This is a genomic window from Pseudomonas migulae, from assembly GCF_024169315.1.
GTDB lineage: Bacteria > Pseudomonadota > Gammaproteobacteria > Pseudomonadales > Pseudomonadaceae > Aquipseudomonas > Aquipseudomonas migulae_B.
Genome location: NZ_JALJWR010000001.1, coordinates 1,860,203 through 1,916,159, shown reverse-complemented (window position 1 = coordinate 1,916,159; position 55,957 = coordinate 1,860,203). Strand labels below are relative to the sequence as shown.

Below are 55,957 nucleotides of genomic sequence, written 5' to 3'. Positions count from 1 at the left end.
AAGCCGTTGCCCAGTGGCTGGGTATGCACCAGTCCGACGAACTGCTGGCGATAGATCTGATCGAGCTTGCCGTAGTAGTAGCTCAGGTTCAGCTGCGGGCTGAACGCGTAGCTGCCACCGGCGAAGTCGAAGTGATCACTGCTCGCGGCGCCATAGCCGATGTCATCGTTGCTGGAGGAATCCCGCAGGTTCGCCTTGGTGAGGCGCCCGGTGTTCACGGTCAGGCCGGTGATTTCCTGGCTGGTCAGCAAGCCGCCCTCGAAGGTCGAACCCAGCAGGCGGGTGTCGTTGTAGGTCGCCACCGGCAGCAAGGGTTGCAGGGTGCCGAGCTTCAATACGCTCTTGGATACCCGCAGCTTGCCGGTGAGCCCCAGTTCGCTGAACTCGTCCGCCGGTTCATGGCTGTTCGGGCCGAAGGGCAGCAGGCCGGTGCCACGGCGACCCGGGCTGGAGTCGAGTTTCAGCCCCAGTTCCCCCAGTGCGTCGAGACCGAAGCCGAAGGTGCCGTCGGTGAATCCGGACTCGATGCGCGCGGTGAACCCCTGCGCCCATTCTTCAGCCTTGGATTGCGGCGCGTTGTCCTGGCGGAAATCGCGATTGATGTAGTGGTTGCGCATTTCAATACGGGCCTTGCTGTCATCGATAAAGTCAGCCATGGCGCTGGGTGCGACCATGGGCAGGCTCAATGCAGCGGCTAACGAAAACAGTGATTCGTAGGGTACGGGCTTCATTATTTTTATTCCCTGGCGTCAGTCGGTCGTGGTCAGTGCTTGCTGGCGCCGGAGGCACCGATGCCGGTCATCGAACGGATGAACTGCGCCAGGTAACGGCCGCGTTCAAGGGCCGCTCGCGGCGAGGTGTCGGTGACCGAAAACACCCAGGCGCTGAAGAACGCCAGGCTCATGGAAAACAGCGCCGGGTTGGAGTAGGGGAACAGCGCCTTGTCGTGATGCAGCACGTTGACCCACACCGCCGGGCTCAGCACCAGCAGGACAATCGCCGAGATCAGCCCCGCCAGGCTGCCGGTGACTGCGCCACGGGTGGTCAGGCCTTTCCAGTACATCGAAAGGAACAGCACCGGGAAATTCACTGACGCCGCGATGGCCAGCACCAGGCCGGAGAGGAAGGCAATGTTCTGCGACTCGAACAGCAAGCCGAGGATGATCGCCAGCACGCCGATGCACAGCGTGGCGATTCGCGAGACGCGAATTTCCTGCTGCTCGGTAGCCTGCCCTTTACGCATCACACAGGCGTACAAATCGTGGGACACCGCCGATGCGCCAGACAATGCCAGACCGGCGACCACCGCCAGAATGGTGGCGAAGGCAACCGCCGAGATGAAGCCCAGGAACAGGTTGCCGCCCACGGCTTGCGCCAGGTGCACGGCGATCATGTTGCCGCCGCCGATGATCGCGCCGCTGGCATCGCGGAACGCTGGATCAGTGCCGACCATCACGATGGCGCCGAAGCCGACAATGATCAGCAGCAGGTAGAAGTAACCGATGAAACCGGTGGCGTAGAACACGCTTTTACGCGCTTCCTTGGCATCGCTGACGGTGAAGAAACGCATCAGGATATGCGGCAGGCCGGCCGTGCCGAACATCATGCCCAGGCCCAGTGAGATCGCATCGATGGGGTTCGACAGCAAACCGCCGGGAGCCATGATCGCGTTGCCCTTGGCATGGACGGCGGTGGCGCCGGCGAACATCGCCTCGGTGCTGAAGCCGAAATGCTTGAGCACCATGAACGCCATGAACGTGGTGCCGAACAACAGCATCACGGCTTTGATGATCTGCACCCAGGTGGTGGCGAGCATGCCGCCGAAGGTCACGTAGAACACCATCAACACGCCGACCAGCATGACGGCGTAGAGGTAGTCGATGCCGAACAGCAACTCGATCAGTTTGCCGGCGCCAACCATCTGCGCCACCAGGTACATCAGCGCCACGGTCAGGGTGCCGAAGGCCGAGGTCAGGCGCACCGGGGTTTGCTCGAGGCGATAGGACACCACGTCGGCGAAGGTGTATTTGCCGAGGTTGCGCAGGCGTTCGGCGATCAGAAACAGAATGATCGGCCAGCCCGCCAACACACCCAGTGCGTAGAGCAAACCGTCATAGCCGTTGAGGAACATCATCGCCGAGATGCCGAGGAAGGACGCCGCGGAGATCATGTCGCCGGCAATCGCCAGACCGTTCTGGAAACCGGTCATGCCGCCGCCGGCGGTGTAGAAATCGCTGGCGGAACGGGTGCGCAAGGCGGCCCAGCGCGTCACGCCGAGGGTGAACAGCACGAACACCAGGAACATGCCGATGGCGTTCCAGTTCAGTGGGCGAGAGGCACCGTCGGCGGCTACGGCCATGTCGGTGACCACAGCCAGCGGCAGCAGGAACAACGCGATAAGACGGCTCATCGGGCGCACTCCTGCTTGAGTTTTTCGTTCAGCGGATCGATCACGTTGTTGGCGCGATAGACGTAGAAGCCGGTCAGCGCGAAAGCCAGCATCACGATGACCACACCCACCAGCATGCCCACCGACGTCACGCCGCCGCTCAGGGACTGGCCGAGGGTGGCGGGGGAGAAGGCCACCAGCAGGACGAAGCCGAAATAGATCACCAGCATGATCAGCGACAGCGACCAGTAGAGGTTCTGTTTGCGGCGGACCAACTGGATGAAGTCGGGGTGTTGGCGGATGAGTTCTACGTCTTTGGGTGTCATGGCGCGCTCTCTCGTGTTGTTGTTTTTGTTGTGGGGTGAAGCGGGTGCCCCGACCTCTGTAGGAGCGAGGCTTGCCCGCGAAGGCGGAATATCAGGCGACATCGATTTTGGATCTGATGGCCTCTTCGCGGGCAAGCCTCGCTCCTACAGGTTTCGAGTGGAGCTGGAATCAGAGCTGATCGAAGTCGAGGACGACCTTGTCGCTGACCGGGAAGGCCTGGCACGACAGCACATAACCGGCCGCCACTTCGTAGTCTTCCAGGGCGTGGTTGCTGTCCATTTCCACTTCGCCTTCGATGACCTTGCATTTGCACGTCGAGCACACGCCGGCCTTGCACGAGTAGGGCAGTTCGGCGCCCTGGGCGTTACCGGCGTCGAGGATGCTCTGGGTGTTGCGTGGCAGATCGAAGGCGAGGGCGCGACCGTCGCTGATGACGGTGATCTGGCTGACGGCGGCATCCACCTGGCGAGCAGCCTCCCGCGCTTCGCGTTTTTGCTGGCTGCCGGCGGCGGCAAACAGTTCGAAGTGGATACGCTCAGCCGGCATGCCTTTGGCTTTCAGGCTGTCGCGCACGGTTTCGGTCATTTCCTGCGGGCCGCAGATGAACGCCGCGTCGAGGGCTTTGACGTCGAGCCAGCGGGTGAACAGTTGCTCGCATTTCTCGGCGTTGATCCGGCCGTTGTACAGGTCGACATCCTGTTGTTCGCGGCTGAACACGAAGATCAGGTTCAGGCGCTGCAAGTAACGGTTTTTCAGGTCTTCGAGCTGTTCACGAAACAGCGCGCCGGAGCTGGAGCGATTGCCGTACAGCAGGGTGACGCGGCTGTGCGGTTCGGTTTGCAGGGTGGTCTTGATGATCGACAGGATCGGCGTGATGCCGCTGCCGGCCGCGACCGCCAGGTAATTGCCGTGGCGCGCCGGATCAAGTTCGACGCAAAAATGCCCGGCGGGCGGCATGACTTCCAGGCTATGCCCGGCTTTCAATTGCTCGTTGGCGAATGCGGAAAAACGTCCACCCGCCACACGCTTGACCGCGATGCGCAGTTCACCGTCGTTGACCCCGGTGCAGATCGAATAGGAGCGGCGCACTTCTTCGCCGTCCATTTGCGTACGCATCACCAGGTGCTGGCCCTGGGTGAAATGAAAGCTGTCTTGCAGGTGCTGTGGAATCTCGAAGGCGATGGACACCGCGTCACGGGTCTCGGCGCGTACGTCCTTGATGGTCAGGCTGTGAAATTTACTCATTATTGTTCTCCAGCTGGGACGGCCGATTGCCGCTCAGATGCACTTGAAATAGTCGAACGGTTCCCGGCAATCGACGCAGCGGTACAACGCCTTGCACGCCGTGGAACCGAATTCGCTGAGCACTTCGGTGTGCGCGCTGCCGCATTGCGGGCAGACGATCACCGGGCTTTCGCCGAGCAGGCTGCGCTTGCTCGTGCTGCCACCCGGCGGCGCAATGCCGTAGGCGCGCAGGCGTTCACGGCCGCTGTCGGTGATCCAGTCGGTGGTCCACGCCGGGGTCAATTTGCGTTCCAGTTGCGGCGCCCGGAAACCGGCGAGTTCCAGCGCATCACGGATATCGCTTTCGATCACTTCGGTGGCGGGGCAGCCGGAGTAGGTCGGTGTGACCACCACATGCAGATGCCCGGCCTGCCAGTCGAGATCGCGCACGATGCCGAGGTCGACCACGCTGACCACTGGCACTTCCGGGTCCATGACCTGCGCCAGGGTCGCCCACGCGGCGGCCAGGTCGGTCGGTTGTGCCGGCCGGGCGCCGAGGTCGCTGGCGATCAGCTCACCAGGTTGCATCGGGGTATGCTCGTGGCAGGAATTGCATTTCGGCCAACAGAATGCCGAGGTGTTCGGTGTGCAGGCCTTTGCGGGCGTTGAGGTAGAAATAGCTTGGCGCGGGCGGCACGGGCAGGGTGGCGCTGGCGAAGATGTCGTTGACCTTGGCTTGCCAGGCAGCGGCGACTTGCGCGGCGTCCGGGATGATGCCGGCTGCGTGCAAACGTTGTTCGCTGTCGTCTGCGCTGGTCAGTTCGACGGTAAAACGCCAGACCTCAGGGATCGCCGCGAGCATGCGCTTGTGGCTTTCCTCGGTGCCGTCACCCAGACGCTCGACCCACTCGCCGGAACGGCGCAAGTGATAGGTCACTTCCTTAACCGCTTTGGCGGCGATGCCGGCGATGCGTTCGTCGTTGGACTGGCTCAGGCCGCTGAGCACTTGCAGGTGCCAGGCGTCGTACAGGAACTGCTTGAGGATGGTCACCGCGTAATCGCCGTTGGGTTGTTCCACCAGCAGCAGATTGCGATAGGCGCGCTCGTCACGGCGGAACGCCAGGTGATCGGCGTCACGACCATCGTTCAACAGCTCGGCGGCATATTCGAGCCAGTTGCGTGCCTGGCCGACGAGGTCGAGGCCGACATTCATCAGCGCCAGTTCTTCTTCCAGTGCCGGCGCCTTGCCGCACCATTGGCACAGGCGCTGGCCCTGGATCAGGGCGCTGTCGCCGAGGCGCAGCAGGTATTCGATCAGATCAGTCTGGTTGTTCATGGTCGACCTCACATGTGCCCGACTTCGGCCGGCAGTTCGTAGAAGCTGGCGTGGCGATAAACCTTGTCGTCCGCCGGGTCGAACAGCGGGTCTTTTTCATCCGGCGACGAAGCGGTGATCAGCGCCGAAGGCACCACCCACAGGCTCACGCCTTCGCTGCGACGGGTGTAGAGCTCGCGGGCGTTCTCGATGGCCATGGTGGTGTCGGCGGCGTGCACGCTGCCGACATGCTTGTGGTTGAGGCCGTGCTTGCTGCGCACGAAGACTTCGAAAAGGGTCCATTCAGACATTTCAGTGACTCCACATCAGGTGGCCGATCAGGCGGCGTTCTTGTTCTGTTTTTTGCGAGCGTGGGTGACCGCGGCTTCGCGGACCCAGGCACCGTCTTCAATGGCTTTGCGGCGGGTCGCCACACGTTCCTGGTTGCACGGGCCGTTGCCCTTGAGCACTTCGTAGAATTCGCTCCACTGGATTTCGCCGAAGTCGTAGTGACCGCGCTCGGCGTTCCACTTCAGGTCCGGATCGGGGCAGGTGCAGCCCAGCAGTTCCAGCTGCGGGATGGTCTGGTCGATGAAGCGCTGGCGCAGTTCGTCGTTGCTCTGGCGCTTGATCTTCCAGGCCATGGACTGGGCGCTGTTCGGCGAGTGTTCGTCGCTTGGACCGAACATCATCAGTGACGGCCACCACAGGCGGTTGATCGCGTCCTGGACCATGTCTTTTTGCGCCTGATTGCCGTGGCGCATCATGGTCAGGAGGATTTCGTAGCCCTGGCGCTGGTGGAAACTTTCTTCCTTGCAGATGCGCACCATGGCCCGGGAGTAGGGGCCGTACGAAGTGCGCTGCAAGACGACCTGGTTGACGATCGCGGCGCCATCCACCAGCCAGCCCACCGCGCCCATGTCGGCCCAGTTCAGCGTCGGGTAATTGAAGATGCTTGAGTACTTGGCCTTGCCGCTGTGCAGCTTGGCGATTTCTTCGTCACGGTCGGCGCCGAGGGTTTCCATGGCGCTGTACAGATACAGGCCATGGCCCGCTTCGTCCTGAATCTTGGCCATCAGTTGCAGTTTGCGTTTGAGCGATGGCGCGCGGGTGACCCAGTTGCCTTCGGGCAGCATGCCGACGATTTCGGAGTGGGCGTGCTGGGAGATCTGCCGGATCAGGGTCTGGCGATAGGCATCAGGCATCCAGTTTTTGGCTTCGATCTTGATTTCTGAATCGATTTTTTCCTGGAAGGCGCGTTCCTGCTCGGACATCTCCGAGAGGTCTTTGATGCGCTTTACGCCGGTTTCTACGAGCTGTGCGTACATGGGGGTCTCCCGCCTTGAATCTGAATCGAGGGCATGGAGAACTTTATAAGCGATACAGAATTTAATATCAAACAGAAAATATCGTGTCGTGTTGTTTTTTGTATCGCTTTGGGGTGGAGGGGTTGGGTGTACATATCCGTTTCTTCGGTAACGGCGGCTATTGGTTTCGCCCTTACGGCGAGTCACTTGGAGAAGCGCCAAGTAACCAAGCGCTTTTGCCCCTTTCGTTCGGTGCCTCGCTAGTGCTCGGCATGCCCGCGCTCCGGTCCTGCTCCGTGGGCCCGCCGCCATCGGCCATCCATGGCCGGGGGCGGCTACCGCGGCATCCTTGCCGCGGTGCCCACTGCGCAGAACCTCCTCTCGGCCTCACGAGGGGGCGACTACCGCCAATGCAACCGAGGCGGCCTACCGGCCGGCCTGGTTCTTCAGGTATATGCATTCCCCTGTGGGAGCTGGCTTGCCAGCGATGGTCGTCAACGATGACGCGTGCGGTCTGAATGAACGCGGTGTCTGGGCGTCCATCGCTGGCAAGCCAGCTCCCACAGGGATTGTTGGTGGGCGTGGCATTGGTGTTCTCCCCAATGATCCTGACGGGCTTCAGGTCGGCTATCAGGCCGCCTCGCTTTGGTTTTGATCTTGATCTTGATCTGCCCCGTCGGAAGGCCGAGTGCAGGTTCTGCGCAGTGGGCAACCCGGCAGGGATGCCGGGTTAGCCGCCCCCGGCCATGGATGGCCGATGGCGGCGGGCCCATGGAGCAGGACCGGAGCGAGGGCATGCCGAGCCTGGGCGAGGCACCGTACGTCAGGGGTGCAGGCGCTTGGTTACTTGGCGCTTTTCCAAGTAACCCGCCGTAAGGGCGGAACCAATAGCGGCCGTTACCGCAGGAATGGATATGTACACCCTCAAAACCTATGTCGCCTGAAAAACCGTCATCGCTGGCAAGCCAGCTCCCACAGGGACCGAGTACGTCCGAAGCAGTGAGGTTGACTGTCAGGCGCGCGTACAGCCAAAAAAAAAGCCCCGCAAAAGCGGGGCCAAAAAGGGTGCAGCAGTCATGCCTTCGGGCGCTTGTCCATCACGTGACAAGCCTTGCCCTCAGAGCGCTTGATCGAATGCATCGGCTGCAAAACGATCCGCGAACTGATCCCGATATACGTCTTGATATGCCGGCTCAACTCGCCACAAACAGCCCTCTGCTGTTCATCGCTCAGGTGCTGATGTTCAGCCTTGAGCTCCACATGCACATCCACACTGTCCAGATTCCCATTGCGATACAGATGAATCTCATAACACTCTGAAAGCTGTTTGATTTTCAGCACCTGCTCCTCAATCTGCGTCGGAAACACGTTCACCCCGCGAATGATCAACATGTCATCGCTGCGCCCGGTGATCTTGTCGATCCGCCGCATCGGCCGCGCAGTCCCCGGCAGCAATCGCGTCAGGTCGCGGGTGCGGTAGCGGATCATCGGCAAGGCTTCCTTGCTCAGCGACGTGAATACCAGTTCGCCCATCTGCCCGTCCGGCAGCACTTCGCCGGTGACCGGGTCAATGATTTCCGGGTAGAAATGATCTTCCCAGATCGTCGGCCCGTCCTTGGTTTCCGCGCACTCCATGGCAACACCTGGCCCCATGATTTCCGAGAGGCCGTAGATGTCCAGTGCGGTAATGCCCAGACGGTTCTCGATGGCGCTGCGCAGTTCGCCGGTCCAGGGTTCGGCGCCGAAGATGCCCAGGCGCAGGGCCAGTTTGTGCGGGTCGAGGCCCTGGCGCTCGATTTCATCGGCGATGTTGAGCATGTAGGACGGGGTGACCATGATGATGTCCGGCTGGAAATCCTTGATCAGTTGCACTTGCTTTTCAGTCTGGCCACCGGACATCGGAATCACCGTACAGCCCAGGCGTTCGGCACCGTAGTGCGCGCCGAGACCGCCAGTGAACAGGCCGTAGCCATAGGAAATATGCACTTTGTCGCCCCGTCGGCCACCGGCTGCGCGGATCGATCGGGCGACCACGTTGGCCCAGGTGTCGATGTCGTTCTGGGTGTAACCGACGACGGTCGGTTTGCCGGTGGTGCCGCTGGATGCGTGCAGGCGCACCACGTCATGCATCGGCACGGCAAACATGCCGTAGGGGTAGTTGTCGCGCAGGTCGGATTTGGTGGTGAACGGAAACTTCGCCAGATCCTCCAGGCATTTGATGTCGTCCGGGTGCACGCCCAGCGCATCGAAGCGTTGGCGATACAGCGGCACATTGTTGTAGGCGTGGTTCAGGCTCCAGCGCAGGCGGTCCAGCTGGAGCTGACGGAGTTCGTCGATGCTGGCGGTTTCAATCGGGTCCAGCACTGGATCAAGCACGGCTTTGGCAATTGGCATGTTCATAACTTCACTCGAATTATTTTTGTGTTTCAGTCCGGCCGCGGCCGGGCTTTGAGTGCATGCCCCAAGGATACCTCTCGGCTCCCCGGGAATCGCGATTCTTTAGTCGGACAGTCGCTCGATGATCAGCGCAATGCCCTGGCCGACGCCGATGCACATGGTGCACAAGGCGTAGCGGCCTTGACGTTCTTCCAGTTCGTGCAGGGCGGTGGTCACCAGTCGTGCGCCGCTCATGCCCAACGGATGACCGAGGGCAATCGCGCCGCCGTTCGGGTTGACCCGCGGATCGGTGTCGCTCAGGCCGAGCTCACGCAGCACCGCCAGACCTTGCGCGGCGAAGGCTTCATTGAGTTCGATCACGTCCATGTCCGCCAGGCACAGGTTGGCCAGTTCCAGCACCTTGCGCGTGGCCGGCACCGGGCCGATGCCCATGATTCGCGGTTCGACGCCGGCAGTGGCCATGGCGACGACTCGTCCGCGCGCCTTCAGCCCGTGGCGTTTGGCGATTTCCGGGCTGGCGAGCAACAGTGCGCAGGCGCCGTCATTGACTCCGGACGCGTTGCCGGCGGTGACGCTGCCCCCTTCGCGAAACGGCGTACCGAGTTTCTGTAGTTGCTCAAGCGTGGTGTCGCCGCGTGGGTGTTCGTCGTGCTCGACGACCTTGGTCGGGCCTTTGCGCTGGGGGATCTCGACCGCGACAATTTCCCTGGCCAGGCGCCCGCTGGCCTGGGCCGCACCGGCGCGCTGCTGGCTGCGCAGGGCGAAAGCGTCCTGGTCGGCGCGCGAGATATTGAACTGCTCGGCGACGTTCTCGGCGGTCTCCGGCATAGAGTCGATGCCATAGGCTTTTTTCATCAGCGGATTGACGAAACGCCAGCCGATGGTGGTGTCGTAGACCTCGGCATCACGTGCAAATGCCTGCTCGGCCTTGCCCATCACCAGCGGTGCGCGGGACATCGATTCGACGCCGCCGACCAGCATCAGCCCGGCTTCGCCGCAACGAATCGCCCGCGCAGCCGTGCCGATCGCATCCAGCCCGGAACCGCACAAACGGTTGAGCGTGGTGCCGGGCACGCTGACCGGCAGTCCGGCCAATAGTGCCGACATGCGCGCGACGTTACGGTTGTCTTCGCCGGCCTGGTTGGCGCAACCGTAGATCACATCGTCGACCGCGTTCCAGTCGACCTGCGGATGGCGGCGCAGCAGTTCGCGCAGCGGCACCGCGCCGAGGTCGTCGGCGCGCACGCCGCTCAAGGCGCCGGCATAGCGGCCGATCGGGGTCCGCACCGCGTCGATGATCAGGGCATCATTCATTCGGGTTCTCCTGCGCGAGCACTGCGCCGCGCACTTTGTAGGATTTGCCATGGAACAGCGCGATCAGCTGGCCCAGTTGGTTTTCAATGCGCACGTCGTAGTTGCCGGTGCGACCGGAGCGGCTTTGCTCGGTGCAATCGGCGGTCAAGGTGTCGCCCAGGCGTGCCGGGGCGATGTAATCGATGCTGCAACCGATGGCCACCGTGGCTTCGTTGTAGCTGTTGCAGGCAAAGGCGAACGCCGAGTCGGCGAGGGCGAACAGGTAACCGCCGTGGCAGGTGCCGTGGCCTTGAATCATGTCGGCGCGCACGCTCATGCCGACGCGGGCGCAACCCGGTGCGGTCGAGAGCAGGCGCATGCCCATCGCCTGGCTCGCGGCATCGCGCTTGAGCATGGTTTGCGCGCAGTCACTGGCCAGGTTCATTGCTTCATGGTTAGTCATGGAACGTCCTCCCTTCGGCAACGCGGCGGCGCAACAGCAGCGACGGTCGATAGCGTTCTTCGCCGTAACTGGCTTGCAGGTTTTCCAGCACTTCGAGGATGTGCGAAAGGCCGATGGCATCGGCCCAGGCCAGCGGGCCTTGCGGGTAATTGACCCCGGCGCGCATTGCCAGATCGATGTCGGCGGCCGAAGCCACGCCTTGCAGTACGGCGTCGGCGGCTTCGTTGGCGAGCATCGCGACGGCGCGCATGACGGCGAGTGCCGGGCTGTCGCGGAGTAAGCTGACGGTGAATCCGGCCTGTTGCAGCAGCGCAACGCCGTGTTCGAGTGCATCGGGGCTGATGCCTGCCGAGCAACTGATCGCTATTCGACTCGACTGGCCGAAGTCGGATACGAGGTCGAGCAGGATCAGATTGCGCAAGCCATCTTCTTTGGCGCGCTGAGCGGCCATGCGCCCGTCGCTCAATGCGAGCACGGCATCACCGACTCGCAGCAAGCCTTGCCCGTCGCGATGAATGACGTCGATTCGATGTTCGCGCAATCGCTGGATCAGCGCGTTGGCGATGCCCAGATCACCTTCGACCGTGCAGGCTGCGACGGTCTGTGTGCTGCTGATGAATGTCGGCAGCGGACGCTCTGCTCCTTCGGCATAGTTGTAGAAACCATGACCGGTTTTGCGCCCGAGACGCCCGGCCTCCACCAATTCCTTTTGAAGTAACGACGGCAGAAAGCGCGTGTCGCCGTAATAGGCGCCGAACACCGAACAGGTCACGGCATAGTTGACGTCATGGCCAATCAAGTCAGTCAGTTCGAAGGCGCCCATCGCAAAGCCCCCGGCCTCGCGCATCAATGCATCCAGCGTCGCGCAATCGGCTGCGCCTTCCTGCAACAGGCGCAGGCTTTCGGCGTAGAACGGGCGAGCGACGCGATTGACGATGAAGCCCGGTGTCGAGCGGGTGTGTACCGGTTTCTTGCCCCAGGCCTTGGCGGTGTCGTAAAGACATTCGGCCAACGCCGGATCACTGGCCAGGCCGGAAACGATTTCCACCAGCGCCATGACCGGCGCCGGGTTGAAGAAGTGCAGGCCGAGCAGGCGCTGCGGATGGTTCAGCTGCGCAGCGATGCTGGTGATCGACAGCGACGAAGTGTTGCTCGCCAGAATGCACTGCTCACCGCAAATGCCTTCGAGTTGACGAAACAGGGCGCGCTTGACCTCGAGGTTCTCGACGATGGCTTCGATGACCAACTCGCAATCGGCCAGCGCTTCGATGGCTTCCACAGCCTCTAGACGCGAGACCGTTGCGGTCCGTGCCTCATTCAACAGCTTGCCTTTCTCGACGCGCTTGCCCAGTTGCCGGTCTATGCCCTCGATGGCCTGGGCGGCAGCGCCCGGACGGTTGTCGAGCAACAGCACCGGATGACCGGCCTGCGCCGCGACCTGAGCGATGCCTGCGCCCATGGCTCCGGCGCCGATCACCGCGATGCGTGCGTGGGTGTTCAGTGCAGTCATGGCTCAACGTCCCTTGAAACTTGGGCTGCGTTTTTCCATGAAGGCGCTGACGCCTTCACGGTAATCCTCGCTGCGCCCGGCCAGACGTTGCAGGTCTTTTTCCAGCTCCAATTGTTCGTCGAACGTGTTGCTCAGGCTGGCGTTCAGGCTGCGTTTGATCAGCGCCAGTCCATACGTCGGTTGCGTGGCCAGGTGGCGGGCAAGCGTCCGGGCTTCATTGCGCAGGTCGGCATCGTCGACCACGCGATAGATCAGCCCCCATTGTTCGGCTTGCTCCGCTGTCAGGCGATTGCCCAGCAGGGCCAGAGCCTTGGCGCGGGCCATGCCGACCAGGCGCGGCAGGGTCCAGGTGCCGCCGGAATCAGGGATCAAACCGATCTTGCAGAAGGCTTGAATGAAACTCGCCGAACGCGCCGCCAGTACCAGGTCGCAGGCCAGTGGAATGTTGGCCCCCGCGCCGGCCGCCACGCCGTTGACCGCGCAGATCACCGGCAGCGGCAAGTCGCGCAACTGGCGGATCAGCGGGTTGTAGAACTTCTCGATGGACTCGCCCAGATCCGGCACGGCACTGCCCGGCGCGACATTGCGGTCGCTGAGGTCCTGGCCGGCGCAGAAGCCGCGACCTTCACCAGTCAGCAGCAAGACGCGCACGTCCGGGTTCAGCCGAACCTGCTTCAGCGCTTCTTTCACTTCGCCATGCATCTGCGCATTGAAGCTGTTGAGCTGGTCTGGCCGATTGAGGCTGAGCAGGGCGACGCCGGCCTCGATGGAAAACAGGATGTGTTCGAAGTTCATGGTCATGGCGCTCTCTGAGAGGTCGTTCGCTTTTTTTGAAAGGGCAGGTTGGCGGCTCGCGGATCACTGACCGGTGAAGGTCGGCGTGCGCTTTTCCTGAAAGGCCCGGATGCCTTCGTCGCGGTCGCGGGTGCCGGCCAGCACGGTGAAGGCGTGGCGCTCGAAACGCAGGCCGCTGGCGAGGTCGGTGTCCATCGCCTTGAGCAGCGCTTCCTTGGCCAGGCGCACGGCCAGCGGCGCTTTTTCGGCGATGCTGCGGGCGATCTGCAGTGCGCGTTCGACGGTGAATTCCGGTTGGGTCACTTCACTGATCAGGCCGGCGCGTTGGGCCTGGCGGGCATCGATCGGCTCGCCGGTCAGGACCATCTGCATGGCCATGGATTTACCCACGGCGCGCAGCAAACGTTGGGTGCCCCCAGCGCCAGGCATGATCCCGAGGTTGATTTCCGGCTGGCCGAAACGGGCGTCTTCCCCGGCAATGATGATGTCGGCGTGCATCGCCAGTTCGCAGCCACCGCCGAGGGCGAAGCCATTGACGGCTGCGATCAGCGGTTTATTGAAGCGGGTGATGGTTTGCCACGACGCCTGGCGCGGGTCGTCGAGGATGCCGACCAGATTGCGCTCTGCCATTTCCTTGATGTCGGCGCCGGCGGCGAAGGCCTTGCGACTACCGGTCAGGACCACGACGCGGGTGTCGGGATCGGCTTGCGCGGCGTTCAGTTCGTCGGCCAGTTCACCGAGCAACTCGGTGGTCAGGGCATTCAGCGCTTGCGGACGCTGCAGGATAATCAGGCGAATGCCCGGCTCGATGATCTCGACAGCAAGGGTTAGAGGCATGGCGGATGCCCTCACGGTGCACGCTCGGCTGTAATGCCGGCTCATTATTGGATCGGCGCGGTAGGCCGGTTTTGCCCGAGTATACCTGTAACGTGATACGCAAATGCAATACAAAAATTGATTTAATGTGTCTTGTTTGTGGTTGTTTGAATTTATTGTGAACATTCAGATGAGAATGATAGATCGCTTAAGGTGCCTATTTTATTGGCTTTATCCTTGGTTTTAGGGCGTGAATGGGCGCCTCGCCTCGCGGGATTCATAAGTGATACGGTTTTTGTTCTTTGTGCTGGCAAAAGCGATGTGATACAAAATGAACCTGTATCTGCATCGCTTTATGAAAGGGAGCGCCCCATGACCTGCTACAGCCTCGATGGCTTGACTCCGGTGGTTGATCCCACTGCTTACGTTCATCCGTCAGCCGTTCTGATCGGTGATGTGATTGTTGGTCCCCACTGCTACGTCGGGCCGCTGGCCAGCCTGCGCGGGGACTTCGGCCGGATCGTGCTGGAAGAGGGCGCCAATCTGCAGGACACCTGCGTGATGCACGGTTTCCCGGACAGCGACACCGTGGTCGAACGCAACGGTCATATCGGTCACGGCGCGGTGTTGCACGGCTGCCGGATTGGCGCGGACGCGCTGGTGGGGATGAATGCGGTGGTGATGGACAATGCGCGCATCGCTGCTCGTTCATTCGTTTCGGCGGCCGCGTTCGTCAAGGCGGGATTCGAATGCCCCGAGCAGTCTCTGATCATGGGCGCGCCGGCCAGTGTCAAGCGCAGCCTCAGCGATGAAGAAGTGTCGTGGAAGCAGGCGGGCACTCGCGAGTATCAGCAACTGGCCAGGCGTTGCCTTGAGCAGATGCGCGTCTGCGAACCGCTGACCGAACCGGAACCCGACCGCCCGCGTATCAGCGACAGCGGCCTGCGCCCCAAGGGCAGCACGCTATGAACACTGCCCCCTGTGGGAGCGGGCTTGCCCGCGATAGCGTCGTGTCAGTCGACATCAGCGTTATCTGACACACCGCCATCGCGGGCAAGCCCGCTCCCACAGGGATTTAGGTATATTCCTTTTCTTTTTTCAGCTCGGTACGCCCATGTCGTCCCTGACACCCTTGAACCACCTGATTACCCGCTTCCAGGAACAGACGCCGATCCGCGCCAGCTCCTTGATCATCACGCTGTACGGGGACGCCATCGAACCCCACGGCGGCACGGTATGGCTGGGCAGCCTGATTCAGTTGCTCGAGCCCATCGGCATCAACGAACGGCTGATCCGCACCTCGATCTTCCGCCTGACCAAGGAAGGCTGGCTGACCGCCGAGAAAGTCGGACGCCGCAGCTACTACAGCCTGACCGGTACCGGTCGCCGGCGTTTCGACAAGGCCTTCAAGCGCGTCTACAGCTCCACCGTTCCGGCATGGGACGGTTCGTGGTGCCTGGTGATGCTCACGCAACTGACCCAGGACAAGCGCAAACAAGTGCGCGAAGAACTGGAGTGGCAAGGTTTTGGTGCGATTTCGCCGGCGGTGCTGGCCTGTCCGCGCAGCGATCGGGCCGATGTCAACGCGACGTTGCTCGACCTTGGCGCCCAGGAAGACACCATCGTTTTCGAAACCACCGCACAGGATGTACTGGCTTCCAAGGCGTTGCGTCTGCAGGTGCGCGAGAGCTGGAACATCGAGGAGCTGGCGGCCCATTACAGCGAGTTCATCCAGCTGTTCCGACCGCTCTGGCAAGCGCTTCGCGAGCAGGAAAACCTGCAGCCGTCCGATTGCTTCCTGGCACGGGTCCTGCTTATTCATGAGTACCGCAAACTGCTGTTGCGCGACCCGCAATTGCCGGACGAACTGTTGCCCGGCGATTGGGAAGGACGCGCCGCACGGCAGTTGTGCCGCAATATTTACCGGCTGATCTACGCCAAGGCCGAGGAATGGTTGAACAGCGCACTGGAGACCGCCGATGGTCCGTTGCCGGATGTGGGCGAAAGCTTTTATCGGCGTTTTGGCGGGCTTAAATAACCCGTTTGTTTCGAAGGAGAGTCCCTGTTCAGGAGAACCCGTGGATTGGCGTAGATAATAAAAACAAGCCTGCGTGAGGCCCGACATGATTTCTTCAATTGCACAGCGCCGTGATGGCTTCGATCAGTGGATTCATCAGATCAACCAGATCTGTGGCGCCTTTAATGCGCAACCGCTGGGCGACGAATTTGCCGGGCAGATCCGCGAGCACCAGGACGGCGCGCTGAAGCTCAGTTTCGTCGATGCCCGCCAGGCACGGCTGTACCGCACGCCTCAGGAAGTCGCGGCGGGCGAGGGCGGCAAATACTTTGCGGTGTTCCAGCTCGATGGCACCGCCGGCATGGCCCAGGGCGACAGCAAGGTGTTGCTGTCGGCCGGGGATATCACGCTGATCGACGCCTCGCGTCCCAGCGACTTTACCTACAGTGAAAATTCACGGCAGTTGTCGTTGATTCTGCCGTCGCAACTGGTCGAGCAAACCCTGCGCTTCAGTCAGGTCAAGTGTGGCCACCGGATTGCCGCGACATCGCCCATCGCGATGTTGTCGCACCGTCTGATTCTCGACGCCACACACCAGCAATGCCTGAGCCGGGCAGAAAGCGAAGCAACGCTGGAAGCGATTGTCAGCCTGCTGCGCCCGGCGATCAGCCACAGCGAAGAATGCACGGATGTGCATGAGCGCCTCTTTCGCAAGACCCTGGGCTTCATTGATGAGCACATCCGCTCGGAAGACCTTTGCCCCGAATGGCTGGCGCGAGAAGTGGGCATGTCGACGCGGGGGCTGTACCGGATGTTCGCCAGGAAGGGCCTGGTGGTGGCGCGGTACATCAAGAATCGTCGACTGGATTTGTGCGCCGAATCCCTGCGCCAATCGCGCACGGAGCAGAAATTGTCGGTGCTGGGGTATTCGTGGGGCTTTTCCGATTCGAGCTACTTTTCCACAGCGTTCAAATCACGGTTCGGGATTTCGCCCGGTGAATACCGCAAAAAACACGCCTGAGATCTAATTGAATAAACGCCTAACCCCTGTGGGAGCGGGCTTGCTCGCGAAAGCGGAGTGTCAGCCAACATCAATGGTATCTGACACTCCGCCTTCGCGAGCAAGCCCGCTCCCACAGGGTTTTGTGTTGTGGTGTTTTATTTCGGGGCGTTGAGGTTCAACGTCGGCGTCTCATCAAAGAAATTCCACGGTTTCAACAGCACATGCACCCACTCGGTCGGCATGATCGGCCATTCTTCCGCACGGGCGATGTGCGTGGTGCCGGTGGTCAGCCAGACCACATCATCGGTGTTTTCGATGGCCTGATTGTCGTGGGTGAACTGCCCAAGTCCCGCGTCCTTGTCCGAGCGGTTCGGGTATTTGCCTTCGGGGTACTTTTCTTCCGGGTTGTAGCGCGTCACCCACAGTTGTTTGTCCATGAAGCTCAGGCGGTGATAGAGCCATTCGTCCTTGCCGAAGTTGGCGCCCTTGGCCACCGGGTGCGTGCCGCCCGCGTACGGAATCAGCTGATAGGAAACCGGGTTGCCGACTTTGTTTTCCTTGCTGAAGTTGGTCAGCAGGCGAACGGTCGAGGGGTCGAATTTCTGTGCGGCCTGCTGTTCAGTGCCGACCACGTTTTGCTCGGTCTGCATGGTGCTGGTCCGCGGGCCGCCACGGTCGTTCGGGGCAACCACCGGGTTCACTTCCACCAGTGAGTTGTTTTCTCCGTCCACGTCCATGTCGAGGCGGAAGTTGTAGATGTGCTGGTGCGTGGTGCCGACGATGTTGTGGTCCAGCAGCGTGCCGTAGCGCGTGTCTTCCTTGGCCGTGGCTTCGTGCATGGTTTTCGATTTCACGCCCTTGACCGCTTCGATGCCAGTGGCGCCGGCGTCGATACCGATGGTGCCGTTCTGCTGGAAGACCCAGTCGAAAATGTAGTCGTAGTTGCCGACGGTGCTGATCCAGCGCACCACCAGTTCACGCCGTTCGGTGCTGAGGTTGGGCTGGCCCATTTCCTGGTGTTTGTATTCCGGCCCGGCGTAACGCTCGAACACCGCCATGGCGCGGGGAATCGAGGTGGGGGCGCCGGTATAGTCGGCAATCGTGGCGTCCAGCAACACGGCGTTTGCCGGGGCGTCCTTGCCACGCGCAATCGGCGAAGTCAGCGTGCCCATGCCGTAATCGCCCGAGTCGAGATAGGCCTTGAAGTACCAGCCGCCATCGGGGTCGCCGTAAGGCACGATCATGCCGCCGAGCGAGCCTTCGTACATGATTTTGCGTTTCTTGCCCTTGTCGTCATACGTGACCGTGGACAGGATCGGGCCGACCCGGGAATCGAGGCGAACGTGGAAATCCCAGTTCTGCCAGTGAATGCTGTTGCCGGTGATGGTGTAGTTCTTGCCTTCCGGTTCGGTGATCTCCAACGGCTTGACCGACGTGCCCTTGCGCCCGCGCCCGTCATACGGCGTCGACTTCATCGGCACCGGAATGACCGCGCCGTCTTCGATCTTGATCAGCTTCTTCTGCTCCAGGTCGACAATCGCCACCAGGCCTTCGATCGGGTGCGCCCAGTAGTTGCCATCCCCGGTATTCAAATAGCTGACGATCTTCAGCAACCGCTTGTCTTGCGCCAAGCCGTCCTTGCCGTCGAAGTAACCGACCGTCAACGGCGTGGCCACGACCTTTTTCACATCGGTGATCCCGCGTTTGGCCAGTGCCTGCGCATAGTCGGGGCTCGCTTCGATGGCCGACTGCACCGTCGCGAAGTCATCCAGCAGGACCATGCCGTGGGCGCCCTCGATGGGTTTCCATGACTTGAGTGTCTTGCTGTCGAGATCGATCAGGCCCTCGATCACATGCTTGCCGTCGAGCACCACGATGTTGGCCTGACGTGGCTGGGCGACGTTCTGGCCGGTGTAGACGAAATTCCACACCTGATCCTTCGGCGGCTCGTTGACCGAGACTTCGGTGAAACGAAAACCGGGTTTGTAGTGTTCCGATTGCCTGATGATCTCGACCGCGGTCTTGATCTCGTCCGCGCTCAGCGGGTTGAGCGGGTTGGGGCGCGTCTCGACGACAAAGGTCTTGTCCAGCCCGGACTGGAACACCTGATTGATGAAGTCCTTGGACATGAAGGCGGTCTTGCCCTTGAACACCACCGGCACAGTCAGCTCCATCCGTTTGCCGTTGAGCACCGCCACTTTGCTGCCCGGCTTGACCTTGAGATAAACGCCGTCCTTGGCAATCACGAACAGGTCGGCGTAGTCGTCCCATTTGACGGTTGCGCCAAATTCTTCAAGACCCGCTTGCAACGGCACCATTTCGGCGGCGCCGCCGTGGGCACTGGCCTGGCTGATCCAGCAAGGCAGGCCGAGCGTGACAAGGCTGATGGCCAGCGCGAGGCGGGCGAGGGGTTTTCTTTTCCGTGACGCTGGGGACGTGAACATGTCTGGGTTCCTGGACGAAAGCCGGTGACTGGCATTAGCACACTTTGCTACAGCCAGTGGATGGCTTCTTTTGGATGCCTGCCAGAATCCTTTGGCTCCGTGCCTAAATCAACTTTCCCGTTGATCTGCCTTGGATTGGAATCCATTGCTTCCGGTTAATAGGAAGCATTACTATTCACGCCCCGTCTTCACAGCACACCGCAATGACCCCCAAGCTGCCCCGCAGACACGGCTTTTTCGAGCATTACGAAGAGTTGGTTGGCACCTGGACCCGTCGCCTGAGAAATCGTCAGCAGGCCGAGGATCTGGCCCACGACACCTTCGTGCGGGTGCTTGAGTCCGATTCGGCAGCGGTGGAACAACCTCGGGCGTACTTGCACCAGACCGCGCGCAACATCGCGGTAGACGGTTATCGGCGTGAGGATCGGCGGGGCGCCATGGAGTCGGAGGCGATCGATCACAGTGTGTCGTCGTCCGGCGACCCGGAGCATTTCATGCAGGCGATCCAGTTGGCTGATTCCATCGAACGGGCGCTCACCGAGTTGCCGGTCAATTGTCGCAAGGTGTTTGTCTGGCAGAAGATCGAAGGCCTGACCCAGGCCGAAATCGCCGAACGCCTGGGACTGTCCAAGAACATGGTGGAAAAGTATATGATCCGCACCCTGCGGCATCTGCGCGACCGCCTCGACGGACTGCAATCATGATCGGCCGCGCCTTCTCACCCCCAGCCAAACAGGAACTTCCATGATGGATACTCGTGATTGCGCGTGCGGGCAAACAACGGTTCGCGATGAGGCAGCGCACTGGTTTGTGCGTTTGCAGGAACCAGCCATTGACGTCGAAGAACAGCAGCGCTTCGAACGCTGGCTGAACGAACACCCTCAGCATCGCGACGAGTTTCAGTTGCTTCAGGGCTTGTGGTCGGCGGCGGATCTTGTGCCCGCCGCGCGTCTGCAAGCCTTGTGTGAAACCCCGCCGACCCGCAACAAACGCCGCCCACTGGTGCGTTATGCGGTGGCCGCCAGTGTATTGGCCGTGGCGCTCGGCCTGGGGCTGTTCAGCGGTTTGAATCAACCCGCGCCTTACACCGCCGAATTTTCCACGGCGCCGGGCGAACGTCGCCAAGTGGCGTTGCCGGACGGTTCGGTGATCGATCTGAACAGCCGCAGCCGCCTTCAGGTGCGCTATGAAAAAGGCCATCGAGACATTGAGCTGACGGAAGGCGAGGCGATGTTCAGCGTCGCCCACGACAGTGATCGACCGTTCGTGGTCCAGGCGGGCAGTGGCAAGGTCACAGTCACCGGCACCCGCTTCGATGTGCGTCGCGGCGTCAGCGACACCCGGGTCGTGGTGGAGCAGGGCACGGTCAAGGTTCAGGGACGCGGTGCGCCCGACAACGAATTCATCAGCCTCACCGCCGGCCTCGGTACACGTGTCGATGCCCAGGGCACCGTCGCGGCGGCGTATGCCGTCAACCCGGCGGAACTGACCGCCTGGCGCAGCGGCAAACTGGTGTTCAACAACGCCAGCCTCGCCGACGTGGCCGAGGAAGTGTCGCGCTATCGGGAGAAACCCCTCACCGTCGGCAACGACAAAGTCGGCAATCTGCGCCTGACCAGCGTGTTCAAGTCCGACAACACCGACGCGCTGCTCAAGGCCTTGCCCAACATCCTGCCGGTGGCCGTGCGCACCCTCGATGACGGCAGCCAGGAAATAATTTCAAAATAGATTCAGGTTTTTTTCGAGTTGATCGTCTTCCTGTCCAACTGCAACTGGTTTGCATTAACAAGCGCACACTCTTGCGATCCACAGGACTACGTTCGACGTGAAAAAATCCACCGCTAAAAACAACAAATCCCTTTGGTTACCGCTGTCCCTCGCGCTGGCGGTCAACGTTGTGCTGCCTCAGGCCTTTGCTGCCGACGCGATCCACATCCCGGCGCAACCCTTGGGTCAGGCGCTGAGTGAACTGGGCCAGCAAACCTCGTTGCAGGTTTTTTTCAGTCCTGCACTGGTCGCTGGCAAACAAGCGCCGGCGGTGGACGGCAACCTTTCGCCGGAACAGGCCCTGCGCCAGTTGCTGCAAGGCAGTGGCCTCGAGTATCAGATCGACGAGGGTTCGGTGACCCTGACCCCGGTGCCGACTGCCGCCGCCAACGGCCCGCTGGAACTGGGCGTGACCGACATCAAGGTGGTCGGCGACTGGCTCGGAGACGCCGATGCCGCCGTGGTGCAAAACCACCCTGGCGCACGGACGGTGATTCGTCGTGAAGCCATGGTCGAGCAGGGTGCGATGAACGTCGGTGACGTGTTGAAGCGTGTACCCGGCGTGCAAGTGCAGGAAGCCAACGGCACCGGCGGCAGCGACATTTCCCTGAACGTCGGCGTACGTGGCCTGACGTCGCGCCTGTCGCCGCGCTCCACCGTGCTGATCGACGGCGTGCCGGCAGCGTTTGCCCCTTATGGCCAGCCACAGCTGTCCATGGCACCGATCTCCTCGGGCAACCTTGAGAGCATCGACGTGGTTCGCGGCGCCGGTTCCGTGCGCTACGGACCGCAGAACGTCGGCGGTGTGATCAACTTCGTGACCCGCGCCATCCCGGAAAAAGCCTCCGCTGAAATCGGCACCACCCTGGAAACCTCCCAGCACGGTGGCTGGAAGCACATCGATACGGCGTTCGTCGGCGGCACCGCGGACAACGGCATTGGCGTGGCGCTGTTGTACTCGGGCGTGAACGGCAACGGTTACCGCGAGCGCAACAACGGCAACGACATCGACGACGTGATTCTCAAGACCCACTGGGCACCGACCGATGTCGACGATTTCAGCCTCAACCTGCATTACTACGACGCCAGCGCCGACATGCCCGGCGGCCTGACCCAGGCGCAATACGACGCCAATCCGTTTCAGTCCGACCGCAACAACGACAACTTCAGCGGACGCCGCAAGGACATCTCGTTCAAGTGGACGCGGCAGATCGATGACCGCACCCAGGCCGAAGTGCTGACCTACTACTCCGACAGCTTCCGTGGCAGCAACATCGCCGCCCGCGATCAAAAGACCCTCGGCTCGTTCCCGCGCACTTACTACACCCTCGGCATCGAACCGCGAGTGTCCCATGTGTTCGACGTCGGTCCGACCACCCAGGAAGTCAGCGTCGGTTATCGCTACCTCAAGGAAGCCATGCACGAAGAGGCCAGCCGTCTGGCGCTGGTCAACAACGAGCCGGTCGTGACCAAGGCCTCGGACGGCCATGTCTATCAGGACCGCACTGGCGGCACTGAAGCCAACTCGGTGTACATCGACAACAAAATCGACGTCGGCAACTGGACCATCACGCCCGGTATCCGTTTCGAACACATCAGCACCGACTGGCACGATCGCCCCGTGCTCGACACCGCCGGCAAGCGCGTGCCGGAAAAGAACCGCAGCATCGAAAGCAACGAGCCGCTGCCGGCCTTGAGCGTGATGTATCACATCTCCGATGCCTGGAAGCTGTTCGCCAACTACGAAACCTCGTTCGGCAGCCTGCAGTATTTCCAGCTTGGCCAAGGTGGCACGGGTGACGAACCCGCCAATGGCCTGGAGCCGGAGAAGGCCAAGACCTATGAGGTCGGCACCCGTTACAACGATGACGTGTGGGGCGGCGAAGTGACGCTGTTCTACATCGACTTCGATAAAGAGTTGCAGTACATCAGCAACGACGCAGGCTGGACCAACCTCGGCGCGACCACGCACCAGGGCATCGAGGCTTCGGTCCACTACGACATGGCGGCACTGGACCCACGGCTCGACGGCCTGACCGCCAACGCCGGGATCACCTACACCCGTGCCGTTTATGAAGGGGAGATTCCGGGCTTCAAGGGCCGTGACCTGCCGTTCTACTCGCGTCAGGTAGCGACCGCCGGCCTGCGTTACGACATCGACCGCTGGACTTACAACCTCGATGCGTTCGCCCAGTCCAAACAGCGCTCGCCGGGCGTTGCGGTGAATGCCGATGGCAGCTTCACCAACAACTACATCACCGAAGGCACCGCCGACGGCCAGTACGGCGACATTCCGGGTTACGTCACCTGGAACGTGCGGGGCGGTTATGACTTTGGTGCGCAGTTGTCGAACCTGAAGGTCGGTGCCGGGGTGAAAAACATCTTCGACAAGCAGTACTTCACCCGCTCCAGCGACAACAACTCGGGCATGTACGTCGGGGCGCCGCGCACGTTCTTTGTGCAGGCCAGCGTTGGGTTCTGATAGACCTGGGTGACTGTCTTTCAGTTGATAGATAGGTAGCCTGACACACCGCTTTCGCGGGCAAGCCTCGCTCCTACAGTTGTTCGGTGGCGCGCACAGATACTGTGCACGCAGACGATCCCCTGTAGGAGCGAGGCTTGCCCGCGAAGCTTTTAAACTTTCAACACTTTCCCGCCAATGGCCACCGCCACCAGCAACAGCGCCATCAGCCCGAAGGCAAAACTCAAGCTGCTGCCGTGGGCGATGAACCCGATCAACGCAGGCCCCGCCAGAATCCCCGCATAACCCAGCGTCGTAATGGCCGGCACGGCCACGCTTTCCGGCATCACCGTCTGTTTGCCCACGGCGGTGTACAGCACGGGCACGATGTTCGAACAACCCGCCCCCAGCAGCGCGTAACCCACCAGCGCCAACTCCCAGTTCGGTGCGAAGGTCGCCAGAAACAGGCCCCCGGCGGCCGTCAGCCCACCGAACACGACCACCCGTGTTGCGCCGAGGCGGTGGACAATCGCGTCTCCGGTCAACCGGCCGACGGTCATGGTCAGCGCAAACGCGGCATATCCCAAGCCTGCATACGCCGTGTCGATCCCGCGTTCCTGTGCGAGGAATACCGCGCTCCAGTCGAGCGCTGCGCCTTCGGCGAGGAACACGATGAAACACATGCCGCCGATGAACAGCACGATGCCGTGGGGAATGGCAAACGCAGGTCCCGAGCTTTCGCTGCCATAAGGCAACAAGTGCGGCGCGGCTTTGAGCAAGGCCAGCAACAATACGACAATCACCACCGCCATAGCCCCCAGCGGTGAAAGGCCCAAGCCGAGCAAACCGCTGACACCCGCCGCGCCGACAATCCCGCCAAGGCTGAACATCCCGTGAAACCCGGACATCATGGTCTTGCCGCTGGCCCGTTCGACGATCACCGCTTGCAGGTTCACCGTTGAATCCACCGTGCCCAGGCCCGCGCCGAACATGAACAACGCGGCGATCAGCGCCGGAATCGACGACACCGTCGCCAACAGCGGCAGCGCCGCACAGATCAACAGCGTCCCGCCGACCGCCACCCTCCGGCAACCGAAACGCGTGGCCAGAATCCCGGCCATCGGCATTGCCAGAATCGAGCCCACTCCCAGGCACAACAACAGCAAACCGAGGGTCCCTTCATCCAGCCCGGCCCGCGCCTTGGCGTAAGGCACCAGCGGCGCCCACGCGGCAATCCCGAACCCGGCGATGAAAAAAGCCACGCGCGTGGACATCTGTTCCAGGCGACCGGGCACGAAGGTGGTCTGGGTGTTGAGGTTGGTCATATCGATCCTTGGCAAAAAACGTCGCGTCCCCAAGGGACAGTGACTCACCGGTGAGGTTCGATATCACGTCCGCAGGGATGCGCAGTGTGCGCGACCACGATGGATCATTGAATGCTTTTTTCCTGGATTGCCGGAATCCCGAGGCCTGGATTTTGATTTCCACTGTGAATCGAAAAACTGATAACGAGAGTTCGTTGGTCAACGAGCTGCATAACGCGTCACTGTGGCGACCTGAGTGCCTTCCACCTGAATATGCAAAATCGCCTTGGGAAGTGCAGACTTTTCATCGAAACATTCAACCATGACGGCGTTGGCGGTTGTCGCCTGAACCGAAAGGCAATGTGAATGGCGCAGCAGCCGTTTGATTGCGGGACTGACGCCATGCGATGCCCCGCTGCGGACTTGCTCGCAAAACGCTAGCGCCACCTCGCGCGGTGAAGGCACGGGTGGTGAATCCATTCCGGCTTCGTCAAACAATCGATTGAGCTGGTCGGCTGTAGCGACCGCTCTCGGGAAACCGGTAAATGCTGAAGCTCGCAACACTATTTCCGTGATCTCTCCCGGTGCGAGCCCCGCGGCCAGCCCTGTTTTGAAATGCACACTCAAGGGTGGCCCTGTCATGCCGGCGGCAACAATCGCGGCGAGCGATACTGCTTCGCCCAGGCGCGGATCCAGTGCGGGACGATCATGCAAATAGCCGTAAACGACACCGACTGCCAGTTCCCCCAACGCCGGAACCGTGTGAAAGAGTGCATCCAGGCGAGCGCCGCCGTCCGGAACCAGGTCGGTAAAATTCTTACGGCCTTCGCGGTACAGCGTGGACATGGGGGAGTGTTTGCTGCTCATGCCGCGTCCTCTTTTCAGATCTAAAGCACTTACTCTGCGGCCGGTTCTAAGGATTGTCTGCTGTCATAAATGACAGCAGACCTAGACCTATTCGCGATTAAGGATGACCGATCTATAGTCTGTCGAATTGCCTTGATCGTGTTCGCACAACGTCCGAAGTACCGGGTCCCGCACCTGCATCAGTTCGAACAGCCCCAGCGCCCGTAGCGCCGGCAATGCCTGGAGAATGTCTTGAGTCGCAGCAAGGCGTTGGCTCTCGGGTGTCTGGGGATCGCTCAGCGTTCGGGCATTGATCAGAAAGGCCCCGACCGTGCCTTTGCGCACGACAGTTCCTTTGAATTGGCTTTGGTTTTGATCGTCGGGAAGCAGGTCTTCGGCGCGCATGGTTGAGGCTCCAGGGAATGAGCGCTCAGCTTAATGCGTTGCTAATGGCTAAACTGCGCTATCCGGGCCATTCGATAACGTGAAGCTGCCAATGGCTATATCGCTGATACCTGTTGAAAAAGCGCAATCCTCCACAGGGCCTCTGGTGATTGTTTCGGTCCTGAACAGCCCGATAGAGCGAACCCGCGCTCCCCACCGGCATGCGCGCGGGCAATTGCTGGGGGCACGGCGCGGGCTGTTGACGGTGGAGGCGGCTGACCATCACTGGGTGGTGCCGGCGACCCATGCGGTATGGATTCCACCGGACTGTGTGCATGGCTTGCGCTCCCATGGTCCGTTCCAAGGCTGGAGTGTCTACGTGTCCGCGCCTGGCTGTGCCGAGTTGCCGGGGCAACCCTGCATCATCGCGACCTCGGGTTTGCTTCGTGAAGCCGTCAATCGGGCGGCGACCTGGGGCGAGGGACCATTGGATCAACGGCAGGAACGGATCGCCCACCTGATTCTTGATGAGGTCGCGGCGCTGCCCGCCGAGCCCTTCGGTCTGCCGTTGCCGCTTGATCCGCGCCTGCGGCGGATCGGTCAGGCGCTGGCCGACGACCTTGCCGACAACCGTTCCCTCGCGCAGTGGGCACAATGGGCAGGTCTGTCATCCAGGACCCTTGCCCGGCGTTTTGTCGATGAAACCGGCTTCAGCTTCAGCCAATGGCGCCAACGCATACGCTTGCTGCGGGCGCTGGAGTTGCTCGCCGCAGAAGTACCGGTGACGACCATCGCGCTGGAACTGGGCTACGACAATGTCAGTGCGTTCATTGCCATGTTCCGGCGCGCATTTGGCGTGACGCCGGGGCGGTATTTCATCGCCGTGAGTTGACGCCTACAGTACAGGCTCTTTCAGGCTGATTTCAGGACCGATCCATGACGCCGTTCTACGATGCTCGAGGCAATATCTATGCGGTAGTGGCGCCTGACGCGGTGCGTGGCGAAGGGATCGATTTGCCTGAACAGGCCAGTCTGGCGGCGCAAACCCGTGGGGCATGGGCGCTGTCGGCCATCGAGGCGTTCTGCGCCTGGGCACCGGGCACGCAACCGGCCGGCAGCAAGGACCATCGCTGCGACGGGCTGCTGGTGGGGCCGTTTCAATCAGCGCCGCCGTTCGATCTGTTGATCGTCAACACCGACGGTACGTTGGCTGAGCGCAGTGGCAACGGGCTGACGATTTTTTCCCGGGCGCTCAGTGACCAAGGGTTGTTTCCCGATGACGAGGCGTGTGTGCTCAGGGTTCATCACGACAAGGCCGACACGCCTTCACCGGGTGAAACGTCGGTGAGCGCCGCGCAGGTCGAGGGCGTGCAGGGTTTCTGGCTGGATCTGGGCAAACCGGCATTCGGGCCGGCAGCGGTCAGTGCCCACGGGGTTGAAGGGGTGACAATGAACGGTCGCGAGCTCAGCCACGTGCAACCGCTGTCGGCACTGGACCCTGCCTGGTCCCGCAGCCAGTTCGTGCGGGTCGGCAATCCGCACTGCGTGACCCTGGTGGACAATGCGCAGGCCTTACCGGCGAATGAGCAGATGCGCGAAGCGAGGTTGTCCGAAGGCTTGACGCAAATTGCCTACGCCATGCCGACCGGAGCAGGGCGGCCGTGTCCGGCGGGTATCAATCTGCAATGGGCCATGCGTGAGTCAGAAGGGCGGGTTGTCGCTCGAGTGTTTGAGCGTGGGGAAGGCCCGACCGCGTCGTCCGGCACCAGTGCGAGCGCGGTGGCGTGCGCGGCCTGGCGGGTGGGTTGGGTGGCGGCGGGTGAGGTGAACGTGGTGATGCCGGGTGGTACGGCGCCGATTTTGCTGGAGGAAAAGGGCGGTGAATTGAGTCGGGTCAGCCTGTTTGGTACGGCGCGATTAATGGGTTGATAGTTCAATTGCTATCGCGGGCAAGCCCGCTCCCACAGGTTTGTCTGGCGTGCACAGGATTTGTGTACGACATGAAACCCTGTGGGAGCGGGCTTGCCCGCGAAGACGTCAGTCCTGTCAACGCAAAGCTCAGCCCTGCTCGTCAAAAAACTCCACCACCGGCATCTGCCGCTTCATCAACACCTTTCCGCCACGAACCGAATACAGCGGCAACCCCTGGCTGCGAATCACCTCGTAATCGCTGTCCGCCGACAGAATCAGCAAATTCGCCGGCCGCCCGCGCTCCAGTCCATAACGATCCCCGAGGTTCATCGCCTTGGCACTGTTATCCGTGACCAGGTCCAGCGCGCTTTGCAGGTTGCGATACCCGAGCATGTGACAGATGTGCAAACCCGCTTCGAGCACTCGAAGGATGTTGCCGTTGCCCAGCGGATACCACGGGTCGACGATCGAATCCTGGCCGAAACACACGTTCATCCCCGCTTCGAGCAACTCATTCACCCGGGTCACGCCCCGGCGTTTCGGGAAATTGTCGAAGCGCCCTTGCAGGTGAATGCTTTCGGTCGGGCAGGAGACAAAACTGATCCCCGAATGCCCGAGCAGGCGAAATAGTTTGGCGCAGTAAGCGTTGTCGTAAGAACCCATGGCCGTGGTGTGACTGGCCGTGACCCGCGAACCCATGTCGCGGCTGCGGGCTTCCTCTGCAAGCACCTCGAGGAAGCGCGAATGCGGGTCGTCGGTTTCATCGCAATGCACATCCACCAGGCAACCGGTACGTTCGGCCAGGTCCATGAGGAATTTCACCGAACTCACGCCCTGATCCCGGGTGTATTCGAAATGCGGAATCCCGCCGACCACATCCGCGCCCATGCGGATCGCTTCTTCCATCAACTCGCGACCGTTGCGGTAAGACTCGATGCCCTCCTGCGGGAACGCGACGATTTGCATGTCGATCAAGTGCCGGCTTTCCTCGCGCACTTCGAGCATTGCCTTCAGCGCGGTGAGCTGCGGGTCGGTGACATCGACGTGGGTACGCACATGCTGGATGCCGTGGGCGGCGAGGGTCTGGATCGTCTTCTTCGCCCGGGTCTTGGTGTCTTCTTCGGTAATGGTCACCTTGCGCTCGCCCCAGCATTCGATGCCTTCGAACAGCGTGCCGCTCATGTTCCAGCGTGGTTCGCCGGCGGTCAGCGTCGCGTCGAGGTGGATGTGCGGTTCGACGAAGGGCGGCACCACCAGGTTGCCGCCGGCGTCCAGATCATCGGGCCCCAGGGTCGGCGCTTCGGTCTGACGGGCAATGTTGCTGATCAGGCCGTTTTCCAGGTGCAACTCATGCAGGCCTTCTTGGTTGCGCAGGCGGGCGTTGATGATGTGCATCAGGTGAATCCTTTTAGAGATCTTGTAATGGTGCGTTGGCGGCACGGGCACCGAGTACGCCAGTCAATATCACATACGTTAGCGCGGCAGCGGCAATCCCTACCAGCGGCGCGACCCACGGCGAACTGAACGCGGCGACCGTGCCGACCGCATAAGCGCTCAGACCCGGCCAGTTGAATGCCGGTAGCCTAGCATCGGCCAGACGTGGATATTGACCACGGTAGCGAAAGAAAAAGTCCGCCATGATCACGCCACCGATCGGCGGAATCACCGTGCCCAGCAGAATCAGATACGGCACCAGCAAATCGTACATGCCCAGCAACGCCAGCAGCGTGCCGATCACCGCGCCGGCCAGGGTTACGGTCTTGCGCCGGCCGGTGCGCAGCAGGTTGCAGCCGGCGACGGCGAAGTTGTAGATGGTGTTGTCCTGGGTGCTCCAGATGTTCAACAGCAACATCGCCATCGCGGCCATGGCAAAACCTTGCAACAGCAACACTTCGACCACGTCCGGTTGCTGGTAGACGATGGCCCCGTAGGCGCCGATCAGTACCATCAGTCCGTTGCCGATGAAGAAACCAATCAGGCTCGCCAGCACCGCGACCCGCGCCGAACGGGAAAAGCGCGTCCAGTTGGTGGCTTGCGTGGCGCCGCTGACGAAGGTGCCAAACACCAGGGTGATCGCGGTCGACCAGTCCAGGGTGCCGGTCGGGACGACGGCCAGCAATCCATCGAGTCCGCCGACTTTCACCGTCGCCACCCACATCGACAGCGTCAGCAGCAACATCATGGCCGGCACCGCGATGTACGACAGAATCTCCAGTCCGCGATAACCGACGTAGGCCGTGGCGCAAAACACCAGGCCGAACACCACCATCAGACCCAGCACGGTGCCTTCGCTCAGTTCGAAATATTTGCCCAGGACCACGGCGGCGGTCGCGGTGCCCCAGGCGTACCAGCCGATCTGGGTGAAACCGAGGATCAGGTCGCTAAGTTTGCTACCCACTTCACCGAAGCAGAAACGCCCCATCAGCACTGAATTGAGCCCGCTCTTGAAAGCGATATACCCCAGCGCTGCGGCGTAGATTCCGAGCAGCAGATTGCCGACGATGATCACCGCCATCATCTCGCCGAAACTGAACGCCACGCCAAGCTTGCCGCCGGCAAACATGGTGGCCGTGAAGAAGGTGAAACCCAGCAGCACCATGGCCGTGGAGGCCAGGCCTTTGCGGGCATGCATTGGCACTTCGCTGAGGGGGTAGTCGTTGCCGGGATCATTTTGCGTCATGGGGCGTTCCTTGCTGAATGGGTGACGCGGAGGGGTTGCAGTGGTCGTGCCAAACGGGTGGATGTCGTTATGTATAGACGAGCGGAGACGACTGGAGCGGGGAAGGGCACGAAACCGGTGCACCTGCAGGAACACAAGTCCCATGTGGGAGCGACGGTGCGACGATTCGACTTGCTCGCTCCCACAGGGGATATTCGTATTTTCAGAAAGAGGGCAAAAACCGCAGCAACGCCGCGACGATGGCTTCAGGCGCATCCTCCTGAACCAGATGCCCGGCATTGGGAATCGGATGAAACTGCGCCCCCGGAATCATCTGCTGCAACGCCTGCCCACGCTCGATCGGAATCCACTGGTCATCCTCACCCCACAGAATCTGCACCGGGCAGCGAACCGTCGGGTACAACCCTTCAACCTCACGGGTATAGCGCTCATCCATCTGCGCGATCTGCCGGTAAAACGCCGCTTGCCCCGGATCACCCAGCCACGGAAGGACGTAATGGGCGAGCTCCTCGTCCGGAATTTCACGCTTGATCGCCCCGCGAACATAGGCCGGCACGATTGCCTGCTGAATGTAATCAGGCAGCCCGCTGAACGCCGCCTCATGCTGGCGCACATGCTGGACAAACGGCGAACCCCAGGGCGTCAGCGCCACCGGGTCGATCAGCGTCAGGCTGCGGTAATTCTTGCCGTTCAGCAGATGCGCACGCAGCACCGTGGCGCCGCCGAAATCGTGGGCCACCACGTCCGGACAGTCCAGGCCCCAATGTTCCAGCAGTTGCGTCAACAGCTCGTTCTGTACGCCAAGGGACACGTCACCCTCGACCTTCTCCGACAGTCCATAACCCAGCAGGTCGAAGTAATGCACCCGGTGTGAAGTGATGAAGTGCGGCGCAATCCGGTGCCACACATAAGAGGAGAAGGGTGTGCCATGCACAAATACCAGCGGCGGCCCGTCGCCCCGCACGGCGTAGCGAACGGAGTGCCCGTTGAAGCGGTAGGTTTGGGGGAGCGGCCAGTCAGTCATGGGTGCGTCCTCTTGGCGGGTACCAGCCAAAAAGCATAGGCATAAAAAAACAGCCAATGAAGGCTGTTTTTTTAATCACTGACGAAACGCAGTTGCCCCTGTGGGAGCGGGCTTGCTCGCGAAGGCGGCTATTCAGTCGATCAAGATGCCGACGGATACACCGCCATCGCGAACAAGCTCGCTCCCACAATGGTTTTGCAGTGTCTTTTAGATCTGGTTACTCCCCGCGATAGATGCAACCGCTGGTGCAGGTCTCGTGAATGCGGATCGCGCTGAGTTCCGGCAGCAATGGCTTGAGTTCGGCCCAGATGAATTTGGCCAGCACTTCACTGGTCGGATTCTCCAACCCCGGAATGTCATTCAAATAGTTGTGATCCAACCGCTCATACAACGGTTTGAAGATCGCCTTGATCTCGGAAAAGTCACGAATCCAGCCGGTATGCGGATCCAGATCGCCACTCAGATGAATCGCCACTTTGAACGAGTGACCGTGCAGGCGGCCGCACTTGTGGCCGTCCGGGACGTGGGGCAGGCGGTGGGCGGATTCGAAGGTGAACTCTTTGAAAATTTCCACAGGTGGTATCAGCTCTGTCAGGTGGCGATCGCCGCGGCGATGTGGGCAGGCGGCGAGTTTAACAGTTTGTCCTGACTAAAGGGTCAGCAAGCGTTCGCCAAGGCGACCGTTGGCGGCCAGTTCGAGAAACTCATCGCCCAGCCGGCGGCTTTCATCCATGGTCGCCCGCCAGTATTTCTGCCGGCTCGGCGCATCGCCCATGAAGCGCTTGAAGTCGTTACGGTCCGGCAGTTTGCCGTAGGGCAGGCGCGCCAGGTATTCCTTCGACGGTGCCAGCAGCAGAACATCCTGCAGGCGCGTGGTGCAGGCGCGGCGCCACGGCAGGGTTTTGTCGAACCAGCCGGGAATGACCCGGTCGGTGAAGTGCGGATACAACACGATGTCGTTGCCGCTGTAGGGCAGGTCGAGGTGGTAGTCGAGCAGACCGCCATCGCGGAACGTTCCGGCGCCAGCGCCCGGCAGGTCACGCACGCCTTCCATCACCATCGGGATCGAACCGGAGGCGAGCAAGGCCTGACGCAGGTTGCCGGCATTCAGCGCGACGAAGCGTGACGGGAAGTCGGTCAGCGCGTTGACCGGCGGTGCCAGGCGCGGGTCGTGGAGGATCAGCCGCTCGAAATGCCGCGACAGCCGCGCGCGACCGCGCAGGTTGTCGGCGATCACCGACGACAGGCCCAACCCGAGGCGACCGCGATGATCGTCCGCGAGCAGGCCGTGGCTTTTGACCACCATGATGTTCAGTCGGTAATGGGCGTTGTCCAGAATCGAGGCGTCGCGGCCGTCGAGCAGGTCATCGAGCATGCGCTGGGAGCTCTGGCTGATCTGCGCCATGGTCACGCCCTTGGCGAAATTCTGCTCGGTGTAGAGATGGCCGAGACGGCGGATGCCTTCGGCGGCATCGGGCAGGCAGGCACTGGCAAAGCGCCAGGAGCCGACCGATGCGCCGATCAACGAGCGCTCACGCGGCGCGGCAGGCAGCCATTCGCCGAACAGCGCCAGGTCCAGACCTTGAATTCCCAAGGCCTTGGGCCCGCCAGCGGCGCCTGGCAACGTGCCGACATCGGCGGCGTTCAAACCGTTTTCACGGATGCGCGCGAAGGCCCGCGGGCCCGCCTTGAGGGTCAGGGAAGGGAATTTGATGTGGATGGCGGTCATACCGGTCTCGATGTCTGGCAAGCGAGGGATTATAGACAGGTCGGGCCGGGTGCTGATGGCGCGTTGTCATGACCAATGATGGCAATTCAGTTTCAATTAAGTTCGCCCCGTTAATGTGCACTCCGTACGCAACACATAAAAAATACGGAGACACCCCATGAAAACCCTGACTGCCCTGTTCACCGCCTCTATCATCGCCATGACCGCCAGCCTCGCCCACGCCCGTGACCTGGGCCCTGACGAAGCCCTGCGCTTGCGCGACGCTGGTACCATTGTGTCTTTCGAGAAGCTCAACGCCACGGCACTGGCCAAACACCCAGGCTCGACGGTCACCGAAACCGAGCTGGAAGAAGAGTACGGCAAGTACATCTATCAGGTGGAGCTGCGCGACCCACAAGGCATTGAGTGGGACCTGGAATTGGACGCTGTCAGCGGGCAGGTTCTCAAGGATCATCAGGATACGTAATGAAGGTGTTTTCATTTTCACGCATGGCGCTGCTGCTTCTGGCGTTTTGCTCGGTGGTCATGGCGCGCGACCTGGATCAGGACGAAGCCCTGCGCCTGCGTCAGCGGGGTGTGATCCTGCCACTCGAGCAGCTTTTGAAGCAGGCGTTGGACCGCTATCCCGGGTCGAAACTGCTGGAAGCCGAGCTCGAAGAGAAACACGACGTCTACATTTATGAAGTCGAACTGCTGACCACCGAAGGCGTGGTCCGTGAGCTGGACGTCGACGCCACCAATGGCCAGTTACTGAAAGACAAGGAAGATTGACCGATGCGATTGCTGTTGGTGGAAGACCATGTGCCCTTGGCCGACGAACTGATCGCCGGCCTCAATCGCCAGGGTTACGCCGTGGACTGGCTGGCCGATGGCCGTGACGCGGTGTATCAGGGCAGTAGCGAACCCTACGACCTGATTATCCTCGACCTGGGGTTGCCGGGTTTACCGGGGCTCGACGTGCTGGCGCAATGGCGCGCGGGCGGGCTGGCCACACCGGTGTTGATCCTGACGGCGCGCGGCTCCTGGGCCGAACGGATCGAAGGCCTCAAGGCCGGCGCCGATGACTATCTGACCAAACCCTTCCATCCTGAAGAACTGCACTTGCGCATCCAGGCGCTCCTGCGCCGCTCCCACGGCAAGGTCAATCAACCGACGCTGCAATCGGCGGGCCTGCACCTGGACGAAGGTCGCCAATGCGTGACCCGCGATGGCGCCGACATCCAGCTCACCGCCGCAGAATTCCGCCTGCTGCGTTATTTCATGTTGCACCCCGAGCAGATCCTCTCCAAAAGCCACCTCGCCGAACACCTCTACGACGGCGAAACCGAACGTGATTCCAACGTGCTGGAAGTCCACGTCAATCACCTGCGGCGCAAGCTGGGGCGCAGCGTGATCGAAACCCGTCGCGGCCAGGGTTATCTGTTTGGCGGTCAAGCGCAGTGAGGTCGATCCAGCGCCGCTTGAGCCTGGGGCTGATCAGCGTGATGGTGATCGTCGGCCTGGTGCTGGCGCAAACCAGCCTGTGGCTGTTCGAAATGGGCTTGCAGCGCTACCTCGAAGCGGGGCTGCGCAACGACAGCGAAAGCTTGCTGGTGGCGTTGGTGCGTGGGCCGCAAGGCTTGCAATTGGATGAACGACACTTGTCGCCGGCCTATCAACGCCCGTTTTCCGGGCATTACTTCCGCATCGATTTTGCCGACAGCCATTGGCGCTCGCGTTCGCTGTGGGATCAGGAATTGCCGCGCCTCGACCATCCTGGCCTGCACAGCAACCTGCAACTGGGGCCGGAAGGCCAGCAATTGCTGATCTTGCGTTCGGACTATCGGCGGTTGGGCCAGTCGATTTCCATCAGCGTCGCCCAGGATTACACCCCGGTGCGCGACAGTTTCAAGCGCATGCAGCAAGTGGGCCTGGGCCTGGGGTTGGCGGGGCTGTTGCTGATTCTGCTGTTGCAGCGGATCACCGTGCGCCGCGCCTTGCGCCCGCTGGAAAGGGCCCGCGAGCAGATTGCCCAGTTGCAGCAGGGCCAGCGTTCGCAACTGGATGATCAGGTGCCGGTGGAGCTTGAACCGCTGGTGGCGCAGATCAACCATTTGCTGGCGCACACCGAAGACAGCCTCAAGCGTTCGCGCAATGCGCTGGGCAACCTCGGGCATGCCTTGAAAACCCCGCTGGCGGTGATGTTGAGCCTGGCGTCCAGCGAAAAACTCGACGCCCATCCCGAGCTGCGCAAGATCCTCAAGGAACAATTGGAACAGGTACAGCAACGACTCAACCGCGAACTCAATCGCGCCCGGCTGTCCGGCGATGCGCTGCCGGGGGCGCTGTTTGATTGCGATGCGGAGCTGCCGGGATTGCTCGCCACGTTGAACCTGATCCACGGCGAACACCTTGACCTGAGCTATCGCGCGCCGGCCGGTCTGCAGTTGCCGTGGGATCGCGAAGACTTGCTGGAACTGCTGGGCAACCTGCTGGACAACGCCTGCAAATGGGCGGATGCCGAGGTGCGGTTGAGCGTGGTCGAGACGGCCGAAGGCTTTCAGTTAAGTGTGGAAGATGACGGGCCGGGGATTCCCGAGGACCAGCGCGATCAGGTGTTCAGCCGCGGGACGCGCCTGGATGAACAAACGGATGGGCATGGATTGGGGCTGGGGATTGTGCGCGACATCGTCGACACGTGGGGCGGGGTGTTGCGGCTGGAGGAGAGCGAGTGGGGCGGGTTGAGCGTTGTCATCGAACTCCCCAAACGCTGACCCCGATCTGAAGCCAACTAAATCCCCTCGCCACAACTCGCTCCCACATTGGATTTCCAGTGAATGCTGGATTGGCGTTAAACGCGGAACTGATCCATCAAACTCTGCTGCTGATTCGCCAGGCTATTGAGCGACTGGCTCACCCGTGCCGACTCATTCGCCTGCCCTGACAACGACTCGGTCACGTCCCGAATCGTCGCCACGTTGTTGTTGATCTCTTCCGCCACCGCGCTTTGTTCTTCCGCCGCACTGGCAATCTGCAGGTTCATGTCGCTGATCACCGTGACCGCGTCGCCAATCTGCCGCAACGCCGTGACCGCCTGGCTGACCTGCTCGACACTGCCCTGGGCCTGGCGATGGCTGTTGTTCATCGACCCCACCACATCCTGGGTGCCGTTCTGCAACTCCTCGATCACCAGACGGGTTTCCTCGACAGACTCCTGGGTGCGTCGCGCCAGGTTGCGCACTTCGTCGGCCACCACGGCAAAACCACGACCGGCTTCACCGGCACGGGCGGCTTCGATGGCGGCGTTGAGGGCCAACAGGTTGGTCTGTTCGGCGATAGCGCGAATCACTTCCAGCACCGAGCCGATCTTCTCGCTGTTCGCCGCCAGGCCTTCGACCTGCACCATGGCCGCGCTCATGTCGGCGGCGAGGTTGTCGATGCTGTGGGTGGTCTGGTCGATCACCGTCAATCCGCGGCGAGTGGCCTGGTCCGCATCCTTTGCCGCCTGTGCCGCTTGCGCGGCGCTACGGGCGACATCCTGGGCAGTGGCGCTCATTTCGTGGGAGGCGGTGGCCACCTGATCGACCTGGCGATATTGCTGCTCCATGCCGGCGCTGGTTTGCGTGGCGATGGCCGAAGACTGGTCCGCCGTGCTGCGAGCGTCCTGCACCGAGCGTTTCACTTCGGCGATGATCGGTTGCAGCTTGTCGAGGAAACGGTTGAACCAGCCAGCCAACTGGCCCAGTTCATCCTTTTTGTCATAAGCCAGACGCCGGGTCAGGTCGCCTTCACCGCTGGCGATGTCTTCGAGCATGTGCGCCACGCCGAGGATCGGCCTGGTCACGCTGCGTGCCATCAGCCACACCAGCAACAGGCCGATCAACGCTGCCAGTACGCCGAGGCCGAGCTCGACCAATGTGCCAGCGGTGTTGCTGTCATCGAGTTGTTTCTTCAGCGCTTCGGCCGGGCCGACCAGGACTTTTTCCGGCACGTCGAGCAACACGCCCCACGACTTGCCACCGGGGATCGGCTGGAACGGCGACAGCACTTTCAACTGCTGGTTGCTGTGCAGGCTTGCGGTTTTGCTGCTGTTGGCGAGCAGGCGGATCAGTTCGGCGCCGTTGGTTTTATCCACTGCATCCAGGCGCTGGCTGAGTTTGCTGGCGTCCGGGCTGTAGCCGGCGAGCAAACCGACCGGGCTGATGATGCTGACGTGGGTCTGGCCGTCATAGAGCTTTTTGCTCGCGCCCTGACTGACCGTTTGCAGGCTGTTGAGGTTGATGTCCACCGACAGCGAAGCGATGACTTTGCCGTTGACCATCAGCGGGAACACGATGCTGGTCATCAGCACGTTCTGGCCGTCGATCACATAGAAGTAGGGTTCGATCACGCAAGGTTTGAGCGAAGTGCGCGGGCACGTGAACCAGGCGTTGGCAGGCTCGCCGCTGGGGCCGGTGCTGGTGTCGGCCATGTCGGTTTCCGGCAGCGCCATCGACGTCACCTTGCCGGGCGTCGGCTGCGACCAGTACAGCGCGAAACGCCCCTTGTCGTTACTGCCCAGTTCCGCCTGACCGGCGAACAGTTCGTCCTTGCCATCCAGCGCATTGGGCTCGAACACCAGGGACAGTCCAAGCAACTCCGGGTTGGCTTGCAGCGCCGACTTGACCTGACGGGTCAGGTCTTCGCGCAGGTCGAAGGCATCGAGAAAGCGCTTTTCGGCCTGATCACGCAGGAACAACACCTGACGCGAAAAACCGTGGCCATATTGATAGGCGTCCATGAACTGCTGGCGAATCACCAGCGCCTGGTTTTCGCCCTGGGACTCGATCCGGGCCTGGGCGGCTTCGGTGAGCATCTCCATGCTCGAGGCTTTCACCAGCTCGGAACTGTGTTCCATGCGATACAACGAAAGACCTACCAGCAAGGTCACGATACCCGCCAGGCAAAGCCCGGTCAGCAGGGTGATTTTCCATTGGATGGAAAGTTGTCTGAGCGACATGGAGACGTCCTTATTCGATAAATATCTGAGACTTTGCACTGTAACGGCTGCGAATCTGCTTTCTTTATGCGGACCACCAAGGCTTTTGTGGCAAGAGATGTTTACATCTGGAGAGGGGATTTATCTGTGATGAGGAGGCTTACCTGTGGCGAGGGGATTTATCCCCGTTGGGTCGCGAAGCGGCCCCCTGCAATTATCCAGACGAATCGATTGTGGCTGCTGAGCAGCCAAACGGGGCGGTGCGACGTTTCGCTAAATCCCCTCGCCACAGACAAATCCCCTCACCACACCTATCCGTTGGCATCAGCCGCTTTGACACCGGCCCCACTCTGCGGCACAGTGCGCGCCCTCTAATAAAACCCATTCCCTGATCCGCTGGCCGCTCTTCGCAGACGGCCGGCCGGGCTCATTTCGCTTGCCTTGAGGTAACGATGATTAATGCTGTAATTGCCGCGGTCGGCGTCATGCTGGTCCTCAGCCTGTCCCGCGTGCACGTTGTGATCGCGCTGATTATCGGCGCGCTGGTGGGTGGCCTGACCGGTGGCCTGGGCATCGACGCCACCCTGAAAGCGTTCAACAGTGGCCTCGGTGGCGGGGCGACGGTGGCGTTGTCCTATGCCTTGCTCGGCGCCTTTGCGGTGGCGATTGCCAAGTCCGGCCTGGCCCATGCGCTGGCGGACAAGGCCCTGGCCATGGTCGATCGCCAGCACGCCAGCGGCGGCGGTTCGGTCAAGTGGCTGTTGATCGGTTTGCTGTGGGTGGTGGCCATCGCTTCACAGAATATTCTGCCGATACATATCGCGTTCATTCCGTTGCTGGTGCCGCCGCTGTTGTATGTGCTGACCAAACTGCAGCTGGATCGCCGGTTGATCGCTTGTGTCATGACCTTCGGCCTGATCACGCCGTACATGTTCCTGCCTGTCGGTTTCGGCAACATCTTCCTCAATGAAATCCTCCTGGCCAACGTGGCCCGCAGTGGCGTGGACATCAGCGGCATCAACGTCACCCATGCCATGGGTATTCCGGCGCTGGGCATGGTCGTGGGGCTGGCGGCAGCGTTCATCAGTTACCGCAAGAAACGCGTCTACGACCTGGAAAAGATCGAACAGGTCGAGCAGGTTGCGGTGCAGTACAACCCGCTGAGCCTGATGGTCGCGGGTGTGGCCATTGCCGCGGCGTTCATCATTCAGCTGCTGCTGGACTCGATGATTATCGGTGCACTGGCAGGCTTTTTGATCTTCTCGGTATCGGGCATCGTCAAGTGGCGCGACACCGACGACCTGTTTACCGAAGGCATGAAGATGATGGCGATGATCGGCTTCATCATGATCGCCGCGTCGGGGTTTGCCGAAGTGATGAAAGCCACCGGCCAGGTGCAGACCCTGGTTGAAGCGTCGGCGTCGTGGATCGGTCACAGCAAAGGCATCGGTGCGCTGTTGATGTTGCTGGTCGGCCTGCTGGTGACCATGGGCATCGGCTCATCGTTTTCCACCGTGCCGATTCTGGCGGCGATTTTCGTGCCGTTATGCGTGCAGCTGGGTTTCAGCCCGATCGCCATCGTGTGCATCGTCGGCACCGCCGGTGCGTTGGGCGATGCCGGTTCGCCGGCGTCGGACTCGACGCTGGGCCCGACCTCCGGCCTGAACATCGACGGCCAGCACCACCACATCTGGGACACCGTGGTCCCGACCTTCCTGCATTACAACCTGCCGCTGCTGGCGTTCGGCTGGGTGGCCGCGATGGTCCTCTAAACAGCGAGATCCAATGTGGGAGCGGGCTTGCTCGCGAATGCGGTGTATCAGTCGACATATCCGTTGCCTGACATACCGCATTCGCGAGCAAGCCCGCTCCCACATTGATCGCTCAACTTTTGATCCGGCGTGCCGTTAAAGCCTTTAAGCACGCCAATAAAAATCAAAATGAGTGAACCGTCATGCGCATGAGCCTGAAGGCTAAAGTCCTGTCCCTTGCCGTCCTCCCGGTGTTGCTCTTTGCGCTGGTCATCAGTTTGACCACGTTGTTCGTTCTGCAGGAACAGGCCCGCAAGGAAGTCGAGGAGACGCGCCAGCGCCTGCTCAGCGATGCCAAGGCCACTCTGCAAAGTTACGTGGCCGTGGCCATGACCGCGATCAAACCGCTGTACGACGCAGCGGCTCCGGGCGATGACGCGGCGCGGGCCCAGGTGATCAAATTGCTGTCGAGCATCAGCTACGGCAAGGAAGGCTACTTCTTCGGCTACGATTCCAACACCGTGCGCCTGTTCAAGGCCAACAGCCCCGAAGGCGTGGGCCAAAGCTTCAAGGACAACCGTGATCCGAATGGCGTCTACGTCAACCGCGACCTGGTGAAAGTCGCCAAGGACGGCACGCATTACCTGCAATACAGCTCGCCATTGCCCGGCAATACCAAGGTGCTGGTGCCGAAACTCGGCTACACCGAATACCTGCCGAAGTGGGACATGGCCGTCGGTACCTCGGTCAACCTCGACGGTATCGAAGCGCAGGTGGCGGTGGTCGAGGCCAAGGTTCAGGAACGCATGGAAGGCGTGTTGCTGAGCATCATTGGCATCGCCGTGGTGGTGCTGTTGGTGATCGCCGCCGCCGGTATGGTGCTGGCCAACACTATCCTGCGTCCGCTGAACCTGATGAAAGCCAACCTCGATGACATCGCGGCGGGCGAAGGCGACCTGACCCGGCGCCTGAGCATCACCAGCCAGGATGAGCTCGGCGAGCTCGCCGGTTCGTTCAACCGCTTCGTCGACAAGATCCACGGCCTGGTGCGCCAGATCACCGAAATGACCTCACAGCTGACCGGGCTGGTGAACCAGGTGTCCGATCAGGCCCAACGCTCGGATCAGGCGATGGAGCGTCAGCGCCACGAGACCGATCAGGTCGCCACGGCGATCAACGAAATGTCGGCCGCCGCGCAGGAAGTCGCGAAAAGTGCGCAGAATGCCGCCGTCGCCGCGCAGCAGACCGACGAAGAAGGCCAGGCCGCCAAGCGTGTGGTGGCTGGCAGCATCGTCAAGATTCATGCGTTGGTGGACGATATTCGCAGCAGCGGCGTGTCCCTCGACAGCCTGCAAAAGGACGTGTCGTCGATTGTCAGTGTGCTCGGGGTGATCCGTTCGATTGCCGAACAGACCAACCTGTTGGCGCTCAACGCTGCGATCGAAGCGGCCCGTGCCGGTGAGGCCGGTCGCGGTTTTGCGGTGGTGGCCGACGAAGTCCGCGCGCTGGCCAGCCGCACGCAAATCAGCACCCAGGAAATCCAGGGCATGATCGATCGCCTGCAGGCCGGTACGCAATCGGCGGTGGAAGCGATGCGTCGTTCCAGCGAGGCCGGCGACGGCACGTCCGCACAGGCGAACGAAGCAGGCGCGTCCCTCGACACCATGGCCCAGCTGATCGCCACCATCAACTCGATGAACGCGCAGATCGCCAGCGCCGCCGAAGAGCAGACCGCCGTGGCCGAAGAGATCAACCGCAGCGTGCATCAGATTGCGGTGGCTGTGGATAACGTGGCCGATGAAACCCAACTCGGCGCCCAGACGTCGCGCAGCCTGGCGGATCTGGGTCAGCGACTGGGCAGCCTGGTCGGACAGTTCCGTATCTGACACCCCAAAAAACCTGTGGGAGCGGGCTTGCCCGCGATGGCGGCGGCACATTCAACATGAATGTTGGCTATGCGGACCTCATCGCGGGCAAGCCCGCTCCCACAGGGGATGGTGGTGCCGTCAGATATCATGGCCTGTCCCAATACGGCACCGGCCCAAAGCATTCAACAAAGAAATCAATCACGGTCCGCACCTTCACCGACAACCGTCGGCTGCCGGGCCAGAGCACGGCGATCTGTTGCGGCTCAAGGCTGTTGGACACCTGATAGTCCCCCAGCACCGGCACCAGCGTGCCGTTGCGCACCGCTTCACCAATCAGCCATGACGGAAACATCACCAGCCCCAGACCTTGTTCGGCGGCCTGGGTGAGGGTGTCGGCGTGGTTGCCGGTGATCGGTCCTTTCACTGAGTAGGGCGTCCAGTCCTGCTGACCCTGGCGGAAAAACCAGCGCTGCTGGCCGGTCACGCCTTTGTAGGCCAGGCATTGATGCGCCGCCAGATCCTCGGGATGTTGCGGGGTGCCATGGCGTTCGAGGTAGGCCGGGCTTGCCGCGACCTGAAAGCGGTGGGGCGCCAGAATGCGCGCCTGCATGCTCGAGTCGTGCAGCGGGCCGATGCGGAACAACAGGTCGGCGCCTTCCTGCAGCGGGTCGATGTAGCTGTCGGTCTGCTGGATGTCCAGTTGCAGTTTCGGATAACGCTCACACAACCGCCCGAGCCACGGCGTCAGGTGCCGCTGCCCGAACACCACGGGGGCGTTGATCCGCACCAGGCCGCTGGGTTCGCTTTGCTGTTCCTGCAAGGCTTGCTCGGCTTCCTCCAGTTGCACCAGCACCAGGCGCGCATGGTGGCCGAGCATTCGCCCGGCCTCGGTGGGCGTAACGGCGCGGGTGTGGCGGTAGAGCAATTGCTGGCTCAGGGCCTGTTCCATCAACTGGATCTGCCGGGAAATCGAGGAGGGCGCCAGGCCCTCGCGGCGGGCGACTTCCGAAAAGCTGCCGTGATCGAGCACCGCGACAAACAGCCGAAGCGCCTTGAATCCCAATTCGTTGAGACCGTGCATGACAAATCCTACTGTGCGAGTTGCGCAAAAGTGTTGTCAGGATGCTCCCATTTATCGCAAAGCAGCGCCAGCCGATAATTGTGGGAGCGGGCTTGCTCGCGAAGGCGTTCTTCAAGCCAGCATTTGAGTTGACTGACATACCGCATTCGCGAGCAAGCCCGCTCCCACACGGGTCCGTGTTTCATCTGATTACTGGTAGGTTTTCCTTATGCAATCTTCTTCAATCGACGTCGCTGCAACGCCGGCGATCAAGCCTGGACTGCGGCTATTGCTGTTGCCCCTGGTCATCCTCGCCGGCATGGGCCTTTCCGTGGAGGCCGGTTTGCTCGGTCCCCTCGGTGTCCAGGTCGGGCACTTGTGGGCGACGCTGAGCATCTTCGGCGTGGGCTCGGCGATTCTGTTCCTGCTGCTGTTATTCAGCGGCCCGCAACAGGGGCCGGCCTTGAACGCATTGCCGCGCTGGCAGTTGATCGGCGGTTTCCTCGGGCCGATGTACGTGGTGGTCCTGACCCTGGCCACGCCGCACATCGGCATTGCGATGACGATGATCGCGATCCTGTCCGGGCAGGTCGGTAAAAGCGTGCTGATCGACCACTTCGGCTGGTTCGGCTCGACTCGCAAAAAGGTCAACGGTGAACGTTGGCTGGCCTTGCTGCTGATTGTCGCGGCACTTGTTCTGATTGCTCGGGGTTGATGATGAATCTGATTATTTTGTTGGCGGTGGTCGTGGCCGCCGGTGCGGTGTTGAGCGTGCAGGCGGCGATCAACGGGCGTCTGGGCGAAACGGTCGGTGTGCTGCGCAGCAGTTTGCTGACGTTCGTGGTGGGCGCGGTGAGCACCGGGTTGCTGATCCTGTTTTTCGAACCGGCCCATGCCGTGAGCCTGCTGGATGTGCCGAAATGGCAGCTCAGCGGCGCGTTGTTCGGCGTGGTGTACATGATGGTCATGGTGGGTGCGGTGCCGCGGGTCGGCACGGCGGTCGCGACGGTCGCGGTGATCGTCGGCCAACTGGGGATGGGGATGCTGATCGATAACTTCGGGTGGCTGGGCAACCCGGCGATCGAGTTGTCGGGCAGCCGGGTATTGGCGATGGTGTTGCTCGGGTTGGCGCTGGTGTTCATGTATCGCAGCAGTACACGGCAGGCCTGACCGCCCTTGACTCCCTGTAGGAGCGAGGCTTGCCCGCGAAGAACGATAACGCGGTCCACCTGAACTCATGCGGTGCCTGATTCGCGAGCAAGCTTTGCTCCTACACTGGTGAGACGGGGCGAAACAACGGCCCCCGACAACCACCACCCATGGAGTCAGACCTATGATCGACAGTGAAAGTAAATGCGACTGCCCGAAATGCTCGTGCAAACTGGGCGAGCATCCGATCGCTCGCCACGGCAAGCACTATTGCTGCGAAGCCTGCGCCAAGCATCACGAACACGGTGAAGAATGCGCGAGCAAAGGGTGTAAATGCGCCCATGGCTGACATTGGCCGCGCACAAAAAAGTGGAGCCTATTCGGGCTCCACTTCCAGTTTCAGACTTTGATCTTCCAGCCGCTCGGCATGGCGGATGATGCCATTTAGGCGTCGTCCCTCCACCCGCACCAGTATGGTTTTCGCCTGTTCCAGGTCGGGCGGCAAAGGTGACTGCACGCGTAGCGCGAAGCGGGTCGGATCATGTTCGACCTGTTCGAGGCCAACCTGACACTCGGCGCTTTTGGTGACTCGACCGAACAGCGTATCGAGGCCGTAGTCGATGTGCGCCTTGCTGGTAAGTTGTGTCGCTGTCATGCACCGATCCTCCAGATCCTGCCTTCGGTCAGTTCGCTGGCCGCCACTTGACGTTTTCCACCCCGAATTTCTCCGCCATCGGTTTGCTGGTCTTTTGCACCTTCTCCCGGCCAAAGCGCGGGATCCGACCCACGCCGGCGTCACAGCTCGCCCAATGCCAGGCCTCCGCGTTATCCATCTTGTCCAGGCGGATAATGAAAGACTTGGGGGCGCCATGAAGGGTGTATTCAATGACGAAAAGTTTTGCGTTGTTCATTTAGCCCGTATTCCTCCCTGTGGTAATAGAGGGATCGTCGGGGCTGCGGAAAATTCAGTCGGATTGTCAGACGGCGGGCGCCAGTGGCGACAAGGCGTGCGGCTGGTTACCATGCATTTTCTGAAACCCCCAATGATTGCTGCTCATGGCCCTTGCCGCGCCCCCCGACCTGAGTGACACCGATGTGCCCGTGCAACCGCTGGCGCGCACTTACCCGCGCGGGTTGTACATCGAGCCTCACGAGCATGTCTGGGGCCAGTTGCTGTATGCGATGAGCGGGGTGATGTGGGTCGAAACGCCCCATGAAGCGCTGGTGGTGCCGCCGCAACGGGCGGTGTGGCTGCCGCCAGGCGTGCCTCACGGCATTCGTGTGGTTTCGGACCTGCAGATGCGCAACATCTACCTGCGGCCCTCGTTGGCAGCGACGCTGGACGCCACGGTTCAGGTGATCGACGTGGGCGGATTGCTGCGCGAGCTGATCATCGGTCTGGTGGAACAGGGTGACGACGGCGCGCCGGAGTATTACGAGGCGCTGGTGGGGCTGGCGCTGCTTGAACTCAAACGTGCCCGGCGCTCGCGGCTGAAAATCCCCTTGCCGGACGATTCCGACCGGCGCCTGATGAACCTGTGTCAGGCGGTCATGGCCGCGCCGTCCCTGGACATTCCCTTCGAACAACACGCCGAAAACGCCGGCGCCAGCGTGCGTACCCTGGCGCGGCTGTTCAAGGACGGTCTGGGCATGGGCTTCGCCGAGTGGCGACGGCAAGTACAACTGGCGACGGCGGCGGCCGAGTTGATTCAGGGCGTGGCCGTCAGCACGATTGCCCGGGAGCTGGGCTATTCGCCGAGCAGCTTCAGCGACATGTTTCGTCGGGAGCTGGGTGTCGCGCCGTCGCAGTTTTCTGTAGGAGCCGAACTTGTCTCCGGGCGGCGTTCCGACGATGGACGTTAACGATAACGCGTGTTTCCTGGATGAACGCGGCGTTCCATAGTCCATCGTCGGAACGCCGCCCGGAGACAAGCTCGCTCCTGCAGGGCTGCTTTGGCCGAAATTCAGAAGCACTTGGCCGATGCTCGTCGATGCCCACCTTTAGACTTCAGGCATACCTCAATTGCCCACGGAGTCTGCCATGAGCTACCTCATCTCGCTGGTCATCGGTCTGGGCGTCGGTTTGCTCTACGGCGCACTGGATTTTCGTTCCCCCGCACCCCCGGCCATCGCGCTGGTGGGCCTGCTGGGCATGCTCGCCGGTGAAAAACTGTGGCCGATGGGCCGACAACTGGTCACGGGCTGGATCTCCTGAATTCTCTTCCCTCTGTTCGATGGACACTCCCATGAAAGCATTGCAGTTCGATAAAACCGGCGACCTCTCGGCCCTGCGCTATGTCGAGGTGCCGACCCCCGTTCCCGGCGCCGATGAAGTGCTGGTGCAGATCAAGGCGGCCGGCCTCAACCCCAGCGATGTGAAGAACGTGCTGGGGCGTTTTCCCTACACCACGTTGCCGCGGATTCCCGGTCGTGATTTCGCCGGCGTGGTGGTTGAAGGCCCGCAGGCGTTGATCGGCCAGGAGGTCTGGGGCACCGGGCGGGAGCTGGGTTTTTTCGCCGACGGCTCCCACGCGCAATTCGTCAAATTGCCGGCCAACGGCGTGGCACTCAAGCCGACCCACTTGAGTTTCGCGCAAGCCGCCAGCCTCGGCGTGCCTTACACGACGGCGTGGGATGCGCTGGAACGCAGCCTGGTGACGGCGCAAACGCGGTTGCTGGTGATCGGCGGCGGGGCGGTCGGCAGTGCGGCGCTGGCGCTGGCGAAGGTTCGTGGTGCGCAGGTGCTGGCGGCGGCGCGGCGACCCGAGCAGGTGAAGGACTTGCAGGACCAGGGTTATCAGACACTGCAACTGGATAAACCCGAAGACCTGAGCGCACAGGTGAACGCGGTCTATGCCGGCGGTGCCGACGTGATTTTCGACACCACCGGGTTCTGGCTGCCGGCCTCGGTCGCCGCGCTGGCCGCGTTCGGCCGCATCGCGATCATCGCTGCGCCGGTAGACGGTCAGGTGCAGTTGCCGGCCTTGGCGTTGTATCGCAAAGGCGGTTCGGTGGTGGGGATCAACTCGTTGCTGTACGGGGTGCAGGCGTGTGCGGCGATGCTCGATCAGTTCGGCCGGTTCTTCGATCAGGACCTGTTGCCGTTGCCGCAAGGGTTGTTTGAATCGCCGTTGGCCGATGGGCTGGAGCGCTATGCCGAGGTGAATCAGGGCAGTGGCGACAAGGTAATCCTGTTGCCATAACCCGATCCAGTGTGGGAGCGGGCTTGCTCGCGAAGGCCGTGTGCCAGTCGACATCTTTGCTGTCTGACACACCGCTTTCGCGAGCAAGCCCGCTCCCACATTAGCTCTGCGTCATGCCCGATTCACCGCATTCTGTGCAGTCGCTGTAGACTGATCGGCACTGACTTCACGAGATGCCCCCCATGAGCGAGCCGATCCGTCTGACCCAATACAGCCACGGCGCAGGCTGTGGCTGCAAGATTTCCCCTCAGGTGCTGGAAGTGATTCTGGCCGGCAGCGGAGCGCAGAACCTTGACCCGAAGCTTTGGGTCGGCAATGCCTCGCGCGATGACGCGGCGGTGTATGCCATCGATGAAGAACGCGGCGTGGTCTCGACCACCGATTTCTTCATGCCCATCGTCGACGACCCGTTCGATTTCGGCCGCATTGCCGCCACCAATGCCATCAGCGACATCTACGCCATGGGCGGCGATCCGTTGATGGCCATCGCGATCCTCGGCTGGCCAGTGAATGTGCTGGCGCCGGAGATTGCCCGGGAAGTGATTCGCGGCGGACGTTCGGTGTGCGATGAAGCCGGGATCCCGTTGGCGGGAGGGCACTCCATCGATGCGCCGGAGCCGATCTTCGGCCTGGCCGTCACCGGGCTGGTGGAAAAGCGCCACATGAAGCGCAACGACACGGCCACCGCCGGTTGCCTGCTCTACCTCACCAAACCCCTGGGCATCGGCATCCTCACCACCGCCGAGAAAAAGGGCAAGTTGCGCGATGCCGACATCGGCCTGGCCCGCGACTGGATGTGCACCCTGAACAAACCCGGCAGCCGTTTCGGCAAGCTCGACGGCGTGACCGCGATGACCGATGTCACCGGTTTCGGCCTGCTCGGGCATCTGGTGGAAATGGCCGACGGCAGCAACGTCACGGCGCGCATCGAATACGACCGCGTGCCGCGTCTGCCGGGCGTCGAGTATTACCTCGACCAGGGTTGCGTGCCGGGCGGGACGCTGCGCAATTTCGACAGCTACGCCAGCAAACTCGGGCGCCTGCAGGAAATGCACAAACGCGTGCTCTGCGATCCGCAAACCAGTGGTGGTCTGCTGGTGTCGGTTACCCCCGAAGGCAACGAACAGTTCCTCCGCGTCGCTGCCGAACTGGGCCTGAACCTTGCGCCGATCGGTGAACTGGTCGAGCGACAGACAAACGCGGTCGAGGTGTTTTGATGTCCATCGACTTCGCCGATTACCGCGACATTTTCCTCAATGACCGGCCGATGATGGATGCCCGCGCGCCGGTCGAATTCATCAAGGGGTCCTTCCCCGGTGTGATCAATCTGCCGTTGATGAACGACAACGAGCGGCAACGGATCGGCACCTGCTACAAGCAACAGGGGCAGCAGGCGGCCATTACGTTGGGGTATCAGTTGGTGTCCGGCGAGATCAAGGCCGCGCGTATTCAGGCCTGGGCCGATTTTGCCCGGGCTCATCCCGAGGGGCTTTTGTATTGTTTTCGTGGTGGCTTGCGCTCGCAGATCGTCCAGCAATGGCTGAAGAGCGAGGCGGGTATCGATTATCCGCGGGTCGGTGGCGGCTACAAGGCCTTGCGCAGCTTCCTGTTGGGGACGATCGATCAGGCGATGGCGCAATGTGATTTCGTCCTGCTGGGCGGCATGACCGGCACCGGCAAGACCGAAGTGCTCACGCAACTGCGCAACGGTCTGGACCTTGAAGGCCATGCCAACCATCGCGGTTCCAGCTTCGGCAAGCGCGCCACGGGCCAGCCGTCCAACATCGATTTTGAAAACCGCCTGGCCGTGGACGTGTTGAAGAAGCGCAGTCACGGTATCGAGCAGTTTGTGCTGGAAGACGAAAGCCGCGCCATCGGCAGTTGCGCGCTGCCGTTGCCGCTGTATCAGGGCATGCAGCAATTCCCGATGGTCTGGCTGGAAGACAGCCTTGAAGGACGGGTCGAACGGATCCTGCGTGATTACGTGGTGGATCTGAGTGCCGAGTTCACCGACGTGCATGGCGAAGAAGGTTTCGGGCTGTTCTCCGAGCGCTTGCTGGCGAGCCTGAACAATGTTCAGAAGCGATTGGGCGGCGAGCGTCATCGGCGGATGTTGATGCTGATGGAGGATGCCCTGGCGGAGCAGGCGCGCAGCGGCGCGGTGGATTTGCACCGGGGCTGGATCGAAGGGTTGCTGCGTGAGTATTACGACCCGATGTATGCGTTTCAGCGGGAGAAGAAGGGCGCGCGGATCGAGTTTGCCGGGGAGCGGGGGGCGGTTATTGATTATTTGCGGGAGCGGGGCAGTCTGCGAGGGTGATGGTGTTTTTGCCGGCCCCTTCGCGGGCAAGCCCGCTCCCACAGGAGGCAGCGTCGAACACAAATCTGCGTTCCACCACAAATCACTGTGGGAGCGGGCTTGCCCGCGATGGGGCCCTGACAGACGCTACAAAACTTAAACCATTATCTCAAGTCGGACAGGTTTGCTGACCGTTATCCAGCCCTTGCTTGTAGCTGTGGCTCTGCAGACTGGCCTTGCCGTTGTGCCACGTCAGGGTCAGCACGAACAGCGAGTCGTAGTCGCTGGATTCCCAGTCTTCAGTGATCTTCTGTTTCTTGCCGACGGCTTCGCCGGCGACCTTGTTGATCAGTTCGGGCAGGTAGCCGTGGGACCAGGCGGTGTAGATCACCGCGTTGTGGTACTTGTCGTGGAGCAGCTCATCGGCCAGGTCGCTGGTGTCGTTGGCCGAGAAATTGATGTTCACCGGCAAACCGAGCTTGATCGCGCTGGGGCTGATGGTCATCAGGGGGCGAATGTAACTGTAGGAATTGTCCAGTTCGCCTTCCTCGACATTGCGCGTCGGGTTGGCCGCAAACACGTAATTGGCCTTGCCGAATTTTTCCGGGAGCAGGGTGGCCAGATCAATGGCGCGGTTCAGGCCCTGGCAATTGAGCTGGCCGAGGCCTCCGGCGGGTTTTTCCGCGTGGCGCAGGAAGACCAGCGTCTGGGTGCCGTCAGCCGGCTGGGCGCGGCTTTCACGGACTTCAAGCGTCAGGAACAACGCACTGATTGCCAGCAAGGTAGGCAGCACGACATACGCGCGATGCTTGAAGCGTTGGACGAATTTCAAAAGGTTCATCATGGAATTTGGGAGTCTTCAGCGCATTCGGTTAAGGCTGACAAACCTCTACACCCCGCGCTCCCAGCGTCGGGTGTTTTCCATGTCGTAAAGCCGGTCCGTTTCCGAAAGGGCAACACTCAGAGTCCACTGAAGCCCGTTTGGTTCGATACCGGCGGAGTGCGCAGCCATCTTCCGACAACCTTGAACGGGTTGGAGCAGAGGTTATCGACAGGATGTTGCGGATTTATGGACACGATACACGGGGCGGTCCCGGAGCAAGCTGCAATGCATTGATCTTGCTAATCATCAATATCGATACCCAGACATCGCACCCTTCGGCTGCTCCCACTATGATCGTGGCTCTCAATCTCTTCGTGGATCCTTCCCATGACCGATCTGTCTGCGTTCCCCATCACCCGGAAATGGCCGGCCCAATACCCTGAGTGGATTCAGCTCTACTCCTTGCCGACTCCCAACGGCGTCAAGGTGTCGATCATGCTCGAAGAGATCGGACTGCCCTACGAACCGCATCGTGTGGGCTTCGATACCAACGACCAGTTGTCTCCCGAGTTTCTTTCGCTCAATCCCAACAACAAGATCCCGGCGATCCTCGACCCCCACGGTCCGGACGACAAGCCGCTGCAGTTGTTCGAGTCAGGGGCGATTCTGATCTACCTCGCGGACAAGAGCGGGCAATTGCTGGCGCAGGAATCGGCGGCGCGTTACGAGACGATCCAGTGGCTGATGTTTCAGATGGGGGGGATCGGGCCCATGTTTGGCCAGCTCGGTTTTTTCAACAAATTCGCTGGCAAGGACTACGAAGACAAACGGCCTCGGGATCGCTACGTCGAGGAAAGTAAACGTTTGTTAAAAGTGCTTGATGGCCGTCTGGAAGGGCGCGACTGGATCATGGGCGAGCGCTACACCATCGCCGACATCGCGACGTTCCCGTGGGTGCGCAACCTGATCGGCTTCTACGAGGCGGGCGATCTGGTGGGCATCAAGAATTTCCCGAACGTCACGCGGGTGCTGGAGCGTTTCCTCGCACGGCCGGCGGTGATGCGCGGCCTGGAAATTCCCAAGTAGGACGCGGTGGTGACCTGTATCTCCGGAACCCTGACGCTGTAAAAAACCTGTGGGAGCGAGCCTGCTCGCGATGAGGCAGGATCATCCAGCATCTATGTTGACTGACCCACCGCCATCGCGGGCAAGTCGAATCGTCGCACCGCCGCTCCCACAAGGTCTTTTGCTCGATTCGGAGAATTGTTGCCTAAGCGGTAAGGGATTTTCCTCCGCCGAGGTTTGTCACTGGCAGCCCATAGGGCATAAGCTTTCGCCCCCTTGCGACTTTCGTCTCATCTTCCGATTTCAGGAACCTTCCATGCCCAGTCAGTTCCCCGAAGCACGTCCACGCCGTCTGCGCCGCAATGCGAGCCTGCGCAGCCTGTTCCAGGAAACCGAATTCACCCTGAACGACCTGGTGCTGCCGATTTTCGTCGAGGAAGAAATCGACGACTTCGTACCGATCAAGAGCATGCCCGGTGTGATGCGGATTCCGGAATCGAAACTGGCCGGCGAGATCGAGCGCTATGCCCGTGCCGGGATCAAGTCGGTGATGACCTTTGGCGTGTCGCATCACCTGGACAGCAGCGGCAGCGATACCTGGAACGACAACGGCCTGGTCTCGCGCATGTCGCGCATTGCCAAGGATGCAGTGCCGGACATGATCGTGATGTCCGACACCTGCTTCTGTGAGTACACCAGTCACGGCCACTGCGGCGTGCTGCACAACCATGAAGTCGACAACGACCAGACCCTGATCAACCTCGGCAAGCAAGCCGTCGCGGCGGCCCGTGCCGGTGCCGATGTGATTGCGCCGTCGGCGGCCATGGACGGGCAGGTCCAGGCGATTCGCCGGGCGCTGGACGCCGCCGGTTTCACCCAGACCGCGATCATGGCCTACTCGACCAAATTCGCTTCGGCGCTCTACGGTCCGTTCCGTGAGGCCGGCGGCAGCGCGCTCAAGGGCGACCGCAAAAGCTATCAGATGAACCCGATGAACCGCCGCGAAGCGGTGCGTGAGTCGTTGATGGACGAGCAGGAAGGCGCCGACGCGCTGATGGTCAAGCCGGCCGGCGCGTACCTGGACATCATCCGCGACATCCGCGAAGTCTCGCGCCTGCCGTTGTCGGCGTACCAGGTGAGCGGCGAGTACGCGATGATCAAGTTCGGCGCACAGGCCGGGGCGATCGATGAGGACCGCGTGGTACGCGAGAGCCTCGGCGCGATCAAGCGGGCGGGGGCGGATCTGATCTTCACGTATTTCGCGATGGACCTGGCCCTGGCCGGGATCTAAAAAAAATACAAATCCCAATGTGGGAGCGGGCTTGCTCGCGAAGGCGGTGTGTCAGTCAATATAAGTGTTGACTGACACACCGCCTTCGCGAGCAAGCCCGCTCCCACATTTGGACTGTGTTGAATCAGTTAGAGCCAAAAAACGGTCTGATCCCCCGATCCCGGAAATACCGCTCGATCACTTTCGGGTCCGAGCACGTCTCGGCAATCGCCACATAGGTATCCGGCCGCAGCAGGTAAAACCCGTTGCGCCCCAGGCCTGACGCTTCAAACGCTGGCCGCCAGTCAAACACATGCAACGGCAAGTGATGTTCGTTGCACCAGGCGATCATTTCGTCGCTGGTGTCGCCGTACACATGCACCTGCCAGCCCAGGCACTTCAGCGGCCCGAAATTATCCCCTTCACCGTCGTGCGCCCACGGCAGTCGGTCGCCGCCATGCACGTGTCCGGCCACGCCGGTGCTCAATGGCATCCCGCGATAATTGAGGGTGATCTGCGACACCGTGCGGAAGAGGAATTCTCGGGAGGTCTCGAACGAGGCCATTTTCGGCAGCAGGAACGGCGCCAGACGGGTGCGCAGCAAATCGGCCACGCGTCCTTCGGCGGTGACGAAGCTGAACACCCGGTCGGTGGTGGCGACCAGTTTGCGGGCAAACGCGATGCGCTCGGTTTCATAGGTGTCGAGCAAATGCGGCGCGGCACCGCCGCTCAACACGGCCGCGAGTTTCCACGCGAGATTGATGGCATCGCCAATCCCGGTGTTCATGCCCTGGCCGCCGGCGGGGCTGTGGACGTGGGCCGCGTCGCCCAATAGAAACGCGCGGCCGCTGCGAAAGTGATCGGCTACCCGATGATGCACGCGGTAGGTCGAGAACCAGTTCACCTGTTCGATCTGCACCTTCAGATGCTCGATGGCCCGACTGCTGACGTCTGCAAATTCCAGGGTTTCGGCATGCTCGGCGCGTTCATCGCGCACCGTTCCGATCAGTCGCGCGCGACCTTCGCCGGCCAATGGAAACACCGCGAGAAAGTCCGCCTCATCGAGATCCACATGCAGTTCGCCATTGAACGTCGGCCCGCTGGCCTGCACGTCGGCCACGTAGAAAATCTGCTGGTAAGTCCCGCCGGGAAAACCGGTGTCCAGGGTTTTGCGCACGATCGAGCGAGCGCCGTCGCACCCGGCGAGGTAACAGGCCTGACAGGTTTCCTGTTGACCGTCCGGCAAGCGCAGACGCGCGGTGATGCCGTCGCCGGTTTCCTCGAAACTCTCCAGCTCGGTGTTGCGTTCGACCCGGATGCCAAAGGCTTCCAGGCGTTCGATCAGCAACCGCTCATGCTCGTCCTGAGGGAATATTTCGAGGAACGCATAGGGCGTCAATCCCTCGCCCACCCGGCTCAGCGGCAAGCGCGCCACCGGTTCGCCCTTGACCCAGAAGTTGGCTGCCGCCACGCGATGACCGCCCTTTATCACGGCGTCGCTGAGGTCGAGCTGGCGATACAGTTCCAGTGTGCGCGCCTGCACGGCCAACGCCCGTGAAGTGGTGCCGGGGGCCGACGTCTTGTCGAGAATCCTCACGCGGATCCCCAGTTTGCTCAGCCACAGCGCGAGCACCAGCCCGGTGGGGCCGGCGCCGATGATCAGTACGTCGCTACGGTTCATGCGCGTCCTCCCGGCGTTTGGCTCAAGTATGGTTCAGGCGGGGAGGCGCGTCAGACGGGCTGCCCAACGGAAAAGGCCCCGCAGCCGTGAAGCTGCGGGGCCTTTTCGTTGAAGCAGGTTGATCAGAAATCGATGGTGCCCGACAGCTTCGCCACCCGTGGTTCACCCTGGGTGAGGTAACCGCCCTGGGCCGATTCCCAGTACTTCTTGTTGGCCAGGTTCTCGACGCCGAAACGCAGGGTCACGTCTTTTTCCGAAACCTTGAAGGCGTAGCGGGCGCCGGCATCGAAGCGGTTCCAGGTCGGCAGGCTCAGGTTGTTCGCCGCGTCGGCGTATTGACCGCCGGTGCGCAACATCCGCGCATTCAGCGCTACACCCTGCAAACCGGGTACATCCCAATCGGCCGAGGCATTGAACTGGAAGGTCGGCACGCCGATGGCGTGGTTGCCGTCGTTGAGGCCACCCTGGGTTTTCTTCAGTTCGGTGTCCATCACGGTGACGCCGCTGATCAGGCGCAGGCCGCTGACGGGTTCGCCGAAGACGTTGAGTTCGACGCCTTTGTTGACCTGTTCGCCTTTACGGACGAAGCGGGCGGTGGTGGCGTCGACGACTTCGGTGTAGCCATCGCTCGGTTGCTCGATGCGGTAGACGCCGAGGCTGGCGCCATAGGTGCCCATGTCTACTTTGACCCCGGCTTCGACCTGCTTGGAACGGGCCGGGGCGAACGCTTCACCGCCATTGGTGACGAGACGCGAACCGGACGTGTTCGGCGCCGTCGGACCCGCAGCCAGGCCTTCGATGCGGTTGGCGTAGAACGAAACATGCTCCCACGGCTTGAACACGATGCCGTAGACCGGAGTGGTGATCGACTCATCGTAGGAGGAGGTTCGACTGCCCGAACCCCAAGGTGAGTAGGCGTAGCCCTGAGTCACCACTTGTTGGCGACGAACACCGACGGTCAGCAACAGGCGATCGTCGAAGAAGCCCAGGGTGTCGGAGACAGCGCCGCTGCGCACGAAGGTCTTGCCGATGATCCCCGGATCGCTGACATCGCCGCCGACGAAACCGGTCTGTGGCGCAGGGACTTCGACCGGATGATAAATGTTGTTCGGGTTGCTGGCGCCGAAGTCGAAGGCGCTGCGTTGCTCGGTCCAGATCCCGGCCAGGCCGAAGTTGAGTTTGTGGCTGACCGGGCCGGTGTTGAATCGGCCGTTGAGGCCGGCCATGGCGCTCTTGTTGTCCTCGTCATGGGGAATGAACGAGCCGCTGGTGGTCGAGCTGCCGTCGTTGCCGACGAGGGTGGTGCCGTCGTAGTTCCCGACTTCCCGGGTGTGCTTGACGCCCCCGGCGGCGTAGACGGTCCAGATGTCGTTCAGGTCGTACTCGGCGCGCAGCATGCCGAAAGTATCTTCGATCTGAGTGAAG

The 55,957-nt window shown here is 61.5% G+C and carries 53 protein-coding genes and 3 pseudogenes (2 of these 56 cut by a window edge); 25 read left to right on the top strand and 31 right to left on the bottom strand.

What is annotated here, in order from left to right:
• From J2Y86_RS08890 to paaF, 14 genes are all read right to left on the bottom strand, one after another.
• Positions 1-731 carry the 5' portion of an OprD family porin gene (locus J2Y86_RS08890; protein WP_253429844.1) on the bottom strand. Its footprint begins 514 nt before the window's first position, so 731 of the gene's 1,245 nt are visible here — the first part of the coding sequence; its start codon is at positions 729-731; its stop codon lies beyond the left edge, outside the window.
• Positions 732-763: 32 nt separating this feature from the next.
• Positions 764-2,410, bottom strand: a complete 1,647-nt coding sequence (locus tag J2Y86_RS08885; protein WP_253429841.1) for a cation acetate symporter — start codon at positions 2,408-2,410, stop codon at positions 764-766.
• A complete protein-coding gene (locus J2Y86_RS08880; RefSeq protein WP_253429838.1) occupies positions 2,407-2,715 on the bottom strand; it encodes a DUF485 domain-containing protein in 309 nt (102 codons plus the stop codon). Before J2Y86_RS08880 ends, J2Y86_RS08885 begins: the two co-directional genes overlap by 4 nt.
• 169 nt (positions 2,716-2,884) lie before the next feature.
• The gene (gene paaE, locus J2Y86_RS08875; RefSeq protein WP_253429835.1) at positions 2,885-3,961 is read right to left on the bottom strand and encodes a 1,2-phenylacetyl-CoA epoxidase subunit PaaE; all 1,077 of its coding nucleotides are present in this window, start codon (positions 3,959-3,961) and stop codon (positions 2,885-2,887) included.
• Positions 3,962-3,994: 33 nt separating this feature from the next.
• Positions 3,995-4,528 carry a 1,2-phenylacetyl-CoA epoxidase subunit PaaD gene (gene paaD, locus J2Y86_RS08870; RefSeq protein WP_253429832.1) on the bottom strand — a complete coding sequence of 178 codons (534 nt, stop codon included), beginning with the start codon at positions 4,526-4,528 and terminating at the stop codon, positions 3,995-3,997.
• Positions 4,515-5,276 carry a 1,2-phenylacetyl-CoA epoxidase subunit PaaC gene (gene paaC / locus J2Y86_RS08865; RefSeq protein ID WP_253429829.1) on the bottom strand — a complete coding sequence of 254 codons (762 nt, stop codon included), beginning with the start codon at positions 5,274-5,276 and terminating at the stop codon, positions 4,515-4,517. Before paaC ends, paaD begins: the two co-directional genes overlap by 14 nt.
• A gap of 8 nt (positions 5,277-5,284) precedes the next feature.
• Complete coding sequence (gene paaB, locus J2Y86_RS08860; RefSeq protein ID WP_003208899.1) at positions 5,285-5,566, bottom strand: 1,2-phenylacetyl-CoA epoxidase subunit PaaB; 282 nt, start codon at positions 5,564-5,566, stop codon at positions 5,285-5,287.
• Between the two features lie 27 nt (positions 5,567-5,593).
• The gene (paaA, locus tag J2Y86_RS08855) at positions 5,594-6,583 is read right to left on the bottom strand and encodes a 1,2-phenylacetyl-CoA epoxidase subunit PaaA (protein WP_253429826.1); all 990 of its coding nucleotides are present in this window, start codon (positions 6,581-6,583) and stop codon (positions 5,594-5,596) included.
• A gap of 1,053 nt (positions 6,584-7,636) precedes the next feature.
• Positions 7,637-8,962, bottom strand: a complete 1,326-nt coding sequence (gene paaK, locus J2Y86_RS08850; RefSeq protein ID WP_253429823.1) for a phenylacetate--CoA ligase PaaK — start codon at positions 8,960-8,962, stop codon at positions 7,637-7,639.
• Positions 8,963-9,061: 99 nt separating this feature from the next.
• Positions 9,062-10,273, bottom strand: coding sequence for a 3-oxoadipyl-CoA thiolase (gene pcaF / locus J2Y86_RS08845; RefSeq protein ID WP_253429820.1), 1,212 nt, complete (start codon positions 10,271-10,273; stop codon positions 9,062-9,064).
• Complete coding sequence (gene paaI / locus J2Y86_RS08840) at positions 10,266-10,715, bottom strand: hydroxyphenylacetyl-CoA thioesterase PaaI (RefSeq protein ID WP_253429816.1); 450 nt, start codon at positions 10,713-10,715, stop codon at positions 10,266-10,268. Before paaI ends, pcaF begins: the two co-directional genes overlap by 8 nt.
• Positions 10,708-12,225: a 3-hydroxyacyl-CoA dehydrogenase PaaH gene (gene paaH / locus J2Y86_RS08835; protein WP_253429813.1), complete on the bottom strand. Its 1,518-nt coding sequence runs from the start codon at positions 12,223-12,225 to the stop codon at positions 10,708-10,710. Before paaH ends, paaI begins: the two co-directional genes overlap by 8 nt.
• 3 nt (positions 12,226-12,228) lie before the next feature.
• Positions 12,229-13,020 (bottom strand): 2-(1,2-epoxy-1,2-dihydrophenyl)acetyl-CoA isomerase PaaG, encoded by a 792-nt coding sequence (gene paaG, locus J2Y86_RS08830; protein ID WP_253440176.1) that lies wholly within the window; start codon positions 13,018-13,020, stop codon positions 12,229-12,231.
• Between the two features lie 63 nt (positions 13,021-13,083).
• On the bottom strand, positions 13,084-13,857 hold the full coding sequence (gene paaF / locus J2Y86_RS08825; RefSeq protein WP_253429810.1) for a 2,3-dehydroadipyl-CoA hydratase PaaF: 774 nt from the start codon (positions 13,855-13,857) through the stop codon (positions 13,084-13,086).
• Positions 13,858-14,208: 351 nt separating this feature from the next.
• Between paaF and paaY the strand changes: the two genes are divergently transcribed.
• From paaY to feaR, 3 genes are all read left to right on the top strand, one after another.
• Positions 14,209-14,805 (top strand): phenylacetic acid degradation protein PaaY, encoded by a 597-nt coding sequence (gene paaY, locus J2Y86_RS08820; RefSeq protein ID WP_253429807.1) that lies wholly within the window; start codon positions 14,209-14,211, stop codon positions 14,803-14,805.
• A gap of 145 nt (positions 14,806-14,950) precedes the next feature.
• Positions 14,951-15,874, top strand: a complete 924-nt coding sequence (paaX, locus tag J2Y86_RS08815) for a phenylacetic acid degradation operon negative regulatory protein PaaX (protein ID WP_017339736.1) — start codon at positions 14,951-14,953, stop codon at positions 15,872-15,874.
• An 85-nt stretch (positions 15,875-15,959) separates the two neighbouring features.
• The gene (gene feaR / locus J2Y86_RS08810) at positions 15,960-16,874 is read left to right on the top strand and encodes a transcriptional regulator FeaR (protein WP_253429802.1); all 915 of its coding nucleotides are present in this window, start codon (positions 15,960-15,962) and stop codon (positions 16,872-16,874) included.
• Between the two features lie 137 nt (positions 16,875-17,011).
• Here feaR and tynA read toward each other — a convergent pair whose 3' ends face one another.
• Complete coding sequence (gene tynA / locus J2Y86_RS08805) at positions 17,012-19,300, bottom strand: primary-amine oxidase (protein ID WP_253429799.1); 2,289 nt, start codon at positions 19,298-19,300, stop codon at positions 17,012-17,014.
• A 203-nt stretch (positions 19,301-19,503) separates the two neighbouring features.
• On the opposite strand from tynA, the gene J2Y86_RS08800 reads away from it, so the two are divergent.
• The 3 genes from J2Y86_RS08800 (at position 19,504) to J2Y86_RS08790 (ending at position 23,549) form a co-directional block, all read left to right on the top strand.
• A complete protein-coding gene (locus J2Y86_RS08800; protein WP_253429796.1) occupies positions 19,504-20,004 on the top strand; it encodes a sigma-70 family RNA polymerase sigma factor in 501 nt (166 codons plus the stop codon).
• Positions 20,005-20,044: 40 nt separating this feature from the next.
• Positions 20,045-21,028: a FecR family protein gene (locus tag J2Y86_RS08795; RefSeq protein ID WP_253429793.1), complete on the top strand. Its 984-nt coding sequence runs from the start codon at positions 20,045-20,047 to the stop codon at positions 21,026-21,028.
• A gap of 97 nt (positions 21,029-21,125) precedes the next feature.
• On the top strand, positions 21,126-23,549 hold the full coding sequence (locus tag J2Y86_RS08790; RefSeq protein WP_253429788.1) for a TonB-dependent siderophore receptor: 2,424 nt from the start codon (positions 21,126-21,128) through the stop codon (positions 23,547-23,549).
• A gap of 152 nt (positions 23,550-23,701) precedes the next feature.
• Here J2Y86_RS08790 and J2Y86_RS08785 read toward each other — a convergent pair whose 3' ends face one another.
• From J2Y86_RS08785 to J2Y86_RS08775, 3 genes are all read right to left on the bottom strand, one after another.
• Positions 23,702-24,853: an MFS transporter gene (locus J2Y86_RS08785; protein WP_253429785.1), complete on the bottom strand. Its 1,152-nt coding sequence runs from the start codon at positions 24,851-24,853 to the stop codon at positions 23,702-23,704.
• Between the two features lie 198 nt (positions 24,854-25,051).
• Positions 25,052-25,699, bottom strand: a complete 648-nt coding sequence (locus J2Y86_RS08780; protein WP_253429782.1) for a carboxymuconolactone decarboxylase family protein — start codon at positions 25,697-25,699, stop codon at positions 25,052-25,054.
• 87 nt (positions 25,700-25,786) lie between these two features.
• The gene (locus J2Y86_RS08775; protein ID WP_253429778.1) at positions 25,787-26,083 is read right to left on the bottom strand and encodes a hypothetical protein; all 297 of its coding nucleotides are present in this window, start codon (positions 26,081-26,083) and stop codon (positions 25,787-25,789) included.
• A 91-nt stretch (positions 26,084-26,174) separates the two neighbouring features.
• Between J2Y86_RS08775 and J2Y86_RS08770 the strand changes: the two genes are divergently transcribed.
• Complete coding sequence (locus tag J2Y86_RS08770; RefSeq protein WP_253429775.1) at positions 26,175-26,954, top strand: AraC family transcriptional regulator; 780 nt, start codon at positions 26,175-26,177, stop codon at positions 26,952-26,954.
• A 44-nt stretch (positions 26,955-26,998) separates the two neighbouring features.
• Positions 26,999-27,991: a diaminopimelate epimerase gene (locus J2Y86_RS08765; RefSeq protein ID WP_253429772.1), complete on the top strand. Its 993-nt coding sequence runs from the start codon at positions 26,999-27,001 to the stop codon at positions 27,989-27,991.
• Positions 27,992-28,120: 129 nt separating this feature from the next.
• On the opposite strand, the gene codA is transcribed toward J2Y86_RS08765, so the two are convergent.
• From codA to J2Y86_RS08740, 5 genes are all read right to left on the bottom strand, one after another.
• Positions 28,121-29,368 carry a cytosine deaminase gene (codA, locus tag J2Y86_RS08760; protein WP_253429767.1) on the bottom strand — a complete coding sequence of 416 codons (1,248 nt, stop codon included), beginning with the start codon at positions 29,366-29,368 and terminating at the stop codon, positions 28,121-28,123.
• Between the two features lie 13 nt (positions 29,369-29,381).
• Positions 29,382-30,653, bottom strand: coding sequence for a cytosine permease (codB, locus tag J2Y86_RS08755; RefSeq protein ID WP_253429763.1), 1,272 nt, complete (start codon positions 30,651-30,653; stop codon positions 29,382-29,384).
• A 202-nt stretch (positions 30,654-30,855) separates the two neighbouring features.
• On the bottom strand, positions 30,856-31,677 hold the full coding sequence (locus J2Y86_RS08750) for an alpha/beta fold hydrolase (protein WP_253429760.1): 822 nt from the start codon (positions 31,675-31,677) through the stop codon (positions 30,856-30,858).
• A gap of 217 nt (positions 31,678-31,894) precedes the next feature.
• On the bottom strand, positions 31,895-32,251 hold the full coding sequence (gene queD / locus J2Y86_RS08745) for a 6-carboxytetrahydropterin synthase QueD (RefSeq protein ID WP_008056290.1): 357 nt from the start codon (positions 32,249-32,251) through the stop codon (positions 31,895-31,897).
• Between the two features lie 75 nt (positions 32,252-32,326).
• Positions 32,327-33,406 (bottom strand): patatin-like phospholipase family protein, encoded by a 1,080-nt coding sequence (locus J2Y86_RS08740; protein ID WP_253429757.1) that lies wholly within the window; start codon positions 33,404-33,406, stop codon positions 32,327-32,329.
• A gap of 157 nt (positions 33,407-33,563) precedes the next feature.
• On the opposite strand from J2Y86_RS08740, the gene J2Y86_RS08735 reads away from it, so the two are divergent.
• Genes J2Y86_RS08735 through J2Y86_RS08720 form a run of 4 tightly spaced genes read left to right on the top strand, consistent with a single transcriptional unit; the run spans position 33,564 to position 36,159 of the window.
• Positions 33,564-33,872, top strand: a complete 309-nt coding sequence (locus tag J2Y86_RS08735) for a PepSY domain-containing protein (RefSeq protein ID WP_150634248.1) — start codon at positions 33,564-33,566, stop codon at positions 33,870-33,872.
• A complete protein-coding gene (locus J2Y86_RS08730) occupies positions 33,872-34,177 on the top strand; it encodes a PepSY domain-containing protein (RefSeq protein WP_253429754.1) in 306 nt (101 codons plus the stop codon). The genes J2Y86_RS08735 and J2Y86_RS08730 overlap by 1 nt, the downstream gene beginning before the upstream one ends.
• Positions 34,178-34,180: 3 nt before the next feature.
• A complete protein-coding gene (locus J2Y86_RS08725; RefSeq protein WP_017339720.1) occupies positions 34,181-34,849 on the top strand; it encodes a response regulator transcription factor in 669 nt (222 codons plus the stop codon).
• The gene (locus tag J2Y86_RS08720; RefSeq protein WP_253429751.1) at positions 34,846-36,159 is read left to right on the top strand and encodes a sensor histidine kinase; all 1,314 of its coding nucleotides are present in this window, start codon (positions 34,846-34,848) and stop codon (positions 36,157-36,159) included. Before J2Y86_RS08725 ends, J2Y86_RS08720 begins: the two co-directional genes overlap by 4 nt.
• 77 nt (positions 36,160-36,236) lie before the next feature.
• Here the strand turns inward: J2Y86_RS08720 and J2Y86_RS30390 are convergent.
• Together J2Y86_RS30390 and J2Y86_RS30385 are read right to left on the bottom strand one after the other, a co-directional pair.
• Positions 36,237-36,830: pseudogene (locus J2Y86_RS30390) on the bottom strand (methyl-accepting chemotaxis protein); the annotation flags it as partial.
• Between the two features lie 264 nt (positions 36,831-37,094).
• Positions 37,095-38,165, bottom strand: a pseudogene (locus tag J2Y86_RS30385) (HAMP domain-containing protein); the annotation flags it as partial.
• A gap of 653 nt (positions 38,166-38,818) precedes the next feature.
• Between J2Y86_RS30385 and J2Y86_RS08710 the strand changes: the two are divergent.
• The 3 genes and pseudogenes from J2Y86_RS08710 (at position 38,819) to J2Y86_RS30375 (ending at position 42,000) form a co-directional block, all read left to right on the top strand.
• On the top strand, positions 38,819-40,135 hold the full coding sequence (locus J2Y86_RS08710; protein WP_253440174.1) for a Na+/H+ antiporter family protein: 1,317 nt from the start codon (positions 38,819-38,821) through the stop codon (positions 40,133-40,135).
• Positions 40,136-40,317: 182 nt separating this feature from the next.
• Positions 40,318-41,142: pseudogene (locus J2Y86_RS30380) on the top strand (cache domain-containing protein); the annotation flags it as partial.
• A gap of 36 nt (positions 41,143-41,178) precedes the next feature.
• Positions 41,179-42,000 (top strand): methyl-accepting chemotaxis protein, encoded by an 822-nt coding sequence (locus J2Y86_RS30375; protein ID WP_392894011.1) that lies wholly within the window; start codon positions 41,179-41,181, stop codon positions 41,998-42,000.
• A gap of 127 nt (positions 42,001-42,127) precedes the next feature.
• On the opposite strand, the gene J2Y86_RS08700 is transcribed toward J2Y86_RS30375, so the two are convergent.
• Positions 42,128-43,063, bottom strand: coding sequence for a LysR family transcriptional regulator (locus J2Y86_RS08700; RefSeq protein WP_253429742.1), 936 nt, complete (start codon positions 43,061-43,063; stop codon positions 42,128-42,130).
• A gap of 208 nt (positions 43,064-43,271) precedes the next feature.
• On the opposite strand from J2Y86_RS08700, the gene J2Y86_RS08695 reads away from it, so the two are divergent.
• The 3 genes from J2Y86_RS08695 to J2Y86_RS08685 all read left to right on the top strand — a co-directional run bounded on the left by J2Y86_RS08695 (position 43,272) and on the right by J2Y86_RS08685 (position 44,540).
• Positions 43,272-43,757 (top strand): DMT family transporter, encoded by a 486-nt coding sequence (locus J2Y86_RS08695; RefSeq protein ID WP_253429739.1) that lies wholly within the window; start codon positions 43,272-43,274, stop codon positions 43,755-43,757.
• On the top strand, positions 43,757-44,212 hold the full coding sequence (locus J2Y86_RS08690) for a DMT family transporter (protein ID WP_017339713.1): 456 nt from the start codon (positions 43,757-43,759) through the stop codon (positions 44,210-44,212). The genes J2Y86_RS08695 and J2Y86_RS08690 overlap by 1 nt, the downstream gene beginning before the upstream one ends.
• 163 nt (positions 44,213-44,375) lie before the next feature.
• On the top strand, positions 44,376-44,540 hold the full coding sequence (locus J2Y86_RS08685) for a metallothionein (RefSeq protein ID WP_253429736.1): 165 nt from the start codon (positions 44,376-44,378) through the stop codon (positions 44,538-44,540).
• Between the two features lie 27 nt (positions 44,541-44,567).
• Here J2Y86_RS08685 and J2Y86_RS08680 read toward each other — a convergent pair whose 3' ends face one another.
• Positions 44,568-44,846, bottom strand: a complete 279-nt coding sequence (locus J2Y86_RS08680) for a hypothetical protein (protein ID WP_253429733.1) — start codon at positions 44,844-44,846, stop codon at positions 44,568-44,570.
• A gap of 28 nt (positions 44,847-44,874) precedes the next feature.
• Positions 44,875-45,102 (bottom strand): DUF6555 family protein, encoded by a 228-nt coding sequence (locus J2Y86_RS08675; protein ID WP_008152143.1) that lies wholly within the window; start codon positions 45,100-45,102, stop codon positions 44,875-44,877.
• A 145-nt stretch (positions 45,103-45,247) separates the two neighbouring features.
• Between J2Y86_RS08675 and J2Y86_RS08670 the strand changes: the two genes are divergently transcribed.
• The 5 genes from J2Y86_RS08670 (at position 45,248) to mnmH (ending at position 49,714) form a co-directional block, all read left to right on the top strand.
• Entirely contained in the window at positions 45,248-46,054 is an 807-nt protein-coding gene (locus J2Y86_RS08670; protein WP_253429730.1) for an AraC family transcriptional regulator, read from the top strand.
• A gap of 178 nt (positions 46,055-46,232) precedes the next feature.
• On the top strand, positions 46,233-46,406 hold the full coding sequence (locus tag J2Y86_RS08665) for a DUF1427 family protein (RefSeq protein WP_008035179.1): 174 nt from the start codon (positions 46,233-46,235) through the stop codon (positions 46,404-46,406).
• 31 nt (positions 46,407-46,437) lie between these two features.
• The gene (locus tag J2Y86_RS08660) at positions 46,438-47,394 is read left to right on the top strand and encodes a quinone oxidoreductase family protein (RefSeq protein ID WP_253429727.1); all 957 of its coding nucleotides are present in this window, start codon (positions 46,438-46,440) and stop codon (positions 47,392-47,394) included.
• A 182-nt stretch (positions 47,395-47,576) separates the two neighbouring features.
• The gene (gene selD / locus J2Y86_RS08650) at positions 47,577-48,611 is read left to right on the top strand and encodes a selenide, water dikinase SelD (RefSeq protein ID WP_253429723.1); all 1,035 of its coding nucleotides are present in this window, start codon (positions 47,577-47,579) and stop codon (positions 48,609-48,611) included.
• Complete coding sequence (gene mnmH, locus J2Y86_RS08645; protein WP_253429720.1) at positions 48,611-49,714, top strand: tRNA 2-selenouridine(34) synthase MnmH; 1,104 nt, start codon at positions 48,611-48,613, stop codon at positions 49,712-49,714. Before selD ends, mnmH begins: the two co-directional genes overlap by 1 nt.
• A gap of 148 nt (positions 49,715-49,862) precedes the next feature.
• On the opposite strand, the gene J2Y86_RS08640 is transcribed toward mnmH, so the two are convergent.
• Positions 49,863-50,537 (bottom strand): histidine phosphatase family protein, encoded by a 675-nt coding sequence (locus J2Y86_RS08640; protein ID WP_253429717.1) that lies wholly within the window; start codon positions 50,535-50,537, stop codon positions 49,863-49,865.
• 366 nt (positions 50,538-50,903) lie between these two features.
• On the opposite strand from J2Y86_RS08640, the gene J2Y86_RS08635 reads away from it, so the two are divergent.
• Positions 50,904-51,602 carry a glutathione binding-like protein gene (locus tag J2Y86_RS08635; RefSeq protein ID WP_253429714.1) on the top strand — a complete coding sequence of 233 codons (699 nt, stop codon included), beginning with the start codon at positions 50,904-50,906 and terminating at the stop codon, positions 51,600-51,602.
• 295 nt (positions 51,603-51,897) lie between these two features.
• Positions 51,898-52,872: a porphobilinogen synthase gene (hemB, locus tag J2Y86_RS08630; protein WP_253429711.1), complete on the top strand. Its 975-nt coding sequence runs from the start codon at positions 51,898-51,900 to the stop codon at positions 52,870-52,872.
• A gap of 124 nt (positions 52,873-52,996) precedes the next feature.
• Here the strand turns inward: hemB and J2Y86_RS08625 are convergent, their stop codons facing one another.
• On the bottom strand, positions 52,997-54,532 hold the full coding sequence (locus J2Y86_RS08625) for an FAD-dependent oxidoreductase (protein ID WP_253429707.1): 1,536 nt from the start codon (positions 54,530-54,532) through the stop codon (positions 52,997-52,999).
• Positions 54,533-54,654: 122 nt separating this feature from the next.
• Positions 54,655-55,957, bottom strand: partial view of a TonB-dependent receptor gene (locus tag J2Y86_RS08620; protein WP_253429704.1) — the 3' portion only. Its footprint extends 917 nt past the window's final position; 1,303 of the gene's 2,220 nt are visible here — the last part of the coding sequence; the start codon falls outside the window, past its right edge — the gene reads right to left on this strand; its stop codon occupies positions 54,655-54,657.

Excerpts from the sequence above, each read along its gene's own strand:
- J2Y86_RS08885 (WP_253429841.1), bottom strand. The coding sequence starts at position 2,410 with ATGAGCCGTCTTATCGCGTTGTTCCTGCTGCCGCTGGCTGTGGTCACC.
- J2Y86_RS08880 (WP_253429838.1), bottom strand. The coding sequence starts at position 2,715 with ATGACACCCAAAGACGTAGAACTCATCCGCCAACACCCCGACTTCATC.
- paaE (WP_253429835.1), bottom strand. The coding sequence starts at position 3,961 with ATGAGTAAATTTCACAGCCTGACCATCAAGGACGTACGCGCCGAGACC.
- paaD (WP_253429832.1), bottom strand. The coding sequence starts at position 4,528 with ATGCAACCTGGTGAGCTGATCGCCAGCGACCTCGGCGCCCGGCCGGCA.
- paaC (WP_253429829.1), bottom strand. The coding sequence starts at position 5,276 with ATGAACAACCAGACTGATCTGATCGAATACCTGCTGCGCCTCGGCGAC.
- paaB (WP_003208899.1), bottom strand. The coding sequence starts at position 5,566 with ATGTCTGAATGGACCCTTTTCGAAGTCTTCGTGCGCAGCAAGCACGGC.
- paaA (WP_253429826.1), bottom strand. The coding sequence starts at position 6,583 with ATGTACGCACAGCTCGTAGAAACCGGCGTAAAGCGCATCAAAGACCTC.
- paaK (WP_253429823.1), bottom strand. The coding sequence starts at position 8,962 with ATGAACATGCCAATTGCCAAAGCCGTGCTTGATCCAGTGCTGGACCCG.
- pcaF (WP_253429820.1), bottom strand. The coding sequence starts at position 10,273 with ATGAATGATGCCCTGATCATCGACGCGGTGCGGACCCCGATCGGCCGC.
- paaI (WP_253429816.1), bottom strand. The coding sequence starts at position 10,715 with ATGACTAACCATGAAGCAATGAACCTGGCCAGTGACTGCGCGCAAACC.
- paaH (WP_253429813.1), bottom strand. The coding sequence starts at position 12,225 with ATGACTGCACTGAACACCCACGCACGCATCGCGGTGATCGGCGCCGGA.
- paaG (WP_253440176.1), bottom strand. The coding sequence starts at position 13,020 with ATGAACTTCGAACACATCCTGTTTTCCATCGAGGCCGGCGTCGCCCTG.
- paaF (WP_253429810.1), bottom strand. The coding sequence starts at position 13,857 with ATGCCTCTAACCCTTGCTGTCGAGATCATCGAGCCGGGCATTCGCCTG.
- paaY (WP_253429807.1), top strand. The coding sequence starts at position 14,209 with ATGACCTGCTACAGCCTCGATGGCTTGACTCCGGTGGTTGATCCCACT.
- paaX (WP_017339736.1), top strand. The coding sequence starts at position 14,951 with ATGTCGTCCCTGACACCCTTGAACCACCTGATTACCCGCTTCCAGGAA.
- feaR (WP_253429802.1), top strand. The coding sequence starts at position 15,960 with ATGATTTCTTCAATTGCACAGCGCCGTGATGGCTTCGATCAGTGGATT.
- tynA (WP_253429799.1), bottom strand. The coding sequence starts at position 19,300 with ATGTTCACGTCCCCAGCGTCACGGAAAAGAAAACCCCTCGCCCGCCTC.
- J2Y86_RS08800 (WP_253429796.1), top strand. The coding sequence starts at position 19,504 with ATGACCCCCAAGCTGCCCCGCAGACACGGCTTTTTCGAGCATTACGAA.
- J2Y86_RS08795 (WP_253429793.1), top strand. The coding sequence starts at position 20,045 with ATGATGGATACTCGTGATTGCGCGTGCGGGCAAACAACGGTTCGCGAT.
- J2Y86_RS08785 (WP_253429785.1), bottom strand. The coding sequence starts at position 24,853 with ATGACCAACCTCAACACCCAGACCACCTTCGTGCCCGGTCGCCTGGAA.
- J2Y86_RS08780 (WP_253429782.1), bottom strand. The coding sequence starts at position 25,699 with ATGAGCAGCAAACACTCCCCCATGTCCACGCTGTACCGCGAAGGCCGT.
- J2Y86_RS08775 (WP_253429778.1), bottom strand. The coding sequence starts at position 26,083 with ATGCGCGCCGAAGACCTGCTTCCCGACGATCAAAACCAAAGCCAATTC.
- J2Y86_RS08770 (WP_253429775.1), top strand. The coding sequence starts at position 26,175 with ATGGCTATATCGCTGATACCTGTTGAAAAAGCGCAATCCTCCACAGGG.
- J2Y86_RS08765 (WP_253429772.1), top strand. The coding sequence starts at position 26,999 with ATGACGCCGTTCTACGATGCTCGAGGCAATATCTATGCGGTAGTGGCG.
- codA (WP_253429767.1), bottom strand. The coding sequence starts at position 29,368 with ATGCACATCATCAACGCCCGCCTGCGCAACCAAGAAGGCCTGCATGAG.
- codB (WP_253429763.1), bottom strand. The coding sequence starts at position 30,653 with ATGACGCAAAATGATCCCGGCAACGACTACCCCCTCAGCGAAGTGCCA.
- J2Y86_RS08750 (WP_253429760.1), bottom strand. The coding sequence starts at position 31,677 with ATGACTGACTGGCCGCTCCCCCAAACCTACCGCTTCAACGGGCACTCC.
- J2Y86_RS08740 (WP_253429757.1), bottom strand. The coding sequence starts at position 33,406 with ATGACCGCCATCCACATCAAATTCCCTTCCCTGACCCTCAAGGCGGGC.
- J2Y86_RS08735 (WP_150634248.1), top strand. The coding sequence starts at position 33,564 with ATGAAAACCCTGACTGCCCTGTTCACCGCCTCTATCATCGCCATGACC.
- J2Y86_RS08730 (WP_253429754.1), top strand. The coding sequence starts at position 33,872 with ATGAAGGTGTTTTCATTTTCACGCATGGCGCTGCTGCTTCTGGCGTTT.
- J2Y86_RS08725 (WP_017339720.1), top strand. The coding sequence starts at position 34,181 with ATGCGATTGCTGTTGGTGGAAGACCATGTGCCCTTGGCCGACGAACTG.
- J2Y86_RS30375 (WP_392894011.1), top strand. The coding sequence starts at position 41,179 with ATGACCTCACAGCTGACCGGGCTGGTGAACCAGGTGTCCGATCAGGCC.
- J2Y86_RS08700 (WP_253429742.1), bottom strand. The coding sequence starts at position 43,063 with ATGCACGGTCTCAACGAATTGGGATTCAAGGCGCTTCGGCTGTTTGTC.
- J2Y86_RS08695 (WP_253429739.1), top strand. The coding sequence starts at position 43,272 with ATGCAATCTTCTTCAATCGACGTCGCTGCAACGCCGGCGATCAAGCCT.
- J2Y86_RS08690 (WP_017339713.1), top strand. The coding sequence starts at position 43,757 with ATGATGAATCTGATTATTTTGTTGGCGGTGGTCGTGGCCGCCGGTGCG.
- J2Y86_RS08685 (WP_253429736.1), top strand. The coding sequence starts at position 44,376 with ATGATCGACAGTGAAAGTAAATGCGACTGCCCGAAATGCTCGTGCAAA.
- J2Y86_RS08680 (WP_253429733.1), bottom strand. The coding sequence starts at position 44,846 with ATGACAGCGACACAACTTACCAGCAAGGCGCACATCGACTACGGCCTC.
- J2Y86_RS08675 (WP_008152143.1), bottom strand. The coding sequence starts at position 45,102 with ATGAACAACGCAAAACTTTTCGTCATTGAATACACCCTTCATGGCGCC.
- J2Y86_RS08670 (WP_253429730.1), top strand. The coding sequence starts at position 45,248 with ATGGCCCTTGCCGCGCCCCCCGACCTGAGTGACACCGATGTGCCCGTG.
- J2Y86_RS08665 (WP_008035179.1), top strand. The coding sequence starts at position 46,233 with ATGAGCTACCTCATCTCGCTGGTCATCGGTCTGGGCGTCGGTTTGCTC.
- J2Y86_RS08660 (WP_253429727.1), top strand. The coding sequence starts at position 46,438 with ATGAAAGCATTGCAGTTCGATAAAACCGGCGACCTCTCGGCCCTGCGC.
- selD (WP_253429723.1), top strand. The coding sequence starts at position 47,577 with ATGAGCGAGCCGATCCGTCTGACCCAATACAGCCACGGCGCAGGCTGT.
- mnmH (WP_253429720.1), top strand. The coding sequence starts at position 48,611 with ATGTCCATCGACTTCGCCGATTACCGCGACATTTTCCTCAATGACCGG.
- J2Y86_RS08640 (WP_253429717.1), bottom strand. The coding sequence starts at position 50,537 with ATGATGAACCTTTTGAAATTCGTCCAACGCTTCAAGCATCGCGCGTAT.
- J2Y86_RS08635 (WP_253429714.1), top strand. The coding sequence starts at position 50,904 with ATGACCGATCTGTCTGCGTTCCCCATCACCCGGAAATGGCCGGCCCAA.
- hemB (WP_253429711.1), top strand. The coding sequence starts at position 51,898 with ATGCCCAGTCAGTTCCCCGAAGCACGTCCACGCCGTCTGCGCCGCAAT.
- J2Y86_RS08625 (WP_253429707.1), bottom strand. The coding sequence starts at position 54,532 with ATGAACCGTAGCGACGTACTGATCATCGGCGCCGGCCCCACCGGGCTG.